This window comes from Desulfomicrobium escambiense DSM 10707, from assembly GCF_000428825.1.
GTDB lineage: Bacteria > Desulfobacterota > Desulfovibrionia > Desulfovibrionales > Desulfomicrobiaceae > Desulfomicrobium > Desulfomicrobium escambiense.
This window is the reverse complement of record NZ_AUAR01000006.1, coordinates 1-57,366: the sequence shown is the minus strand read 5'-3', so window position 1 is coordinate 57,366 and position 57,366 is coordinate 1. Positions and strand designations below refer to the sequence as shown.

Here is a 57,366-nt window from a genome sequence, read left to right as displayed (position 1 = left end):
TGCATGACTGGGGGGATGGCCGTCAAGTGTTTTTTTCCCGCGTCGTTTCCCCGCGGCATCCGGGCTTTGGCTCACTGGCCTGGTATGTGCAAGAAGCCTCGTGCCGAGGAGGATTCCCATGCAAGAAAGCAGCTACAGCGCCGTGTTCGGGGCCCTGACCCAGCAGCACAGGCTTGATACCATCGCCAATAATTTGGCGAACGTGAACACCACGGGCTTCAAGGCGGACAAACTCTCGTTCCGGGACACGTTCCGCCGTTACGCCCACGACCTGTTGGACCCCAACACCAGCCTGCGCGACCGGGTGCCGTGGCCTCAGGGCAACGTCCTGGCCCAGCCCAGGATCGCCGAGCAGGTCATAGACTTGTCCCAGGGAACCATGCGCAGCACGGGCAACCCTCTGGATCTGGCCATCGCCGGTGACGGCTTTTTCCGAGTCCAGACGCCGGAAGGGGAATTTTTAACCCGCCAGGGCGTCTACCACCGCTCAAGCGAAGGCTACATCGTGGACGGCCACGGCAATCAGCTCCTGGGCGAGGGCGGTCCGCTGCAGATTCCCGAGGACGGCACGGTGCTCGTCGATTCGAGCGGCCAGCTGTCCGTGAACGGTGAAGCGGTGGACGTCATCTCCCTGGTCCGGGTCGAGGATCCCCGCGCGCTGGAAAAGGTCGGCAACTCCATGCTGCGCGTCAGGCCCGACGCGGGCGTCCAGCCCGTCCCGGCCGAGGACGCCACGGTGGAGCAAGGGTTCCTGGAGAGCGCCAACGTCGAGGTGGTCTCGGAGATGGTCAACATGATCGAGGCCCTGCGGGCCTTCGAGGCCTATCAGAAGATGATCAGCGGAACCTTCGAGCAGGACAAGAAGGCCATCGCCGAAGTGGGCGCGCCGAGATAATAATTACGGATGCAGGCCGCGGCGCCCCGTTCGGGAGTCCGGCCGCGGCGCACCGCGCCGCAAGGAGAAGAGTATGATTCGAGCCTTATGGACCAGCGCTTCGGGCATGATCGCCCAGCAGCTCAGCCTGGACGTCACCTCCAACAACTTGGCCAACGTCAATACCACGGGCTTCAAGAAGAACAGGGCCGAGTTCGAGGATCTCATGTACCAGAACATGAAGATCGCCGGGGCGACCACCCAGGACGGCAACCAGCTGCCTGTGGGCATGCAGGTGGGCATGGGCGTGCGTCCGGTGTCCGTGCACAAGATCTTCACCCAGGGCGATTTCCAGAACACGGGCAACCAGCTCGATCTGGTCATCGAGGGCGAAGGGTTCTTCCGTGTCGATCGCAACGGTGAAGAGCACTACACCAGAAACGGCGCCTTCAAGCTCGACAGCGACGGCCGCATCGTGACCGACAACGGGCACCCCCTGCAGCCCGAGTTCGTCGTGCCGCCCGAAACCCAGAACATCGTCATCACCGAGGACGGACATCTGACCTGCGTGGACAAGGCGGGCGCGGAGATCGCGGCCACGGACATCCCCGTCTACACCTTCATCAACCCCGCTGGCCTCAAGGCCGTGGGCCGCAATCTCTACGTCCAGACCGACGGTTCGGGCGAGGCGGTGGAGAGCGTGCCCGGCGAGAACAACGCCGGCACCCTGGCCCAGGGGTTTCTGGAGATGTCCAACGTGGAGATCGTCGAGGAGATGGTCAACATGATCGTCGGGCAGCGCGCCTACGAGGCCAACTCCAAGTCCATTTCCACGGCCGACTCCCTGCTGCAGATCGCCAATCAGCTGAAGAGGTAGGGAATGCGTCTTTTCGTCATCCTGCTCACGCTCCTGTTCATTCCCGGCCTGGCCTTGTCCCAGGACAGGCTGGTCGTGGCGGAAGCCGTGTGCGTGGACGGGGAGGCCATCGCCCTGCGCGACCTGGCCAAGGCCGAGGGCCTGCGGGCCGAGGCCGTGCTGGCCGGGGTCGGGGATGCCCCGCTGCTGGCCGCGCCGCGGTTTCCCGGTGCACGGGCCAACCTGAACGGGCCCAGGCTGCGCGAGCTCATCGAGCAGCGCCTGGGGCCGGGGCTGCCGCCCATCGAGGTTCCGGACCAGGTGCAGGTCCAGCGCGGGGGGCAGGTCGTCAGCGGCCGCAGCCTCATTTCCGGTATCGACAAAATTTTGACGACGGCGCTGGCCGGCTATGAGGGTGACGTCGAAATCCGCGAGCACCGCATCGCCGACTACCTCTTCCTCAAGGACACGACGCCCGTGCAGATCCGCGTCGTGCCCGTTGCGACGCCGGCGCCGGGACGCATCAGCCTGCGGCTCGAAGCCGTGGACGAGGGCGGGCGCGTGGTTGAGAGCTTTACGGGCACGGTCTTCGCCGATGTCTGGAAGACCGTCCCCTGCGCGTCCCGGGTCCTGAACCGGGGCGACGTGCTGGAGGCCGGGCTGGTCGGGTTCGCGCGCAAGAATCTGGCCTACATGGCCCGTCCGCCCTGGGACGGGCGAGGGCTGCCCCTGCGCATGACCGCGCCCGTAGGCGAGGGGCAGGTCATTTCGGCCGAGGCCGTGGAACCCATCCCGGTCGTGGCCAAGGGCCAGGTTCTGACCCTGGTCTACGAGGGGGAATCCCTGAAGCTGACCGTGCCGGTGGAGAGCCTCGAGGACGGGGGCATCGGCAGCACCATAAAGGTCCGGAACATGCAGAGCCGCCGGGTGGTGGCCGCACGGATCGTCGACGCGGAAACGGCCCTGGTGCCGTAGTCCGGGAGGAAACATGCACAGACTGACGTACCTTTTCATAGCCGTTCTGGCCCTGGCCGGATGCCGGGCCACGAGCCGGCCGCCCATGCCCGCGGCCATCGTCACGCCTCCGCCACAGGAACGGGCGGACCCGGCGACCAACCCGGGCTCCCTCTACGACCCCGACGGCGCGACGTCGCTCTTCGCCGACGCCCGCGCCCGCAGGGTCGGCGACGTGGTACTCATCAAGGTCGTGGAGACGACCCTGGCCAAAAACAAGGCCACGACCACGGCCGACAGGGCCAACAACGTGGACCTGGGCGTCAGCGCATATCTCGGGAAGGACAAGCTGCCGCTCATCCCCGGTGCGACGGTCGGCGCGGATTCCCTGGTCAAGGCCGACTCCTCCAGCAAATTCGAAGGCGACGGCGAGACCAAGCGCGAAAGCACCATCAGCACCACCGTGGCGGCGCGGGTTTCCCGCGTTCTGGGCGGCGGTCTCATGGAGGTCGTCGGCGCGAGGGAGACGAGAGTCAACGGCGAGACGCAGATCGTCGTGGTCCAGGGCGTGGTCCGGGACCGCGACATCGACGCCGACAACACCATCAAATCCACCAGCATGGCCGAAGCCCGCATCGAACTCTACGGCGAGGGCATCCTGGCCGAAAAGCAACGCCCAGGGTGGCTCGCGAGGATACTCGACAATGTGTGGCCCTTCTAGCCTTCGCGCCGGCCTGGTCCGGTTCGTCATCATCGTGGTTCTGGCGGCCTTCTGCGGTCCCGCCTACGGCGCCCGTCTCAAGGACATCGCCACCTTTGGGGGCGTGCGCTCCAACGATCTGGTCGGCTACGGCCTGGTGGTCGGCCTGCCCGGCACCGGCGACAAGAGCGGGTCCCGGTTCACGGTGCAGTCCATGGCCAACATGCTGGAGGGCATGGGCGTGAAGGTCGACCGTTCAGCCCTCAAGCCCAAGAACGTGGCCGCGGTCATGGTCACGGTCAAGATGCCCGCCTCGTCCCGGCCCGGGTCGCGTCTCGACGCCACGGTCTCTTCCGTGGGCGACGCGGCGTCGTTGTTGGGCGGCGTGCTCCTGCTGACCCCCCTCAAGGGCGTCGACGGCAACGTCTACGCCCTGTGCCAGGGTCCCCTGGCCGTGGGCGGGTTTTCCGCCAGCGGCGAGGCGGCCTCGGCCACCAAGAACATCACCACCGTGGGACGCATCCCCGGTGGAGCGGTGGTGGAGCGCAGCGTGCCCTTTTCGTTCAACGAGCAGGCCGAGGTGGCCATCCAGCTCGGCGTGGAGGATTTCTCCACGGCCAAGCAGGTCACGGACACCCTGAACCGCGCCATGGGCGGGCAGTACGCCGCGGCGCAGGACGCGTCCACGGTCCGCCTGCAGGTTCCGCCGAAGTACCAGGGCAACATCGTGGCCCTCATGGCTTCCCTGGAAAACCTGGAGGTCCGTCCCGACAGTCGGGCCAAGGTCGTGGTCGACGAGAAGACCGGCACCGTGGTCCTCGGGGCCAACGTCACCTTGTCGAAGGTGGCCGTATCCCACGGCAACCTGAACGTCATCGTGTCCGAACAGCCGCAGGTTTCCCAGCCCGGAGCCTTCGCCCAGGGCCGCACCGTGGTCACGCCGTCCACGCAGGTCGGGGTGCGGGAGGAGCAGCGCCGCCTCATCCTCATGGACGGGGCGTCCATCCAGGAACTTGTCGACGGCCTCAACGCCATCGGGGCCACGCCGCGCGACCTCATTTCCATCCTGAGAACCATGAAGTCGGCCGGATCGCTGCACGCCGATCTCGAGGTCCTCTAACACGGGAGACGACATGAGCGAATTCCTCACACCCACGGCCCTGCCTGCCCAGGAAGGCGGCCAAAGCCTGCAGAACCGCCTGCGCGAGCTGCGCTCCCATCTCGAACCCGGCGACAAGGGCCAGGACGAGGCCAAGCTCCGCAAGGCCTGCCAGGATTTCGAGGCCGTGTTCATCGGGCAGATCTGGAAGCAGATGCGCTCCTCGGTGCCCAAGGACGGCATGCTCCACTCCAAGGAGGAGGAGAGCTACCTGTCCATGTTCGACCAGGAACTCTCGGTCAAGATGTCCCGCAGCGGCGGCATCGGCCTCTCGGATCTCCTGTACGAGAACCTCTCGCAGCGTCTCGTCAACGCCAGCCGCGACACGGACTCCGCCAAGCCCTTGAAGCCCCTGGACCACAAGGCCCTTTCGAAGCTCCAGGCCGAGGCCCGCGTTCAGGACGTCCCGGCCGGAACCCTGGCCGCCATGACCGCCCAGCGCCAGGCCGAGCAGCTGGCCCGGAGCATCGAGAAGGCGAACGGCCCGGCCCCGGCGGAGCCTCCCGTGGCCAGGGCGTCCTCGGATCTCGAGGAAGCCCTGCGGGTGGTGCGCATGGATTTGGAGAACGGCGACTGACAGAGCCGGAAAATCTTGCCGGGAAGGGCGCGGCGCAGTGTCGTGCCCTGTGGCCGCAAATCCGCTTAGCCGCGTCCCTGAAGGCTCGCACACCCCGGTGGTCGGAAATTTGCACAGTCGTGGAAGAGGCCCAAGCGGCGGGCAGGTCTTTCCTGCCCTACCCGAAGCAAAGTCCGTATTTTCGAAGGAAGTTCACCATGCGACAGATCACACTCGGCAGTCTCATTCGTCAGGCCAGAGGCACGGAGCTTCTCTGTCAGCTCCTGCGGGAAGAGCACGCGCTCCTGCGCGCGGGGCAGCCCGACGCGGTGGCGGGGCTGGAGATGTCCATTCAGGAGCTTATCCGGCAGCTTGTCCGCGAGCGCGAGTCACTTGCCGATGCCCTGCAGCGGGCGGGTTTCGCCAAGCTCGGGCCCTTTCTGGATGGACTCGGCGAAGTCGAGCGGCGGGTTTTCGAGACGTGGCGCGCCAAAATCATCGCCGACGAGCAGGAGAGCGCCCGCCAGGCCACGGTCAACGCCGATCTGGCCATGGCCCTGTGGAAGCAGAGCGGTTCGCTGCTGAGCCACTTCCAGAGTCAAGTCGCCCCGAAGGAGCGCAACACCTACACCGCCAAGGGAACATGGCGCGACCGCACGGCCACGGCCACCTTGCTGCGCGGGAGGTTCTAAATGGCCGGCATCGGCTCCATGCTCGAAATAGGGAAGAAATCCCTGTTCGCCAACCAGGCGGCCATCGAGGTCGTCGGCAACAACATTTCAAACGCCAACACCCCCGGCTACAGCCGTCAGGCCGTGCGTCTGGAAGACGGCATGTACATCAGCTCGTCGCCTGGACAGCTCGGCACGGGGGTCAACGCCGTGGAGGTCGTCCGCTATTTCGACGAGTTCATCGAGGCGCAGTACCTGGACAAGAGTTCGGATGAAGCGCGTTGGCAGACCCTCTATGAGAACCTGAAGAACGTGGAGATGGTCCTGAACGAGTCGAGCACCGACGGCGTCAATTCCGCGCTGGCGGCGTTCTGGGCAGATTGGCAGACCCTGGCGTCCAATCCCGAGGACACGAGCGCCAGGTCGGCCCTGCTGGGCCACGCCGCAAACCTGGTCAGCGCCGTGCAGTCCGTGCAGGGCGACCTGCAACGCCTGCAGGACGGGGCCGATGACGTCATCTCCGCCGAAGTCACCGCCATCAACAAGCTTCTGACCGGCATCGCCGAGCTCAACCGGCAGATCACTGTTACCGAGGAGACGGGCAAGAACAACGCCAACGGCCTGCGTGACGAGCGCACGCAGCTCGTCCGGCAGCTCGCCGAGAAGATGGACATAAACGTCATCGACAACGGCCTGGGCAACCTGACCATCACCACCACGGCCGGGCACACCCTGGTGGACGGGTCCAACTCCTTCCGTCTGGCCTTCGAGGCGCCCCAGACCATTGCGAACCTGAAGTCGGGTTCATCTTTCAAGGGTTCGATTGCCTATGATGGCGAGAGTGCCACGGAATACACGGTGAAGATCGTTTCCCAGGTTGGCTCCGTGGTGAAGTATGAGGTCTACATCGATGGCGGGAAGACCCTCCTCAAGGACGAGAGCGGCAACTCCGAGTTTACCGCGAGCAAGGACGGCATTCTCATGCCCGACGGCCGCGGGGTCCTGAAGTTCGACATTGGCACGGGGACAAGCCTCCAGGCTGGCGACACGTTTCAGGTGCTCCCCAATAAGTCCCTGTTCTGGTACGAAACCTCCTCGTCCAAGGTGAACATCACGCCACAGGTCCAGAGCAACGGGCTGGACAACGATCGCCGGCTCACGGGGGGCAGCCTGGCCGGGTATTTCCAGTTCCGCGACGCGGGCATCGGCGGGTACCTGGAAAAGCTCGACGCCTTCGCCGAAAGTCTGTCCTGGGAGGTGAACCGCCTTCATTCCCAGGGCACGGGGATGGAGCGGTTCGAGAATGTGATCGGCAGCTTCGGTGTCGGATCAACGAGCGCAGCGCTGGGGAGCGCGGCCGGGCTGGTGTTCGGCGACAAGCTTGCGGCCGGAAACCTCGTCATCAGTGTCTACAATGAACAGACCGGACAGATCGTCCAGTCTTCCCCGTTGGATTTCGATTTTGATGCGACGAATTTGGAGGTTAAGAATTTCAGCACGACCAATTCGCTGCAGGATGTCGTGAATGCAGTGAATGCCGCTTTCCCTTCCGGAACCGTTACGGCCGACATCATCGATGGGCACCTGCAAATCAAAGCCAAGGACGGCTACGATTTCGCCTTCGGCTCAGACTCCACGGGCCTTCTGGCCGCCCTGGGCATCAACACCTTTTTCGAGGGCGCAAACGCGGGCGATTTGGCAATCAACTCGACCATCCTCGGCAACATCGCCTACATCAACACCGGACATGTCAACGGCGCCGGCGAGATGAACGAGGGCGACAACACCACGGCCAAGGCCATCGCCGCGCTGCAGTCCGCCTCCGTGTCGACGCGTACCCAGTCCGAAGGCACCACGCAGCAGACACTGGGGGAATATTATTCCACCATCGTGGCCAAGGCCGGCTCCGACACCCAGAGCGCCAAATTCAACTACGAGTACAACGAGGCCCTGGCCACGGACCTTCTGTCCCGCCAGGAATCCGTTTCAGGCGTGAACCTGGACGAGGAAATGACCAACCTGATCAAGTTCCAGCACGCCTACACGGCGGCCGCGAAGCTGATCACCACGGCGGAATCCATGCTGCAGGTTCTGCTCGGGCTCAAGCAGTAGGAGGCCGGCAATGCGCGTATCCCTTCGCAACCAGTACAGCAGTTTTCTCTTCAACCTGCAGAACACCCAGTCCCGCCTGATGGAACTGAACATGCAGGCCTCCAGCCAGAAGCGCATCAACAAGCCTTCCGACGATCCCGTCGGCACGGCCAGGGTCCTCGACTACCGCAGCTCCCTGTCGGCCATCAACCAGTACCGCGCCAACATCGACACGGCCACGGGCTGGCTGAACCTGGCCGACGAGTCCATGCTCCAGTCCAGCGCCATCCTGACTAAGCTCAAGGGCCTGGCCGAGCAGGGGTCCACGGGCACCATGACGGCCTCGGACCGCGAAGCCACGGCCTACGAGGTCCGCCAGCTCTTCAGCCAACTCGTCAACCTGGGCAACACCCGCTACGAGGGCAAGTCCATCTTCGGTGGCCAGAAGTTCGAGCAGAACGCCTTCGAGGAAGGGCTCATGGTCTACGACGAGGACGGCAAGAGCCTGGGGCTGGCCTCGGGCGCCGCAAGCCGCAGCATCGTCGTGCAGTTCATCGGCAACGAAGGCGACACGGCTACGGTGGGCGACGCTGCCATTCCCTGCCGCTACTCCAGCGACGGCGGAAAGACCTGGACTACGGGCTCGGTGGGGACAGGCGGCGTCCTGGACATGGGCGGCGTCAGCCTCCAACTGCCCAAGGGCAGGGTCCTCGACCTTTCGCCCGAGACCAACACCAACCGGACAACCGGTTCCTGGCTGACCGTCGCGCCCACGGCCGTGTACAAGGGGGATCACGAGTCCCAGTCTGCGGTGAAGTATACAGCAGGCGGCCTCGACGTTGTGGCCGAGCCTCTTGGTGGGTTCGAGCGGGATGTTGATGTCGTCGTCGCGGCGTCGGGGACGGACTTGGCGATTACCGTTTCGGCCCAGGTCAACGGCTCTCCAGAGACTTGGACAACGACGATGCCGGATTCCAGGCCTTTGCTGCTGGAAACGCCTTACGGCGCGGTACGCCTGTCAGGAACGAATCTTGTCGGAGCTGAATTCACGGTGAAGTCCGGTTCCACGGGCGTGGTGAAGATGGGCTCTGCGCTCAACGCCGAAGGGCGTGGTCTTTTCGATGGCGACGTAATGGTGCGCATGGAAAATACCATTACTATCGGCACAGGCGGGACGATAAACTACTCCTACAGCACCGACGGGGGGGGGACTTGGTTATCGGGGCATTCCGTATCCAATAGTACGCCCCCAAATCCCGGCGATCCGGTCAAGCCGGTCGAACTTCTCGTGCCGGGCGGCAAGCTCGTGCTTTCGGGGCGAGGCAGCGAGTTCGGCCTGGAGGCGGGGGACCAGTTCGTCATCCACCCCCAGACCGCGGCCCACGAGGTCGAGATTTCGGCGGGCCAGTACGTGCAGCTCAACAACATCGGCTCCGAGGTCTTCGGCGGCTACTACGAGCACGGCTCCCAGCCCGCCTTCGGCGATTCGGCCGGGGAGAAGAACATCTTCGTCGCCGTGGGCAAGCTCGTGGCGGCCCTGGAGAACAACGACCAGCAAGGCTGCGCCGAAGCGCTCAACAGCCTCAAGACCTCCCAGGAACATTTCACCACCCAGCTGGCTTCCGTGGGCGCCCGGGAAAACAGGCTCGAGGTCGCCGACACGGTGCTCTCGGGTCTGGGGCTCAACGAGACCGAGCGCATGAGCAACATCGAGGATGTCGACCTGGCCTCGCTCCTGACGGAATTGGCCAACCAGCAGCTGTCCTATGAGACAGTCCTCAAATCCTCGTCCATGATCATGAAGATGAGCCTGGTCAACTACCTCTAGGAAGGGTTTATGCTCATACTCTCGCGTCGGCCAGGTGAAAGCGTGCATCTGGGCGACGACATCAAGATCACGATCCTGAGCATCAAGGGGCAGCAGATCAAGATCGGCCTCGACGTGCCCGAACACATGCCCGTGTATCGTGAGGAGTTGTACCAGAAGGTGCAAAACCAGAACGCCTCGGCCCTTGAACTCGACAACCACGACCTGATGATGGCGGCAGCACTATGGACAAGCACAGACAGACGATAAACACCCGCATCGGGTCCATCACGGTGTCCCTGGACAAGACCATCCGTTTTCCGCGGGGCCTCATCGGCTTTGAGTCCCTGCGGGAGTTCGCACTGGTCGAGTTCAAGCCCGGCTCGCCGTTCCACTTCCTGCAGAGCATGGAGATGCCCGGCATGGGCATGATGCTGGCCGACCCGTTCTCCTTCCTGCCCGGCTACGAGATACGCCTGGCCTCGGTGGAGGAGCGCATCCTCCGCATCCGGAGCGTGAGCGACCTGTTCATCCTGGTCAGCGTCACGGTGCCCAAGGGAGACCCAGAAGGCTGCACCCTCAACCTGACGGGGCCCATCTGCGTCAACGTCCAGGAACGTCTGGGCCTGCAGTCCCCGCAGACGGATCTTCCCTATCCCTCGCGCGTGCTGCTGCGGGACTTGGACGGAGGGGACAGGCGCCTGGCCAACTCATAAGAAACTAGAAAAGCCCGACCGGCGGACCGGTCGGGCTTCTTCATTCCCTCTGCCGACGCGGGTCTATCCCCAGACGTCGAGTTCCTGCCGCACAAGGCTGGCCGCGATGTCCTTGCCTTCGGGCTTGTATTCGCCGGCCTCGATCCTGGCCTTGATGTCCGAGACCTTGTCGGCGCGCACCCCGTCGCTTTCCTGCGCCGTCTTGAAGGCCGCGGCCTTGAGGCGCCCCTCCTCGGAGATGGAGATGCGGTCGTTGGCGCCTTCCTGGTTTGCGGCCGCCTTCTGGGCTTCCTGGTGCTTCTGCTCCAGCTGCTCCAGGCGGTGCGATTCGTATCCGCTGACCTTGGTGGTGATGGTGTTGATGGTCATGTTCCACTCCCTCCGGGTGTCCCGGCTGCGCCGGCAGCGCCGGCCGCATCGGCGGTTTCCCGCCCGTGCATGAAAAATATCAGAGCATCGTCTCGTTGACCCTGCTCAGGGCGATCTCCCACAGCCGGCGCATGAAAACATCCTTCTGGCCGTTGGTCAATTCGCTGACGCCTTGTTCCGTCTTCTTCAGTACCTGAAGCCCGCTCCCGTCCGCAGGGTACCTGAAGACCATGTCCCCACCGAACTCGCTCATGAGCTGCTGCTTGATGTCCCGGACCACCGGGTTGGTGCTGTCCGAGCCGATGAGGTTGTCCACGATCTCCCGGGCGACCTTCTCCACGAGCTGGCGGCGCTTGGCTTCCTTGGAAATGGAAACGGAATCCCCCTGTCCGGCGCGGTCCATGTACTTCTTGAACCTGGCGATGCGTCGGCCGGTGTCTTGGTGCTGGTCATAGGTCCGCACCACGTTTTTGACGAGGAAGGGATTCACTGTCACGGGCTATACCTCTTACTTCTCCCTATCGGTTGTCGTCGCGAGAACTTTAGGAAAATTCACAAAAATCAGGAACAAAAAATTCTCTTTGATTTCAGGCGGGACGACGCCGTTCAGCTTGGACAGGCTTTCCTTGAACACCCGTCGCCTTTTGCATACAGTCCCGCAAATGGGCAAAATCATCACCAAAATCGTCATCGTCCACAGCAGCGGAAACGAACTGGCCCACGGCATGGCCGGGCAGATCCGGGACTGGCTCTTCCACGAGGGCCGCTCGGCGCGCATCGTCGAGACGTCGCGCGAAGCGGCGCCCCCGGCCGAAACCTGGGCCGGCGCGGAAATGATCCTGACCCTGGGCGGCGACGGCACCCTCCTGGCCGTGGCCCGGGCCGTCCAGGACCTGAGCATTCCCATCCTGGGGCTGAACCTGGGCACGGTCGGCTTCCTGTCGGAGATGTCGCCGACGGACTGGCGCGATTCCCTGACGGCCATCCTGCGTGGGGAGTACGACATGTCCCTGCGCCTGGTGATAAGCTTCCACGTCGTGCGGCGGGGCCAGGAGTTTTACAAGGGGTACGCCATCAACGACCTGGTCATCAGCTGCGGGAGCCTGGCGCGCATGATCCGCCTGGACATGTGGTACGGCAACGACCACCTCGGCACCGTCCGGGCCGACGGCATGATCGTGTCCACGCCCACCGGCTCGTCGGGCTACTCCATATCCGCCGGCGGCCCCCTCATCTATCCGGAGCTCAACGTCTTCGCTCTGACACCCATCTGCCCCTTCCTGCACGCGTTCCGCCCCATGGTCATGCCTTTCGAGAAGGACCTGCGCGTCCTGGTCCGCGACGCCGACGTCGACGTCTACCTGACCCAGGACGGCCAGACTGGCGTGGTGCTTGCGCCCGGCGACAACGTCATCGCCTCCAGGGCAGAGAAGCCGCTCAACCTGATCCGCCCCTTGCATTCCCACTACGCCCACAAACTCAAATCCAAAGGATTCGTGAGGGAGAGCTAGATGTCCAAGCTGCCCGACTTCTTTTCGGTCCGCGAGCTGCGCTACGGCCGCGACCCCTATCTCGACGCCTGGCTCCTTCATTTCATGACCGAGAACAACATCGAGCCCAGCGTCAACCCGGCCGAGAACGCCCAGCCCGAGCAGCTGCGCTTCATGGTCGACCTCGACGACGACCAGGTCTTCGTGCCCTGTTCGGACGAGATGTTCGAGAACCTGCTGCACACGCGCCTCTCGGATACCCTGCGGGCCGAGTACCGCGAAAAGTGGAGGATGCTGGTCCACCTGGTGCGCATCAACATCACGGACCGCTACACGCGGCGCAAGATCTTTTCCCTGTCCCGGAACAAGATCCGTCAGGTGCTGCACGCGCCGTTTCTCATCCCGTCGCGGTTCCTGAAGCAGCTCCTGACCATCTTCATGGCCATGAGCGGCGTGCACGACCCCCAGCGCGCCGAAAAGAGGCTGGCCAACAAGCGCGCCGAGGATTTCATGGCCCGGCCGGCCATGAACCGCTGCCTGTACGCCTGCCCGGAAACCACCCTGGGCTGCACGTCCATCCAGAATCTGCGCTGGGAGCTCGACCTGCTGGAACTGGCCCGGCTGTGCCGGCTTTCGCTGCGCCCGGCGATCTGGGAAAGCCCCGGCGAGTTCACGGACAGCCCGGCCTTTTTCGACGACATCTGCGCCTCGTGGCCCGAATTCACCGAGGTCATGACCAGGGTCATGGGCCCCGGTGACGGCCGCAAGCCTCTCAAGATCCTCTTCCTGCCGGCCAGCAGCGGCGAAGTCGTCTTCGACCTGCGTTTCATCCGCGTCCTGCTGCGCCTCGGCCACAAGGTCATTCTGGCCCTGAAAGAGGGGTTCTGTCTCGACAGCCCCGTGTTCTGGGACGTGGAGCACGACAGCGCCCTGGCCCGCGCCCTGGGTGAGGCGCGTCTGGTGGAGAACAGCCGCATGAGCAAGAACGACCTCCTGCGCGCCCAGCGCGAGGACTCCCTCATCGTCATCTCCGACGGGACCCGCGAGCGCCTCAATCTGTGGCGCACCAGCGTGACCTTCGCCCGCGCCTGGAAGGAGGCCGACCTCGTCGTGGCCAAGGGTTTTGCCAACCACCGTCGCCTGGTGAAGAACTCGCACCTCTTCACGCGCGACGTCCTGTGCCTGTTCCGGGACGAGGACGGGCGCGACCGCGTCGTATTCAAGGAGAAGTCGCCCCGGGTGACGAAGATCACCGAGTCGCAGGTCGTGGCCCAGGCCGATTCCATCATCGCGCGCATGCGCAGCGCCCGCGGCATGGGCAAGCAGGTCATGTTCTACAGCGCCATCATCGGCAGCATTCCGGGCCAGACCAAGGTGGCCCTGCGCGTGGTCAACACCTTCGTCTCCCACCTGCGGGCCAAGCACGCCAACCTGATGATCATCAACCCGGCCGAGCACTTCATGGAAGGCATGGACGGCGACGACCTGATGTACATGTGGGAGCGGGTCCAGCGCAGCGGCTTCATCGACGTCTGGCGCTTCCAGACCGTGGCCGACATCGAGAACAGCTTCGAGCTCATGGGCGAGCCGGTCCCGGCCGAGTGGCACGGCAAGGACGCCACCTTTTCCACGGGCTGCACCAAGGAGATGAACATCGCTCTCGACATGCAGGACAAGCACCCCGAGATGCAGATCATCGGGCCCGACCCCAAGCGCTTCTTCCGGCGCATGGAATACGGCGTGGGCAAGTATTTCGACGCGCGCATCCCGGACAAGGGCCGCGGCCTGTGAGGCTTCTGGCGGCAGCCGTCGCGCTTACGTTGCTGTGCGCCTGCGCGGCGCCGGGCAAGGCCCCGTCCCTGGTTGAGGCGCGGCCCGGATCCGGGCTGGCCGCGCGTGTGGCCAATGCCGCCGCGGCCGACCCCGTGCCCATGGCTCAGGCGTTGCTGCGCTCCCTGGACTATGTCCGGACCAAGCCCCTGGGCGCGCAGGCCTTCGGACCCGGCGGCCCCGAATGCACGTGGGCGGAGCTGGCGGCCTCCCTGGAGCACATGTTGGAAGTGCTGCCGCGCCTGGGCGGCGACCCCGGCCTGCTGGAGCGCGAGTTCATCTGGCGCGAGGTGCGTCCCGAACCCCTCATGACGGGCTACTACGAGCCCGAGTTCGAGGGCAGCCTGGTCCCAGACCCGCGCTTCCCGGTCCCCATTTACGGCCTGCCGGCGGACCTGCAGACCGTGGACCTCGGGGCGTTCCACCCGCGTTGGAAGGGTCAGACCCTGACCTGCCGCGTGGAGGGGGGCAAGGTCCTGCCCCCGTTCACCCGCGAGGAGATCGACTCGCGCGGGGCGCTGGCCGGCGCGCAACCGCCCGTGGCCTGGACCCGCGACATCGTCGACGTCTACTTCCTGCAGGTGCAGGGCTCCGGGCGGCTGCGGCTGCCCGACGGGTCCGTGCGGCACGTTCTCTATGCCGGGAAGAACGGGCATGAATATGTTTCGCTGGGCAAGGTCATGATCGACCGCGGGCTCGTCCCGAAGGAAGAGATGTCCATGCAGCGCATCCGGCAGTACCTGCGCGAGCATCCGGCTGACGTCACGGACCTGCTGAACACCAACCCGAGCTACGTTTTTTTCCGCATCGCCGATGACGGGCCCCTGGGGGCCATGGGCCGGGCGTTGACGCCGATGGTCAGCGTGGCTACAGATTCTGCCTTTCTGCCTCTGGGCAGCATCCTGGCCGTGGAGGCCGGGTTGCCGCAGCCGGGCGGCTCGGCGGAGTCTGCGGCCTTTCTCGGCCTGGCTCAGGACCGCGGCGGGGCCATCAAGGGCTCGCGCCTGGACCTTTTCTGCGGGGCGGGCGAGAGGGCCGAATTTCTGGCCGGCCACCTGCAGGCCCCAAGCCGCGTTTTTCTTCTGCTCAAAAAACAGGACGCACCATGACCATGACCCCTACGGCCCTCAAGGCCCTTCTGCGCGCCGCCATTTCGGCCCAGCTCGACCATGTGGCCCTGTGGCACCTCGAGGAGCCTGCGGCGGACATCCCGGCGCTGGACGGCGACGGCCTGGTGGAGCTGGTCCTGCGCCAGCACCTCAAGAATTTCCTGCTCTGGCACGTCGAAGACCGCGCCCGGCGCAAGGACGTGGACGACAGCGTTATCACCGCCTGCAAGCGCGAGATCGACGGGCTCAACCAGCAGCGCAACGACCTCATGGAACAGGTCGACGCCTGGCTGGTGCGGGCCGTGTCCGCCTTCGAGGCCCAGCGGGACATCCCCGAAGACCGCCGCCGCTACAACACCGAGACCCTCGGCGCGGCCCTGGACCGCCTGTCCATCCTGAGCCTCAAGATCTTTCACATGCGTGAGCAGACCGAGCGGGATGACGTGGACCCGTCGCACCTCGAACGCTGCCGGGAGAAGCTCGGCGTGCTCCGTGCCCAGCATGACGACCTGTCCCGCTCCGTCCTTGAATTGGTGGACGAGTACGCAGGCGGCCTGAAGAGTCCCAAAGTCTATTTCCAGTGCAAAATGTATAACGATCCGGCCCTCAACCCGGAACTGTACGCCGCCAAGCCCGTCGCCGGCTGAAGCGAAGGAGTGCCCATGCGCGACTATGAAGTGGTCATCGGTCTGGAGGTTCATGCCCAGCTCAAGACCAACAGCAAGATATTCTGCTCCTGCTCGACCCAGTTCGGGGCTGGACCCAACGAGAACACCTGCCCCGTGTGCACGGGCATGCCCGGCATGCTGCCGGTGCTCAACGGCCGCGCCGTGGAATACGCCGTGAAGATGGCCCTGGCCGTGGACTGTGAGGTCAACCGCCGTTCCCTGTTCGCGCGCAAGAACTATTTCTACCCCGACCTGCCCATGGGCTACCAGATCTCCCAGTTCGAGCTGCCCGTGGCCGAGCACGGGCACATCGACATCCACACGGAGAGCGGCGTGAAGCGCATCGGCATCACGCGCATCCACATGGAGAACGACGCGGGCAAGAACATCCACTCCCCTGCGGACAACGCTTCCTACGTGGACCTGAACCGCGCCGGCGTGCCGCTGATCGAGATCGTCAGCGAGCCGGACATGCGCTCGGCCGAGGAGGCCGTGGCCTACCTGAAGAGCCTGCGCGCCATCCTCGTCTACCTGGGCATCTGTGACGGCAACCTGGAAGAGGGGAGCTTTCGCTGCGACGCCAACGTGTCCATCCGGCCGCGCGGGCAGAAGGAGTTCGGGACGCGCGCGGAGCTCAAGAACATGAACTCCTTCCGCAACATCCAGCGCGCCATCGAATACGAGGTGGGCCGCCAGATCGACCTGGTCGAGGACGGTGAGACCATCGTCCAGGAGACGCGCCTCTTCGACGCGGCCAAGGGCGTGACCCGCTCCATGCGCGGCAAGGAGGAGGCCCACGACTACCGCTATTTCCCGGACCCGGACCTGCTGCCGCTGGTCATCGACCCGGACCGGATGGAGGCCTGGCGCGCCGAATTGCCCGAACTGCCCGCGGCCCGCTGCCGTCGCTACCAGGAGACCCTGGGCCTGCCCGAGTACGACGCCCTGGTGCTGACCGCTGAAAAGGAAGTGGCCGATTATTTCGAGGCCACCCTGGAGACGTACTCAGAGCCCAAGAAACTTTCCAACTGGGTCATGGGTGAGGTCATGCGCGAGCTGAACGACCGCGGCGCGACCCTGACGGACTGCAAGGTGCGGCCGTCCGAGCTGGCCGCGCTGGTCAGGCTGGTGGACGACGGCGTCATCAGCGGCACCATCGCCAAGAACGTGTTCAAGGAACTCTTCGAGACGGGCGGCGACCCCGAAGCCCACGTCAAGGCCAAGGGCCTGGTGCAGATCTCCGACACGTCGGCCATCGAGGGGCTGGTGGACGAGGTCCTGGCCGAGAACCCGGCCGAGGTGGAGCGCTACCGGGGCGGCGACAGGAAGCTGACGGGCTTCTTCGTCGGCCAGGTCATGAAGAAGTCCAGGGGCAAGGCCAACCCGGGGCTGGTCAACCAGCTGCTGGCGAAAAAACTCGGTTAGGCTAAAGCGTCAGATCTCGCAAAAACAAAACGGGCGGCCCAAGGGTCGCCCGTTTGCGTTATGAACGGAAGAATACTGCAAACAGCCTGAGATATCATGAGAAGTCATCCCCGCGAAGGAGGGGATCCATGCCTTTTTCCGGCATGCTGAAAACACTGGATCCCCGCCTTCGCAAGGATGACACGTGGTGGAGCGGAGCGCCTTCGCATCGGCAATCGTCTTCGATCAAAAACGCAGTCTCCTAACGCTGCATCAGCGCCGCCGTCAGCCGCGCGGCCTTGAGCATGTCTTCGACGAGGACGAACTCGTCGGTGGTATGCACGCGGCTCATGCCGATGCCGAGGTTGATGCAGGACAGACCCTGCCCCGCAAAGACGTTGGCGTCGCTGCCGCCGCCCGTGCCCTTGACCGCGCAGGTCAGGTTCTGGTCGTTGCAGGCGTGCAGGGCGCGGTGCAGGAGCATGCTGTGGGCCGGGACGTCCATGGCCGGGTAGGAGATTTCGTGGCTGAAGTCGAAGCTGCCGCCGAGCTCCTCCACGGCTTTGACGCAGCACAGGCGCATGTGCTCGATCTGGGCCATGAGCTTGGCGTTCGTCTGGGACCTGGCTTCGCCCGTGAGGGTCACGCAGTCCGGGACGATGTTGGTCTGCCCGCCGCCTTCGATGCGTCCGAGGTTGGCCACAGTCTCCTCGTCGATGCGCAGCAGGCGCATGTGGCTCACGGCGTGGGCGGCCAGCTGGATGGCGCTGATGCCTTTTTCCGGCTCGATGCCCGCGTGAGCGCTGCGGCCGTGGAAGGTCACGCTGATGCCGGCCTTGCTCGGCGCGCGGACGATGATGGTGCCGACGTCCCCGCCGGCGTCCAGGACCACGACCTCGTGGGCCTTGATGCGCGAGAAGTCCAGGTTCTTGGCCCCGAACATGCCCGCTTCCTCGCAGACGGTGAAGAGCAGGTACAGCTCGGGGTGCGGGATTTTCTCCTCCTCCAGGTGGAACAGGGCCTCCAGGATGGCGGCGATGCCCGCCTTGTCGTCGCCGCCCAGGACCGTGTTGCCGGCCGCGCGGATGACGCCGTCATTCAGCACCGGCTCCACGCCGATGCAAGGCGGCACGCAGTCCATGTGCGCCGAGAAGGCGATGGCCTCGCCCGGCCCCGTGGCCGGTACGCGGACGATGACGTTGCCCGTGTCCCCGCCGATGATCTCGCCGGCGTTGTCCACGCGGATATCGTAACCCCGCCCCGCGAGCAGGGCGCAGAGATGGTCGGCCACGGCCTTTTCGTGCAGGGAGGGGCTGTCGATGCGGGCCAGGTCGAGAAAGGTGTCGGTCAGTCGCTGTGAGTTGATCATTGTCGCGGTGTGTCCTTGTGAATGGGAAGTACCGGGATCATTGCCTTTTGTTCAAAAAAGGTCAACAAGGTCATGGCGGGCGGGGCATCCCCGCGTTTCGCCTGCATATTCGGACACGCACGCGCCTTGCAAACCGCACATCAACAGGAGGCAACCATGCCCAAGGGAACCATGGTCGACACGCACAGCACCTTCATGGGGTATCTGCTCTGGATCTTCGGGTTCACGGGATCGCACCGTTTCTACTATGGCAAGCCCATTTCCGGGACCGTCTACTTTTTCACCCTGGGTCTATTCTTCATCGGCTGGATCGTGGACCTCTTCCTCATCCCGTCCATGGTCAGAAACGCCAGCTTGCGTTTCCGGCCCGGGCGCATCGACTACTCCCTGGCCTGGATTCTGCTGACCTTTCTGGGGCTTTTCGGGGTGCATCGCATGTACATGGGCAAATGGATCACGGGGATCCTGTACATGCTGACGGGCGGGTTCTTTCTGATCGGGTATGTCTACGATTTCTGGACGCTCAACGACCAGATCACGGTCATCAACGCGCGGGAAAGCTGATCCGTTTCGGCGGCTTGGACTCAGGGCCTCGCCGGTTTGCCGGGGTCGGGCGGCGAGAACCATTTCCTGGCCAGGGAGTCCAGTTCCCCTGAGGTCTGCATGGCCGCGAGGGCCGCGTCCATGTCCACCTGCAGGCGGTTCCGGTCCTTGCGCAGGGCGATGGCTACGTCGGAGCCCGGGTCCGGTGTGGTCAGGACCTTCACGCCCGTGCCCGATTCCCGGGCCAGATACCGTCCCACCTCAAGGGGCATGATGGCCGCCGCGGTCTTTCCTTCGGCCAGGAGGCGCAAGGCATCCTCCTTGGTCTTGGTCTGGGTGACGCGGATGCGCGAGAGGATGCCTTCCTTCCTCCAGAGCAGTTCCACATATGAGTGCCGGTCCCCGGTGATGATGCGGCCGAACAGGTCCTCCACCCCGGACGCCGTGCTGTTCGCCGGGACGAAGACCGCATCGTGGCGCCTGGAGTAGGGAGCGGTGAAGTCGAAATAGGCCAGACGGAACTCGTTGACTTCCATGCCCGCGATGATGTCGATGCGGCCGATGCGCAGCATGCTGACCACGCTGTCCCAATCGCCTTGGACAAAGCGCGCCTCCATCCCGAGACGGGCCGCCACGGCCCTGGCCACGTCCACGTCGAAGCCGGCAGGCTGTCCATCGACCGCGAACTGGTAGGGCGGGAAGCCCGACGCCACGCCGACGGCCAGCGTCTTCCCCTGGGCTGCCGCCATGCCGGGGCAAAGGAGGATGAGGGTCAGAATCTGCAGCAGGCGGCTCATGAGCGACTCCGGATTCGGGCTGAATCATGCCCTTTCTAGCCTATGCAGACCCTGCGGACAAGTGTGGAGAGAAATTATTTGCTCCCGTCCGACTCGAGACGGTCGCACAGGAGCGACAGCCGGCCGTGGAGTTTCGCGATGGAGGCGATGGACACGCATTCGCCGAGGCCATGCTGGGTGCCGAAGCCCTCGGCCCCCCAGATGGCGCCGGGGATTCCGCGGTCCATGAGGTGGCGCGCGTCGCTGGCGCCGTGCTCGCGGGTCAGGACTGCGCCGGGGGCGGTGTCGAGCAGGATGTCGGTCATGGGCGAAGGCGGCGAAGCGAAGACCGGGATGACCGAGAGGACGTCGACCCTGCTGCGCACCCGTTCGGTTATGGCCTCGACCAGGCGGCGCGGTTCGTCGTCCTCGGTGAAGCGTATGTTGAACCAGCCCTGGGCCGTGTCTGGAACCTGATTGATGGATTCCCCGGCCCGAATCTTCCCGAAGTTGACGGTGCGGTGCCAGTGGTCGGGGCCGTCGTCGCCACCGAAAAGCTCGTGGATGCGCCCGTAGTCTTCGAGCAGCGTGTCGATGGCGTTGAGCCCGAGCCACGGCCGGGCGCCGTGGGCGGCCTTGCCCGTGGCCGTCAGCAGGATGTCGATGACGCCCTTCTCGCGGGTCACGATCCGTTCCGGGCCGCCGCCGTCGAGGGCGATGGCGAAGTCCGCGTCGATCCCTTCCAGAGCCCGCGCCGCCCCGTTTTCCCCGCCCGTCTCCTCGTCCCCGGTGATGAGCAGGCCCAGAGCCATGTCGGCCTGGGACAGGCCGCTTCGTTCCAGGGCCCGCAACCTGTCACGGAACAGAACCAGCGACAGGGCCACGGCGTACTTGTCGTCGATGGCCCCGCGCCCGAGGAGCCTGTCTCCCTCGATGCGCGGCGAAAAAAGCTCCTCGGGCGCGTCCACCACGTCGATATGGGTCATGAGCAGCAGGCGGGCGTGTGCTCCGGGCATGACGAGGACCGACGGGGTCCCCCCGTGCACGATCTTTCGCGCGGCGATGTCCTGCCGCCCGCACCAACCCACGACGAAGTCCGCGCAGCGCATGATTTCCTCCGGCCGCGAGTGCATGGAGGGGATGCGGATCAGGTCCTGGGTCAGGCGGATGATTTCGTCGCAGGTGGTCATGGCGTGTGTCCGAGGTTTGCGTGTTGCCGGGCCGGAAAAGGAAAACCCGGCCGGGCCGGGTTGTTTCCTTACTTTTCTTCCGGGTTCAGGACCTTCTTGTCCAGAATGAAGACCGCTCCGATGAGCAGCAGGACGAAGATGACGAAGGAGAAGAAACCGAAGCCGCCGCCGGATGACCCGTCCTCGGCGTGGGCCGCTGCCTTTTCGTCATGGGCGGCATCCTTTGCGGCGGGGGCGGCATGCTCCTCGGCCTTCTTTTCCGCCTTGGCGGGCTCGGCGTGCTTTTCGGCCGGAGCCTTGTCGTCATGAGCAGCGGTTTCCTTCCCGGTTGCGGCCGCTTCCGCGTGGGCCTCGGGGGCCGCGTGGGCGGCAGCCGGAGCCGCTTCGGTGCGTTCGATGATGCGTACCTTGCCCGTCAGGATGTCGTAGATGGCCCCGACCACAACGACCTTGCCCGCGGCGGCGCGTTCGGCGATGGCGTGGCTCTTGGTCATGATGTCGTCCACAGCCTGCCAGACGTTGGCCTCGATGGCGGCGTTTATGAGTTCGGCCTGTTCGGCTCCGGGATGCTCGTGTTTGGCCTTCTCCACGGCGGGCACGATGTTGTCCACCAGCTTGGGGATGCTGCCGTGGACTTCGGCGCCGGTGGTCACGGCCGTGACTGCGCCGCAGTAGGTGTGCCCGAGGACCATGAGCACGGGCGTGCCGAGATGGTCCACACCGTACTCGGCGGACCCGATCTCGTCCGTGTCGGCCACGTTGCCGGCCACCTTGATGACGAAGAGATCGCCCACGCCCTGGTCAAAGAGAATCTCGACGGGCACGCGGGAGTCGGAACAGGCGATGACCGTGGCGAAAGGCGCCTGGCCGTCGGTGGTGGTCACCAGACGGCGGGAGAAACTGGTGTTGGGGTGGGTGGACTGGCCCAGGGCGAAACGCAGGTTGCCTTCGCTCAGCATCTGCAGCGCCTGCTCCGGGCTGACCGGGTGGGCTGCGTCGGAGGAGGCCAGGGCTGCGATCGGGGCCAAAAGGAACAGCAGGATCAGGACAAGACGCTTGATGAACATGGCAAACCCCTGTTTTTCATGTTGATGTATGCAAGGGGGCTAGAACCCCCCGGATGGCCGGAGAAAGCTCGGGAAAATATGCACAAGCCTAGCCTAGCCTGGGGCGTATTTCAAGGATTCTTGTCGGAAAAAGGTGGGGTAAATAGGTAACGTTTTGGAAATCTGAAAGAAATAATCGGATTGCGAGGATAAAAAGGCTCGTGAGGGTTGCACCTCCATGGGATTATGAATCACGAAAGGCCATTTCTGGACTCGCTCAAGCTGGATGGATCTTTGTGGAGCCCGTCATTGCGTGGAGTCTTCGACGCGGCAATCCAGTTTTTCGGGCGCTTGTGCCGACGCGTTCGGATCAACGCTCAACGACATCAGTGGGTATCCACTGATAGGCTGGGCGCTCTAACTGGAAGAGCAATATAAAAGCGGCGCGCGACAAAAGCCGCGCGCCGCTTTGATGCAGGTTTGCCGGACTAGTCCTTGAGGACGACCTTGTCCAGGAAGACCACGGCGCCGACCAGGGCGACGACGAAAAGGATGATGAGCATGAAGCCGGACCCGCCTTCGGAGGAAGCCTCGGCAGCGGGGGCGTCGTGACCGGCCGCTACGGGTTCGGCATGGTCTGCGGCCGGTGCTGCGGCGTCGGCATGGGCCTCGGCAGGCTCGGCCTTGTCCGCGGCCGGTGTTTCCTCGGCGGCCTGGGCATTTTCAGCGGCCGGGGCTTCGGCGGGCATGCCGAGCAGGTAGCGGCCGACCATGGTCTGCTGCTCCGGGTGCGCACCGAGGATCTTGACCGCGCCGGTTTCGGCGTCAAGGAGTGCGCCCTGGACGGTGACCTGGCCCTTGAGCACGGCATGGATCAGGTCGGGGGACGCGGTCAGGGTGTTGGCGTACACGGCCCAGACGGAAGCTTCGTCAAGACCCAGGACGAGTATCAGCGGCGCGGTGATGTCCTTGGCCTTGACGGTCAGGCCCGTGTCGACGCCGAAGGGGGCGCGGACCGCACCGACCTGTTCTGCCGCGAGATTGAACAGCGCCGCGGGTTCCTGGGCGATGCTCTCGTCCATGACCACGATGGCCAGGGGCTTGGTCTTGAGGCTCTTTTCGAGGGTGTACATTTCGTTGCCCAGGCTCAGGGCCTTGAGCGCCGCCTCGGGGGCCGCAGCCATGGCCGAGCCGGCAATGAAGCACAGCAACACCGCCAGAGAGATGACTTTTTTCATGTTCCGATTCCTTAGGGTATGAAGTTTGCGGTTGTCAGGTTCCCGGCGCGGAGTGCTCGTCGTCTCCGCGGCAGAGCCCCTGTTTGAATGCTTCAATTTCGTCCTTGAATCGCGAGGCCAGGACATCGCTCCCGCAGAACCTGCAGGAGATGCGCGCCGCGGCTCATCTGCCCACGATACGCGCCGGCTTGCCACACAGTGGGCAGGGAATGGCGTCGTCCTCGAAGGCCTCGTCCATCATTTCTCCAGTTGCTGAATGCCTTCCACGACCCAGTGGCTGCCGCCTCCGGTCTCGTAGCGGCTGAAGTGCCACGCCTCGCGGACCTGTTCGGCCGGGGCCGCCGGGGAATCCTCGCGCAGCATGGTGTCGAAGAGGACTGTGGCGATGGTCTGGTTGCCGATGGTCTTGACTTCCAGAAGGCGGGCCTCAAGCAGCAGGATCTCGGTCTTGCCCGGGCCCGGATCGGCCGCGGCCTGCGACTGGATCTCGGCGAACACCTCGGGCGACGTGAACTGCTTCAGGTCGTTCAGGTCGCGCGCGTCCCACGAGGCCTGCATGCGCGTGTAGGCCGCCTTGGCGCCGTCCAGGAATTCCTTGGCGTCGAAGCCGGGTGGATAATTCTCCGTAGCGGAAGCCGTCTGGTGCGGGGTGGAGCGGAGGTTGTCCCAGGCTCCGCGCTGCATGTCGTGAACCCGCCCCGGACCGCCGGCAGTCTGGGGCATCGGTTGGCGGCTGCGCAGGAACCTGAACAGCAGGAAAAGACCCCCTCCGATGAGGAGGATATCGATGAAGGAAATTCCCGAGAAGCCCCCGCCGAAAAGCAGGGAGCCGAGAAGGCCGCCCATGAGCATGCCGCCGAGCATGCCACCGAACATCCCGCGTCCTCCCATGGGGGAGGCTCCGGGAGCCGCCTGTTGTGTCGGTGTGGATGAAGGCGCGGTCGGCTTCTGGTAGCTTCTCGAATAGGACGGCCTGCTCCCGAAAGAGCCGCCGCCTCCCAAACGCTTGGCGTCCGCAAGGTCGGGCATGGTCAGCAACAGCAGACCCAGTCCGAGAATGACGGCTGTCAGGCTTGAGAATTTTGTCACAATTCCTCCTTGAGAAGGTTTGTCCCGTACCCGATATGGGCAAGGGATGGAAAACGGAAAATCAAATCCGAACAATTAGGGATTATAATGGCAAATTGGCGATTGAAAAGGCCTGACCCGTCATGCGGCCTCAGGCGGGTAAAAAAAAAGGCAGGAGCGAAAAATTTCGCACCTGCCAGGGAAGCCGGGTACCCGGAAGCAACTGTTACCGCTGCTTCCTTTCGGACCTGACGGGGTTGGCAGCGCATCCGCCACCCGGCTTCGCTTGATTTGTCAAAAATGGCGGAGAGGAGAGGATTCGAACCTCCGGTACCCGTTAAGGTACACACACTTTCCAGGCGTGCGCCTTAAGCCAGACTCGGCCACCTCTCCGCGTTCGGGAAAAACGTCTCTATGTCAGCGTCTTCTCTTTGGCAAGAAGAAATTTGCGCGACAGGGAAATAAGCTTTGAGGGTTGATTGGTCTCGGCCGGCCGACCTGTTGGCATTATCAGGAACAGCGCGAGACCTGAGGATTCACTTTTCGAAGGATACGATTACCCACCCGGCGTGTTCAGCCTGCGTACCATTAAGCCCTTCTGCTGCGAGGGTCGAGACGATAAGCTCCGTGTCCTTCTTTTTGGCCACAACCCGATATTTTCCCGACGCCGATTCAAGGAAATCGTCCAGAGCTTGCTTTCTGTCGCCACTGCCAGCACCAATCCAGCTCAGTTTGCCTCCTGCGTAGAATTGCAGCCCGTAAGCCTTGTCTTTGACCAGCGCAACGGTCTCGCCTTCTCCTGCCGCCAGAATAGCTTCGTGAAGGGCGCGCATGTTCTGATGCAATGGAAGGACGCCCAGAAGAATTCGTGCGGCCATGGCAAGAAAAATCGCCCCTGCAAAGATTGCTGCAGTGCGGCGAAGCGGAATGCGGTCGCGGCGATGAGCAATGCCGAATGCGATGAACATCGTCATGGGGATGGACAGCGGCAGTACGTAGAGGGGCAACCTGCTCTTGGCCAGGCAGAATACGGCCAGAGGGAGGACAATCCAGAGTCCTAGAAAGGTGCGCTGCTCCGGGGGCATGCTTTGCCATGTTCTGAAAGGGTTGCCCATCATCCAGAACCAGTGGAGCTGCCCGGCGAAGAGAACAGGCACGTAGATGACAAATGGCTTCCACCATTCGGGGTTTCTGTGAAAGGCGTCCGAGGTCAGCCGGCCGACAACTTCCTCCTTGAGGAAAAAGGAGAGCAGTTCCGGCCTCTTTATGATGATGGCCGCAAACCAACTCAAGCCGATGATTACGAAAATCATCAGACCGGCCGGCAGAAATACTTTTCCATCGCGAAACCGCCATACATGCCACGGGATGATGGCGAGCAGAGGCAGGAGGCCTGGCGGGCCTTTTGTCAGAAAGGCCAGGCCGAAAGCCGTCCACATCGCGAACAGCAGTTTTTTGGACTGGCCGGGAGCAAGGGCCCAAAGGACGTAGCACGCCACGGCCAGACTCTCCCAGAGGGTCAGCACCATGTCAGTGCTCAGAAATGTGGCGCCAAGAATGGGGAGAACGGAGGTGGCGTAGACACCCAATGTCGTCAGTGCGGCGAATTCCCCCCAGAGCGACCATGCCAGCCAGGCCAACACCAGGCCCGTTCCGAGGAAGGACAGAGCGGTGCCGAGACGGGCACCGGCCTCGTTCTCCCCCGCGACGAGCATTCCAGCGGCCATGGACCAGTAGGCCAAGGGCGGTTTGGCCCAATGGGGAGCGGAGTCCAGCGTCGGTTCCAAAAAATTGCCGCTTGAAAGCATTTCAAGGGCGCACTCCGCGTAACGCCCTTCTGTGGTCTCAAGCAGTCCTCGTTCCAAGTTGCCAACGAAGGAAACGAGGAAAAAGCCTGTTAGAACCACAGCCCACATGAAGACGCGGTGTCTGCGCCATGCATGTTCAAGGGATATTCCAACGTGATATCCTGGCGTGCTGCTCATGTGCGATGTTGATGTTCCAAGAATTTGTAAAATAGTTTGTACATGAAAGAACGTTGCCATTTGCGATTGAAAAAGCGTTTTGTATGATTTTTATTCAATAAAAACGCCATAATGTCAACCGTGCTGCTTTCTTGAAGTTGTTTGGATTACAAATGCTGGCGCACCCACGTTTGGATCTGGCCCGCGGGCATGGCCCCGGACATGCGGGCTACTTCCCGGCCCTGCCGGAAGAGGACGAGGCTTGGTACGGACTGGATGGCGAAGCGCGACGGGACAGCGCTCTGGGCCTCTGTGTCCATCTTGGCCAGGACGGCCTGACCCTGGAGAGCGGCAGCAGCCTGGGCAAAGGCCGGGCCCATCATCTTGCACGGCCCGCACCAGGGCGCCCAGAAGTCCACGAGGACGGGCAGGGTCGAGCGGGAGACGAAACGGTCGAAGGTCTGGTCCGTGAGGTCGATTGGGTTGGCCGGCAGGAGGGGCGTTGCGCATTTGGCGCAGACAGGGTGCTGGCGGATGCGGTCGGTGAGGACCGCGTTCACGGTCTGGCAATTCGGGCAGACGGCATGTATTTTTTCCATAAGGGTGGCCTCCGGTTTGAAATGCGGTTGAACTCTTTGGGAATAAACATCTTTGGGGAGTGGGCAAGGTGTGTCGGCGGTGAAGATGGTTCGGGCCATGCGGTTTGCGGCGTATGGAAGGCGGTTCGAAGCGGGCGCTGGCGGATGGGGGAAAAGGATGTGTCGCCGTGCGGGAGGCGGCCTGTTGCCGGTGTGGCCCGTGGGTCCGTCGGAATTTCTTCGCCGGCCTCGTAGAGTTGAACCGTTGCGTGCGGCGCGGCAAGGCTGGACAATACGCTTGGCAACGGTTCAACAAACGATGCCTGGCTCAGTCGGACAGCCGACGGACCCACGGGCCACACCGGCAACAGACCTTGAGGCGGGTATGGGTCGGATTTGGTTTGCGGTGGGCTGCAGGAAGATGGATTCCCGTCTTCGCGGGAATGATCTGAGATTTCGCGGACGACCTGTTTTTCCGTTGAAAGTCAAAGAGAAGCAGAAAGTACAGCAAGCATAACGTCATTTCTGCGAAGGCGGGAATCCAATATTTTTTTCGGACAGTTGAATAAGTCGTCCTCTCTCCTTCTTCAAGGGGTGGACGACTTATTGCTGTGACGTCTTCATGCAGGCAGGATGCGTATCAGTTGTAGAGTAAACGCTTCAGCATTTTTTCCGTCACCGAGTTCGGGATTCTCCACCGAGAAAAGAAAGCGCGTCGATGCAGAATGCGCGCTGTTGTGTCCAGATCTGGGTCGGAAATTTCAAGGGACGATGCGTAGGACATTTCAAGAATCTCAAAAAAAATATCTGGGCGATTAGGACCAAGCAAAAATTTTGGAGAATGGAACTCGACAACAGGGAACACGTCCGTGTTCAAACCCTGCACGCCGCTAGTCATCGTTTTCAAAGAATTGCTATCGAGATAATAGAAGCTCAGCAGAGAGCCTGGCGTGTCGATGTTCATATCTTGAAATTTGTCGCGGATATCAGATTTGTCAAACAAGTGTCTTAATCGTTCTGCATTGATTTCGAGGGGCTGCATTGAGCTGAGCAAGAACGTGTCTGTTCCTGACATCCAGAGATGGACATAGGGAAAAACGCTTTGCAATGATTTGATGATCAGTTTGAAGTGCGAGCTATCCATGTTGTAGTACGGAATCCACTGGCACAGAATGCCGCCTTCGTTGAGTCTGCTTCCGGCAATACGGAAAAAATCCGCCGTGAAGAGATTGGCGTTGCCTGTTTGCCAGGGGTTCGACGGCTCGGAAATGATCATGTCGTATTTTTTGGGGATGGAAGCGAGCCATGTGCGTCCGTCGAGAACCCGGATCGTCGAACGGGCATCGGTGAAGACGCGCTCGTTCAGCGCGGAAAAGAAACGAGCCGCAGTCACGACTTCGGGAGAGATTTCAATGCTTTCCACTGACTTAACGGGCAGGTCGAGCACGCAGGCCGATGTGATTCCGGTCCCGAGCCCGATAACGAGGGCATTATCGGTGTTTTTTGCGTACAGGTACGGCAGGTATCCCAGAAGCATCTGTGTGGTATTGTCGCCTTCGCTGGACCCGTCCGTCTTGCCGTTGACTCGCAGAAACCGGTGCCCGTGGGAGGATTCAAGCACTGCTACGCTCGCGGAGCCTTCCTTATAGAAAATCAGTTCGTAGTTCTTCATTTCCCTTTCCAGGGCGCCTTCGGAATCAAAGAACTTTGAATAGACGTAAACGCCTGAATTCATGCGCGTCGCATCCCAGGTCGTGAAAAAGATCGGAGCCGCCACTGCGATCAGGCTGAGGCACGCGGCCCAGGCCATACGGAATGACGAACGGGGTCTGGCGCCGAGAATGACCGCGGCAGAGCCGAGCAGGGTCAGGCTGGCCGCGATGATGAGGCAGCGTTCGGATCCAACCAGCGGGATGATGACGAAACCTGCCACCAAGGCGCCGCAAATGCTACCTGCCGTGTTCCAGATATAGGCGATGGATGTGGCCACGCCGGTTCCCGTGTGCCGATTTTGCCTGGAGCGTGCGATGGTGTGCAGACAGAGGGGGAAAATGGCCCCGCCGATGCTGGTCGGAATCAGCATCAGGGCGGCGCAGGCCAGGAATTCCTTGGCGATGACCGTGTGCCACTGTGCCTGCATGTCCCCGAAGACTCCGACAAACCATGACGGGAGAAAGCCGATGACGGGCGTGACGGCCAGTATGGCCAGGCCGTCGATCAACAGCAGGGCGGCGAGCAGTTTGCCGGAAGAGTAAGGCAAAAGGTATTTCGCCGCGAAATAGCATCCGACCGAAAGACCGATGAGATAGGCCGTGAGCATGGTCGAAAAGGCGTACACAGATGTGCCGAAGACCAAGACGAGGGCGTGGCTCCAGGCATTCTCGAGTAGCATCCCGACGGTTCCGATAAGAAAAAGAACGAGAATCGGAAGGGCAAAGGGGATGTGCGGGCCGTCATCAGGGGATTCCGTTCCCGTGACGGATCTTTTCGTGGTTTTTGACGGTGACGCCGGGGTATCGTCATGTTGGACGAACCAGTCGCGCAGAACGAACACGCATGTCAGGCCCACGATCACATTCAGGATCGCCGCAAAGTACATGGTCTTGTCGAGGCCGAAGTAGGGAATGGACAGGAATGCGCTGGCAAATGATCCAAGCGCAGCGCCGAACGTGTTGATGGCATACAGGACGCCTATGCGTTTGCCGGCCTTTCCCGTGTCCTTTTCGACGTACTGTGCCAACACGGGCAAAGTCGCGCCCATGAGCGATGTCGGAATGATCAGCAATATCAGGGCAATGATGAAACGGTATAGGGCAAGGGACAGTGCGCTTCCGTGGGATGCGGCAAAAATGGAGGCATGGATCGTTTCCGCGGTCGAGATGATCAGAGGAAATGCGAGAGCATAGACTCCGAGCGCAATTTCCAGAACGCCGTAGATTCTGCCGAGATTCTTCCCGCGCCTGCTGATTCGTGCGCCAAGATGGCTTCCCAAGGCCAAGCCCAGCATGAAGACTGCCAAAACCGTGGATATGGCTTGGTTGGTGCTGCCGAAAACGAGGGACAGCATTCTGGCCCAGACCACCTGGTAGGCCAGGGCGCACATGCCTGACAGGAGAAAGGCCAGGAAGAGAACAGCAAACCCGCGCGTGGGCATGGCTGCGATGGATGTTTGCGACGAAGTCATGCAGAGCTCCGGAAAAGGCGTATTTTACTGCGACGGTTGTCTTTGGATATGGCGGCAAGTGCCTGCAACAAAAAACCCCTTCAGCGGGAAGGGGTTGCCTGTGCGTCCGGCGATCCTCAGATGCCCATGATGTTGTAGCCCGAGTCCACGTAGATGACCTCGCCCGTGATGGCGCGGGACAGGTCCGAGGCCAGGAAGAGGCCGGTCTTGCCTACATCCTCCTGGATGATGTTGCGGCGCAGGGGGGCGCGTTCCTCGATGGTGGCCAGGATGGTCTTGAAGCCCGAGATGCCCGAGGAGGCGAGGGTCTTCAGGGGACCGGCGCTGATGGCGTTGACGCGGATGCCGCGTTCGCCCAGGTCCATGGCCAAGTAGCGCACGCTGCATTCCAGGGCGGCCTTGGCCACGCCCATGACGTTGTAGTTGGTGATGACCTTTTCCGCCCCGTAGTAGGTCATGGCCATGACCGATCCGTTGTCGTTCAGCAGGGGGTCGAAGGCCTTGCACAGTGCCACCAGGGAGTAGGCCGAGATGTCCATGGCCAGATGGAAGCCGTCGCGCGAGGTGTCCACGTAGCGGCCCTTGAGGTCGTCGCGGTTGGCAAAGGCCACGGAGTGCACGAGGATGTCGAAATTCCCCCACTGCTCCTTCACGATCTCCGCGGACTCAGCGATGGCCGCGTCGCTGGAGACATCGCACTGGAACAGGAAGTCACTGCCCAGTTCCTCATGGATGGGCTCGACCCGCTTCTTCAGGGCTTCGCCGGCATAGCTGAGGGCGATGGACGCGCCGTTGTCTTTCAGTTCCTTGGCAATGGCGTAGGCGATGCTCTTGTCGTTGGCCACGCCGAAAATGAGGGCCTTTTTCCCTTGAACGAGCATGTGTCTTCTCCGGTTGGTTGCGCCTTACGGCAATTGCAAGGGGGTGCCTGTGAGCAGTTCGTACGCTTCCAGGTATTTTTTCTGCGTTTCCGCGATGACCTCGGCGGGCAGCGTCGGCGGCGGCGGGGTTTTGTCCCAGCCGGTTCCGCTCAGCCAGTCACGCAGGTACTGCTTGTCGAAGCTGGGCTGGGACTGTCCGGGTACGTACTTGTCAGCAGGCCAGAAGCGGGAGGAGTCCGGCGTCATGACTTCGTCGATGAGCAGGATGTCCTTGCCGTCCAGGCCGAACTCGAATTTGGTGTCGGCGATGATGATGCCGCGCTCGGCGGCCAGGTCGCGGCCGCGGGAGTAGATGGCCAGGGACAGTTCCTGGATCTTTTTGAGCAGCCCCTCGCCGATGCGCGACTTGGCGTCGGCCAGGGTGATGTTCTCGTCGTGGGCGCCCAGGTCCGCCTTGGTGGACGGCGTGAACAGGGGCGTTTCCAGCTTGTCGGAATCGACCAGCCCGGCCGGGATCTTGTAGCCGCAGACGGTGCCCGTGGCCTTGTAATCCTTGAAGCCCGAGCCCGTCAGGTAGCCGCGCACGATGCACTCGATGGGCAGGGGCTTGGCCTTGCGCACGATGACTGCCCGGCCTTCGAGGTCCCCGGCGTGGGGGGCCAGGGCGGCGGGGAAGTCGCGCACGTCCGTGGCCAGAAGGTGGTTGCGGACCAGATCCTTGCAGGCAGCCATCCAGTACAGGGTGATCTGGTTGAGGACCACGCCCTTGTAGGGGATGGGCTCGTTCATGATCACGTCGAAGGCCGACATGCGGTCCGTGGTGACGATCAAAAGCGTCTGCGGGTCGATCTCGTATATGTCGCGGACTTTGCCGCGCGAAAGAAGCGGGTACTCGCGGATGCTGGTCTTGGTGATGATGTTCATGGTTTCTCCAGTCGTTGTTCCACGCTGCGGGCGTGGGCTTCGAGGCCTTCGAGGCGGGCCAGGCGGGCCACCTTGGCGCCGTTGGCGCCGATGTAGGCCTGGTCAGTGCTGATGAGGCTCGTCTTCTTGCAGAACGTTTCCACCGAAAGGGCCGATGAGAAGCGCGCCGTGGACAGGGTCGGCAGCACGTGGTTGGGCCCGGCGAAATAGTCGCCCACGGGTTCGGGCGTGCTGTGGCCCATGAACACGGCCCCGGCGTTGCGCACGCTACCGACCCAGGCCCACGGGTCGGCCACGCTCAGTTCGAAATGCTCGGGCGCCAGGCGGTTGATGAAATCCAGGCCGGTCTGCAGGTCCGGGACATGGATGAGGGCGCTCCACTCGGACAGGGACTTGGCGGCGATGGTGTTCCTCGGCAGGGCCGGAAGCTGGATTTCGAGCTCCTTGCGCACCGCGGCAAGCAGTTCGGCGTCGGGCGAGACCAGGAGGCTCGATGCCAGAGGGTCGTGTTCGGCCTGGGAGAGCATGTCGGCGGCCAGCCATGCGGGGTCGGCCGAGGAATCGGCCAGGATGGCGATTTCGCTGGGACCAGCGATCATGTCGATGCCGACATGGCCCACCAGCAGGCGCTTGGCCGTGGTCACGAAGATGTTGCCAGGCCCCGCGATGACGTCCACGCGTGGGATGCTCCGGGTCCCGTAGGCCAGGGCGGCGATGGCCCAGGCCGATCCGCAGGCGAAGACATTTTCGATGCCGAGAATGGCCGCCGTGGCCAGGATGTAGGGGTTGAGGCTTCCGTCCTTGCGCGGCGGGCTGACCGCGCAGACCGTCCGTACGCCCGCGACCTGGGCCGGGATGGCGTTCATGAGCAGGCTTGAAATGAGGGGCGTCTCGCCGCCCTGGCCACCGGGCACGTACAGCCCGGCCCGGTCCACTGGCAGGACGAGTTGGCCCAGGGTGGTGCCGGGGGCCGGCGTGGTGATCCAGGAGTTCTGCTTCTGGCGCTGGTGAAAGTCGCGGATGTTGGCCGCAGCCTCGCGGATGATGTCCGCGTCGGAGGCGGGAATTTGCCCTAGAGCTGCGGTAATGTCGGAATGGGGGACACGCAGGTCGTCCGCAGACATGGTTGGGCAGTCGAAGCGCCGGGTGTATTCGGCTACGGCGTCGTCGCCGGTTTTCCGGACCTTAGCCAGGATATCGCGCACCAGCGGCTCGACATTGTCCTCGGCCGCATCGCGCCGAGACAGCCAGGAGGAGATGTCCGGCCAGTCGGCAGGGATGGAGTAGGATATGGATTTCAGAGGCATGGACGCTCTCGCAACGTGTTTCGGAGTGGATGGTCCGTAAGGTGAACAAAAGCATGGATTCCCGTATTCACGGGAATGACAGAAGCTTGGCGCACCGCCAGGTGTCATTCCCGCAAAGGCGGGAACCCATCGTTCTCCCAGGGAGCCGAATCATTCAACGCCAGATACCTATGCCGCGAACCTTTAAAAAGTCAAACCCTTCATCAGGCATGAATGACGAGCTTTCGCGTTCACCATTGATGAATGCCAGGCAGAAATGAAAAAGGCCGGAGCTTGCGACTCCGGCCTTTTCGGCGTCAGGCGTGAAAACCTAAATTAGAACTTGTACTGGAATCCGATGGTGGCGAAGTAAGAAGCATCCAGGTCGTCACCGGTGGCGTCTTCATACAGTTCGCTAGAAGCCTTGAAGTAGCTCAGTTCGTTGATGGCGGCAAGGTTCTCGTAGATCATGTATTTGTTGACCACGTACACTTCCCACAGGCTGTCTTCTTCAGTGAAGGCCAGACGGTCCTTTACGCTGCCATCAGCATTAAGGGTAGCAAAGGCGGCGTCTTCATCAGCCGTACCCTTAGCGTAGGCGATTACCAGCTTGTGGGACAGTTTCTCAACAAAGGAGATCTTGTCCAACACAACGCCGACGGTCCACAGGCCAGTACCGTCGGAGCCAACGCCCAAGGCGTCGGTACCGAAGGAGTCATAAGAGGTGCTGAAAGCGCGCACGCCGCCGACATAGGGAGTCAGGCCCCAGCCTTCGGCCAGGGTCGGCAGGTAGTCGTCTTGGTCAGCTTCTTCGTCGGCACCGGTTGCGTAGGTAGTGAACAGGGTGGCGGTCATGAAGTCCATCTTGTAGGAGGCGGCCAGGGCGGCGTACCAGCCCTTGGTGTCATAGTCGTCGGCATTGCCAGCGCCGTAGATCAGGTCGGCGGCGAAGGTCAGCGGATCGAACATGGTCAGTTCGGCGTTTGCGCCGGCGACCCAAATGGTGGCATCGCCGTCGGCATTGGTGAGGAGGTCGCCGGCAGCGTAGGAAGAAGCCTGCTGCTGGTCGGTAGTGTATGCGTTGTCGCCAACCCAGGCGTAGGCAAAGTAGGGGGCGATGCTGAATCCATCGAGGGTCACAGGAGCCGCGATGAAAGCCATGTCAATGTTGTCGTTATCAGCGCCGTCGCCGAGAAGTTTGTTATCGACGTTCGTGGTCTTGTCCGCACCGCGGGAGTAGCCAACAGTCATGCCGAACATGTCGTTGATCTGGGCACCGACAGTGATCGCAGCTGCGTCGTCTTCAAAAACGGGGTTGCCGAACACGCTGGGCAGAGCCACGTACTGCAGACCGCCTTTGACGTTGACGGTGGTGTCCGGGATGGTGAAGTCCAAGTAGGCGTGCTTGACTTCGATGTTGCCCTTGCCGTCGGTGCCCCAATCAGCGCTAGTGCCCTGGCCCCAGTTGTTATCGATTTCCAGGCCCAGGACGGCCTTCAGGTTCTCGTTGGCAACGTAGTCAAAGTAGGTGCGCATGCGCTGGTTGGTGAAATAGTTGTCACCGTCTTTGACGTCGGAATCGTGGTCGACCAGGTTGGCGGACCACATGCCGTACATGTCAATGTTGCCGCGAACTTTCAGTTCGGTGGCGGAGGCGCTGGAGACCACGCTGAACAGCAGGGCGGCTACCAGGGCTACGAGAGCAAAACGTTTCATGTTCTTTCTCCTTTTGCGTTGGAAAAACTTTCTTCTGACGCCTGAGAGTCAGCTACGCCAACTTGGGTCCAAAAAGCAAGCCTTTTCTGGTCGCGTTTGGCCGAAAAGTAAAAATTTTTTTACTGTTCAGTTTTTTGAATTTCGCCGCCGGACTGGGACAGATCCAGCGGATAGGCCACGACGGTGGTCTTCTTTCGCGCCGTGCCGGTCATGCCCGTGTGGGAGTTGACGCTGACAACCAGATCCAGGACCCCGTCGTTGTCCAGGTCGGCCAGGGCGTAATCCGCAATGGTTCCCTTGATGCGTGAGGTCTTCCATTGCAGACTCATGCCCACACCGTCCCAGTAGAGGCTGTGCATTTCGCCTTGCGGATAGTCGCGGTAGTTGGAAAACATCTGGGCCGAGACGGAGATGTTGCGGCTGATGATCAACTCGAAACGGTTGTCCTTGTCCAGGTTGCACGGGATGGCGCGCAGGGGGATGTAGACGGTGTATTGCGGCGAATGCTTGGCGTCCGGCGCTTTCAGGCCCAGCGCTGCCGGGTGGTATTCAACGCCGAGGTTCGAGCCGGCATAGGTCTCCTCGGTCACCGTTAGCAGCGAGCCGGTTGCGCTGAACACGCGCATGCGGTCATAATCGTCGATCATGAGAATCTGGTGACTGTCCTCGAAGGGCAGGAACGTCACGTTGAAAACGTTGCCGCCCATGGGCAGGCTGATGGCGGGGCCCAGTTCGAATTTTCCGCCCGTTTTGACCATCTGGTGGATGCTGCTCTGCATGTACTTGGTTTTACCCACGCCCTGACCGACAAGTGTCGGTGTGAAGGCCGGGGGCATGTTTAGCACTCCCAGAAAGTAGGGGATATTGTCCTCGGTGATGGATAAATTGCCGTTGAATTCCGCAATCAAGGACGAAGGTTTCTGATCGATTGCGCTGGACACGACCAGTTCGTGCCGTCCGTCACGGTTGAGGTCGATGCTGTTCAGGCGCACGTAGTTTCGGTTTTTGGGCAATTCCAGCTCGGCCACCTGCCGCATCTCGCCGTTGGTCACGCGGTAGGCGAAAAGCGAGCTGTCCGTCATGAGGAACACTTCATTCTTCCCGTCCCCGTCGCCGTCGCAAACGACCATGCCGCGCGAGGCGAAGGACAGGGTCTGGCTGCGCCAGCGGCCCATGGAGGTGTCTGCGTCTTCGTATTTGAGGGACGGGTTGGCGTAGGCCGTGCCGGACTGGGTTTCGTTGACGATGAGGGCCTGGTTCATGGGCTTGGCCACGGGCTGGGCCGCGGCCGTTGCCGTCTCGGGGCGCTTGAAGACCTGGGCGTTGATGTCCGCGGCCACGGTCTCCAGGGTCGGGATGACCTGGTTCAGCTGCGTCTGCACCGGGCGGGGCTGGTTGGCGCCGGCCGGGTCGAGGGTGTTGACGTCCAGGCTGCATTCCTGACCCATGATCGTCAGGGAGCCCCACACGAGATAGTCCACGCCCAGGGTCTGGCGGATCTTCTCCGCCGCGGTGGCGTCGGCGGGTGGAGTGGCCACGCTCTTTTTGACGGCGCCCGCGTCGAGCGGCGTGAAGTTGTCGGGCCAGGTCAGGCGGGTGGTCAGCATGCTCTGGATGCCCTGGCTCAGGTATTGGTACTCCTGCGGCCCATGCACCCCGAAGGGGAGAACCGCGAAGGTCTTGGCCTGCTGGGCCAGGGCCGGGGCGGCGCACAGAAGCAGGACGGCGAGGCAGGCGAGAAGTCTCTTGAACATTGTCTCCTCCGGGAATACAAATTTCGGGCTGTGCCGGTTTTCTCACAATGAAGTGGCTCTTCATGGTAAGGAATCCTTGGAATGTCAACAGCGCGGCGCGATCACCGCGGTTCTCGGGGCGCCGGGTCGGGAACGGACGGAACCGAGGAGACGCGGGATTGTGGTTCGGAAGGCTCGCAGATACGTCGTGTTTGCGTGTCTGGTGAATGGAGCGGGGATTGTGTGTCTCGGGGGCGGCTTAGAAAGGCATGGATTCCCGCCTTCGCGGGAATGACATCGAAATGGGCACAGGTCCATGCAGAGACCATCCCGGCCGACCGCAACGCCTCCGGGTCATTCCCGCGAAGGCGGGAATCCATGCCCTCCGCCGTCGGGAATGCCGATGGCATATCTCGGCTCGTCGAGGCCTGCACGTCCATTGCAGCATCATCATTATAAATAGAGGTACCCATGATTTCCAGACGCGATCTTCTCTTCGGCATGGTCCGCCGCCTGCGCGAGGCCGACGGCGACAAGCCCGTGTCCGGCATCGGCGCGGACATCGGGGAGGCCGATGCGGCCTACGTGCGCAAGGACTATGCCGCTGCCCGCGACCTGTACAAGGAGGTGCTCAAGGCCAACCGGGCGCACAAGGAGGCCCGGATCCGGCAGGGGCTGTGCCACTATCATCTCGGCGAATACATGCAGGCCAAGGACACCCTGCTCATGGTCCACAAGCAGCAACCGAACGAGTACCTGGCCTGCCTCTATCTCGGGCTGGCCTATGCCCGCCGTGACCAGCTCGACAAGTGCATGGAGGTCTGGAAGAAGTTCGTGGACCGCGACCATATCGGCGTCATGCGCGAAATCAATGTCCACCGCGCCCTGTTCGAGACCGGCGAGCCCCTGACCGGGGCGGAGGTGGCCGAAGCCGTCGAGAAGGCCCTGGCCCAGGCTTAGTCCGAAGTTCCGAGCTTTCCGCACGGTTTTCTTCGTTTTTCTTTCCCGGGCCGCCTTTCTGCGGCCCCCCCCCGCTTTTTTTCGTCTGCGGCGGTGGGGCGAAATGCCCCGCAGGATGCCGTATTTGTGAATATCCTCTTTGTTTTCAGGGCATTGCCTGTTCTGTAGACCGGTGTGGGGCGAAATGCACCTGTGGGGCGAAATACCCCGGTTGTCCCTCGCCGTATCCTCCGTTTCCGTCCTGTCTGGGTTCGGCATATCCGTCGCGACCACGAATGCCGCAATTCGCCTTTCAGAAAATCAGATAGTTAGGTCTTCTGGCCGTTTGTGCCGCATGAGGATCGTTCGTCCTTTCGCCGTTTTTTTGGCACAGGCGTTGCTTTTCCGGAAACAGGGCGCTGAGGACCGCGTTCCCGTGCGGTGGTGAAATCGTTCAAGGAGGGGTATGTGACGGACGCCAATATTTTGCTGGTTGATGACGACGCGCAGTTCGTCGACATCATGAGGAAGCGCCTGACCATGCGCAGCATGGAGGTGTTTCACGCAGGCAGCGGCGAGGAAGCCATGCAGAAGCTTGCGTCACACGGCGAAATAGAGGTCGTCATCCTTGACGTGAAGCTGCCCGGGTGCAGCGGGATCGAGGTGCTGCGGCTCATCAAGCAGCAGTACCCGCTGGTCGAGGTCATCATGCTGACCGGGAACGCCACCGTGGAATCGGCCATCGACGGCCTCCGTCTCGGGGCCTGGGACTACCTCATGAAGCCTTGCGGCATCGATGTGCTGGTCGAAAAGGTCAAGGAAGCGGTGGAGAAGAAGCGGCGGCACGAAGAGAAGATCGTCGACGCGCGGGTCCGGGAGATCGCCAGCCGCAGAGGCTGAAGGAGTTGGAATGGCCGAGGACAGAATCCTGCTTATAGACGACGAAGCGCACTTCGTGGCCGCCACGGCCAAGCGGCTTCGCCGGCGGGGGTTCTCGGTCCTGGAGGCGACCAGTGGCCCCGAGGGGCTGAGGCTCCTCGATCAGGAGCCCGTCGACGCGGTGGTTCTCGATGTCGGCATGCCGGACATGGACGGCATCCAGGTCCTGCGGGAGCTCAAGATGCGTTTTCCCCAGGTGCAGGTGCTCATGCTGACCGGGCACGGCAACATGGAGGTCGCCATTTCGGGCATGGCCATGGGAGCGTTCGACTATCTGATGAAGCCGGTGGAACTCGAAGTGCTCGTCGGCAAGATCCGGGAGGCCTGCGCCCGGAGGAAGAAAGCGGGAGAGGGGAACGGGATGGTGTGACCATCCGTATACATTTCGGGAAATTGCGATAAAGAGGAGGCGGAAACACGTATGGGATTCTTTAAAGATTGGGGATCATTCATGGTGGAGGGCTCACGGTCCTTTGCCCGGTGGGAAGTGGAAAACGCCCGAATTATCCTGGGTGACAAGAAACGGATCTGGCTGCTGGCGCTGCTGCTCATTCCCTGCATTCTGGGCGGGTGGGCTTTCGCCGATGAGATCGGGCAGGCCCTGCCGAGCGCCATCGGCGGCAAGGAGGCCTACAGCCCGTCTTACTACAGCCTGTTCATCTTTTGCGTGTCGATCTTCGTCGGCGTGGGCGCTGGCCTGATCTCCGGCTGCATCGGCGCGGGCGGCGGCTTCATCATCGCCCCGGCCCTCATGAGCGCGGGCGTCAAAGGCATTCTGGCCGTCGGCACCGACCTCTTTCACATCTTCGCCAAGGCCATCATGGGCTCCGTCCTGCACCGCAAGATGGGCAACGTGTCCGTTCCCCTGGCCTTCGTGTTCCTGATCGGCGCCATCGTCGGCACGACCGTGGGCGCGGGCATCAACCGCGCGCTCTACAACATCAACCCGGTACTGAGCGACGCCTTCATCACCGTGGTCTACACGGTCATGCTCGGTTTCCTGGGCTTCTACGGCATGTACGACTACTGGAGCGCCAAGAAGGCCGGTCATGCCGGCGGCGCCCATGACACCAAGGAAGGCGCGGGTATGACCGGTATCGCACAGAAGCTGCAGGCCGTGAACCTGCCGCCCATGGTCTCCTTCGACCAGGGCCTCATTCCTGGCGGCCGCAAGATCTCCTGGCTCTTCCTGGTCCTGTCCGGCGTGCTGGTCGGCATGGCCGCGGGCATCATGGGTGTCGGAGGCGGCTTCCTGACCTTCCCCATCTTCGTCTACATCCTGGGCGTTTCGTCGCTGACCACCGTCGGCACGGACATCTTCCAGATCGTCTTCACCGCCGGCTACGGCGCCATCACCCAGTACGCCATCTACGGCTTCATCTTCTACACCCTGGCCATGGGCATGCTGCTCGGTTCACTGGCCGGCATCCAGGTCGGCGCGCTGGTCACCAAGGTCGTGCCCGGAATCACCATCCGCGGCTTCTTCGCCCTTTCGGTCATGGCCGGTTTCGTGAACCGGTTTTTCGCCCTGCCCAAGAAACTGGTCAGCATGGAAGTCCTGCCCGCGTCCATGAGTGGCGCGGCCAAGGTCATGGACACGGTGGGCATGTACTTGTTCTTCATCGTCATCGCCTTGTTCGGCATCTGGGTATTCGGGGCGTTCTTCAAGAATATCAAGACTCTGAAGTATAAGGATTGATCATATGATTCATAATAAAAAGGAATTCAACGGAGGCCTCGCCCTCTTGGTGGTCTTCTTCATCGTCCTGTTCGCCATGTTTCAGCCCTTGTTCGACGGGCACAACGCCATGGCCTACCTCGACAACCTTTACAACTCCATTTCCAAGGGTTCGGCCTACTACGTGGACAACCTGAGGGAAGAGGTCAAGAGTGTTGGCGATTTTCAAGTCGATGTGACCATGGAACTGAAGACCGAGGCGCAGGCCGCTCAGAGTGTCGTTCTGATCACGGGCGCGGGCGCCATGGCCGAGGCCCAGGGCAAGAGCCTGACCGTAAAGGGCAGCTATCTGGCCATCCTGAATGCTTGTCTGGATGATTCGGACAAGATGTACCACAACGACGCCGCAGCACTGAAGGCCAAGTATCCGTCGTACGAAGGCATGGACGACAGGCTCGCTCTGTACAATTGGAACGCGATCCTGGGCGGATTTGATCGTCAGCTGAAGAAGCAGAAGGCCTTTTCCGAGGCCAAGGTCGCCGTCAATATAGCTGCAAAAGTAGTTGAGACAGCGTACAATTACTACAAGGTGGTGCCGGAGAAGATCAAGGACAAGATGGGCATCGTGTTCTTCTCCCTGGCCTTCTACGTCATCTACACCATGTGGTACGGCTTCGGCATCCTCTTCGTCTTCGAGGGCTGGGGCCTGAAGATCAGCGGCCACTAACCCTTTGTCCGGCTACAGTCGGAATCTTCGGCGCGGCCTCTCCCGAGGTCGCGCCGTTTTTTGCTTGGCCGGGCGTGGCCGCCTCTGCTAGGTGGGTTGGGGATTCCCGGAGGAAGCATGAACCTGTCCGAATACTACAACACCGTCATGGAGCTCAGCCACGGCATCGTCATCACCCTGGACGAGAAGGGGCGGATCATCCATGGCAATTCCCGCTTCGAGGCGGTGTCCGGTTTCGAGATCAGCCAGCTCGCCGGCCGGGACTGGTTCGAGTCCTGCGTCGACGCCAAGCGTCGCGAGCAGGCGCGCGTCCTGTTTGAGGACATCGTCCGGGCCGGCAGCATGGGCTTCATGAAGGGCTCCCTGCGGGCGCGGGACGGGAGCAAGGTCTACATCGACTGGAACATGAAGTCCCTTTACGACTCCCACGGCAGCCTGGTCAGCGTGCTGTGCGTGGGGCAGGACGTCACGGCCCACGTCGAGCGCCAACACCAGCTGCAGCACGAGCACGACCGGCTGGTGGCCCTGAACAAGGAGCTGTCCTGCCTGCACGCCATGAACCGCATCGTTTCCTCGGACATGGACAGTCCCCTGCCCGACATCCTGCGGGAGATCCTGGGCATCATCCCGCCGTCTTTCCAGTACCCGGAGTCCACGGGGGTGCGCCTCGTGCTCGACGGCGAGATCATGCTCAGCGGGAATTTCCAGGCCGACGCCGCCTGCCGTCTCGGGGAGGACGTCTTCGTGCAGCGCGTCAAACGCGGCCGGCTGAGCGTCAGCCTCGACGGGTGCGGCCAGGACGGCAAGTCCTTCCTGCCCATGGAGGCCGAGCTGCTCCGCGCCCTGGCCAAGCACGTGGGCTGGATCATCTCCAAGCGCGAGGCCCTGTCCACCAGGCGCAATCTGGAGCGCCAGCTGCAACACGCCGACAGGCTGGCCAAGATCGGGCAGTTCGCGGCCGGCGTGGCCCACGAGCTGAACGAGCCCCTGGCCAACATCCTGGGCTTCGCCCAGCTGGCGGCGCAGACGCCGGGGCTCCCCGCGCAGGTCGCCAGGGATCTGGACAGCATCGTCAAGTCCGCGCTGCACAGCCGCGAGGTCATCAAGAAGCTCATGATCTTCGGCCGCAAGGTGCCCCTGCAGAAAAACCTGGTGGACCTGAACCAGGTCGTGCGCGACACCCTCTATTTCATCGAGATGAGCGCCTCCCGCGGCCGGGTCGAGGTGCGCACGGACCTGACCGAGGGCCTGCCGCCGATCATGGCCGACCCGCAGCACATCAAGCAGGTCATGGTCAATCTGGTGGTCAACGCCATTCACGCCATGCCGACAGGCGGCGTCTTGACCATCCAGACCCAGTCCTTCAAGGATGACGTCTACCTTGCCGTGGGCGACACGGGCGTGGGCATGACCCCGGAGGTGCGGCGGCAGATCTTCAACCCCTTCTTCACGACCAAGGACGTGGACCAGGGGACGGGGCTGGGGCTTGCGGTGGTGCATGGCATCGTGTCCGCCCACGGCGGGGTCATCGAGGTCGAGAGCGAGCCGGGCCGGGGAACGCGTTTCGAGATCACCTTCCCGTGCAGAGCGACGGCCCCCGACGGTCCCGGAGGCGGCGGGGCGGCCGGCGGCGCCGGGACCGACGCGCCGGAAGCCGGGCAATGAGGAGACAGGACATGCAGGACAAGGGTGCGACCATCCTGGCCGTGGACGACAGCGCGGCCACCCTCGAGGTCATCTCGCGCAATCTGGCCGCGGCCGGCTACGAGGTCCATACCCGCGGCAGCGTCGAGGAGGCCGGGGCCTTCCTGGACGAGACGCCCGTGGACCTCATCATCACGGACTACAAGATGCCCAGGGCCAACGGCCTCGAACTCATCAAACACGTGCGCGACAATTTCCGGGACACGGAGATCATGATGATCACCGGCTACCCGTCCGTGAGCGGGGCCGTGGAGGCCATGCGCGACGGGGCCGGGGAGTACCTGGCCAAGCCATTCACGGGCGAGGAGCTGCTGGCCGCGGTGCGGCGCATCCTCGACAAGCAGGCCCGCAGGCGTGCCGCCCACGACGAGAAGCAGGAAGCCGGGAATTTCGGGATCATCGGGGACTGCGCCGAGATGCAGGGCGTCTTCGCCCTCATCCGCAAGGCCTCGGGAACCAGCGCCAACGTCTTCATTTCCGGCGAATCGGGCACGGGCAAGGAACTGGTGGCCCGGGCCGTGCACTACAACAGCGACCGTCGCGCATTCGCCTTCGTGCCCGTCAACTGCTCGGCCATCCCGGACACGCTGCTGGAGAGCGAGCTCTTCGGCCACGTCAAGGGCGCCTTCACCGGCGCCAAGGAGAGCAGGGCGGGCTTCTTCGAGATCGCCAACGGCGGGACCATCTTCCTCGACGAAATCGGGGACGCGAGCCCCAGCCTGCAGGCCAAGCTCCTGCGTGTCATGCAGAGCAAGGAATTTTCCATGGTCGGCTCCTCGCGCATCCGCACCGTGGACACCCGCATCATCGCCGCCTCGCACAAGAACCTGCGCCGCCTGGTCGACCAGGGCCTGTTCCGCGAAGACCTCTTCTACCGCATCCACGTCATCGAGATCCGGCTGCCGTCGCTGGCCGAGCGCGGCGACGACATCCTCATGCTGGCCAGCCACTTCCTGCACAAGTTCGCCACGGACATGAACCGCGAGGTGCCGCGCCTGACGGACGAGGCCCTCGAAGCCTTCCGTCAGTACGCCTGGCCGGGCAACGTGCGGGAACTCGAGAACCTGCTGCAGCGGCTGGTCATCATCGGCGACGGCCCGGTCATCGACGTGACGGACCTGCCCGAGTCCATGCGCTTCACCATCACCCGCTCCCGCCACGGCGACAAGACCCTGGCCGAGGTCGAGGCGGACCACATTCGCTCCGTCCTGGCCCGCACGGGCGACAACAAGACCCGCGCCGCCGAGATCCTGGGCATCGACCGCAAGACGTTGCGCGAGAAGTTGAAGCGCCTGGGGTTGGGGTGATTTTTTTCGACACGACCCGTCTCGCTCGGGCGGCGGATGGTCAGTCAAGGGGGAATACCCCCTCCCCCTTCGGGTACTCCCCCTTGGCAGGGGGAGATTCAAGATCCTTGTCTCTCGTGTTGTTTTGTGATCCGAAGAACGAAGGTGGATTGCCATGTCGAAGACTCCTCGCCATGCAGTTGTTCCACATCCGTCATTGCTAGCTTAGCGTGACAAGATTCGCCGGCAGCAGCTCCGACTCCCCTCCTGCCAAGGAGGGGTGCCCGCAGGGCGGGGTGGTTGCCTCTTGCTCCATGTCTTGCATCCTTCGAGGCGCCGCAGAGCGGTCACGATCCGGAATGCCTACAGGAATTTATTGATCACCGCCTTCAGGCTTTCGGCCGTGAAGGGCTTGTGGGTGATGTCGTTGATTCCGGCCTCCAGGGCGGCGCGGTTGTCGTTGGCCTCGTTTTGCGTGGTAACCATGATGATCGGCAGCTCTTCCTTGGGGAAATTCCTGCGGATGGCCCTGGCCAGGTCGATGCCGGTGATGTCGGGCATGTTCAGGTCCGTCAGTACCATGGCCGGCCTGTTTTTCTCCAGCCACTCCAGTGCGCCGGCCGGGAACTCGAACAGGACCGGCTCGAAGCCCAGTTCGTGCAGGGTCGACTTGTAGATGTTCAGGATCATGCGCGAGTCGTCCACGGCGCAGATGCGCTTGCGGGCGGCGGCCTTCTTCGTCTCGGGCGCCAGCAGCCTGAGGGCCAGCTCCGAGTACCCCTGCTCCTTCAGCACGGCGTAGAAGAAATCCCGGATGTCCTTGTGGGATTTCGTCAGTTGCGCCACGGCCATGTCCTGGAAGCGCTCCTCGGTCATGAGGCTCAGGAAGATGCTCCTGGCCTGGGCGCTGATGACCGTGCGGATGATGCGGTGGGCGTCCTCGTCGCGGGCGCCGGCCAGGTTCTTGATCCCGGCGGCCATGATCTCGTTGAAGTTGCGGTCGATGGCCTTGGCCGCGGCGATGCAGACGTGCTCGACGGGGTCGCCCAGCCCCTGGGTCAGGACGTAGGCCCCCCGGTCCAGGGGCAGGAGGCCCAGGGCCTCGTAGGCGGCGAAGCGCACGTTGGCGTCTTCGGGGTGGTTGTGCAGGAGCTTGCGGATGGGGGCGATGGCGGCCGGGTCCCCGATGTCGCCCAGGACGTTCAGGGTGTGCACGCGCAGGTCCGCGTCGTCGAAGAGCAGGTTCTCGGTCAGCAGGGGCACGGCCTTGGGCCCGATGGCCGCCAGGGTCTTCTTGGCGTAGCTGCGCAGGTGGGCATAGTGGGAGCGCATGGCCTCGTTCAGCTTGTCCAGGGAAATGGCGTCCTGAACCTTGGCGAAGATGTCGAGGATCAGGAGGTCGAGCTGGTTGTCCGTGCCCATGCGTTCGGCCAGCCGCAGCATGGCCGTGGGCGTGCCGAGCTTGCCCAGGGCCTTGGTGGCCGAGATGATCAGGGTGCGGTTCCCGGAGTAGAGGAAATCGCTCAAGGGGGTGGTGGCCGTCGGGTCGCCGATCTCGCCAAGGGTTTCAATGAGTTGGTTGATCTCCTCCACGTCCGAGGCCGCAAGCAACGCGTCGATCAGGTCGCCGACCACGGATTCCAGACGCAGCTCCGCGGCCATGGCGATGTACGTCTTGCGGAACGGGGTCTGCGGGTCGCGGATCGCCCGGGAAACGAGGTCCGGCTGGGACAGGATTTTCATGGCCAGGATTTCCCGGACCACGGGCAGTTCCGAGACCATGTCGCGGTGTTCGGACATGAACCTGGCCAGGATGGGTACGGCGAAATCAGGATCGGCCGAACGGAATGTCCCCAGGACCTGCTCTCGCAGGGATCGGTCCACGTTTTCGAGGTACGCCAGCACCAGCCGGGCCTTGATGGGGTCCTTGCGGGCGATGTTTTCCTTGATCTCGGCCAGCAGATGGGTGTGTTCGGCCATGTCATCCTCCCAGGTTGGGGATGAGGGCGCGCAGCAGCGCGCCCAGGGCGGCGGCTGAACGGCCTGCCTGGTCCAGGATCTCCTCGTGGGAGGTGGGGGCCATGCAGTCCGGCAGGTTCTTGTTGGTCAGGCACGAGATGCCAAGCACCCTCATGCCCATGTGGCGGGCGACGATGGCCTCGGGCACCGTGGACATGCCCACGGCGTCGGCGCCCAGGATGCGCAGCATGCGCGTCTCGGCCGGCGTCTCCAGGCTCGGTCCGGCCACGGCGACGTAGACGCCCTGCTCCAGGCGCTGTCCGCAGCGCAGGGCGGCCTGCATGGCCTTTTCGCGCAGGGCGGGGCAGTAGACCTGCGACATGTCCGGGAAGCGCGGCCCCCAGGCTTCGATGTTGGGGCCCGTCAGGGGGTTGTGGCCGGTCATGTTGATGTGGTCCGTCAGGACCATGAGCCCGCCCGTGGCGAAGAGGGGGTGCAGGGCACCGGCCGCGTTGGTCGCGATCAGGGTCGTGACGCCAAGTAAGCCCAGGACGCGGACCGGCATGGTCACGGTCCCGGCGTCGTATCCTTCATAGAGATGGAAGCGCCCCGAGAGGACGAAGACGGGCGTGCCCTGGACGTCGGCCAGGAGCAGGGCGCCGGCGTGGCCCTTGACGGTCGAAACCGGAAAGCCGGGGATGTCCGCGTAGGGAATGCGCAGGCGGATGGAGCCTTCCTCTACCCAGTCGCCCAGGCCGCTGCCGAGGATCAGGGCGGTCTTCGGCGCTTCGGGACATGCTGTTGCGATGCTGTCCGCGGCTTTCTTCACGTCTTCCATCCGTTGCTGCATGGTCGAAATCCTTTGCGTTTGAGAAGGGTTAGCGATGAGTTGAACCGGTCGCCCCATGAATCTGGACAGCGGAAAGACCGTTGGTGTAGGAGCGTAAGACCGGTCGGAGCAATCGCACGTGAGTCTGGCAACGGCGTTTTGACCATAGACGATATCGGAGCGCTCTTGCAACTCCTTGTCAAAACTGCCTGCCTGGCGCCTCGCGGCCCGTCCACCGGGGGAAACATGGCCCGCAAGGCTTGCTCCGATGCGATTATGCATATAAGCGGGTCCGGCCTTGTGGCGGATTTCCGCCCTTTAATCAACGCCCAACAGACCATCCGAGGAAAAAGGCTCTTGCAGACATGAAGAACTCAAGCGAACCCAGACAACATAAGATTCTCATCGCCAACCGCGGTGAGATCGCCATCCGCATCATGCAGGCCTGCCGCAAGCTGGGCCATGCCTTCGTGGCGCTCTTCACCGAGCCCGACAGGCACAGCGAGCACTGCGTCCTGGCCCGCAAGCTCGGTGGCGAGGAGTCCCTGTACCGGGTCAGTTCCTATCTCGACGCCAACGAAATCTTCGCCGTGGCCGACCAGGCCGGCGCCACCGCCATTCACCCCGGCTACGGCTTCTTCGCCGAGGACTATCGCTTCGCCCGCCGCGTGGTGCAGCGCGAGCGCAAGCTCATCTTCATCGGACCCTCCTGGCAGGTCATCCGCGAGCTCGGCGACAAGATCAACACCAAGCGCCTGGCCCGCAAGCTCGGCGTGCCGACGGTGCCCGGCTCGGACAAGCCCGTGACCGACGACCTCGAGGCCGAGCACATCGCCAAGTCCCTCTTCGATTTCCAGAAGGATCAGGGGATCAACAACCCCGTCATCCTGGTCAAGGCCTCGGCCGGCGGCGGCGGTATGGGCATCGAGGAGGTGGCTGACCTCGACAAGTTCCGCAGCACCCTGCGGCGCATCAAGAACTACGCCAAGCGCCAGTTCCGCGACGAGGGCGTGCTCATCGAACAGCGCATCTTCGACTTCAACCACCTGGAAGTGCAGGTCGTGTCCGACCGCACCGGCCAGAATCCGGTCCACTTCGGCACCCGCAACTGTTCGGTCCAGTCCCTGGGCCACCAGAAGCGCATCGAGGTCGCGCCCGGCTTCGACCCGTCCTCCCTGCGCTACGCCTTCGACGCCAAGAAGGTCCTCGAAGACATCACCGAATACTCCCTGCGCATGGCCCGCGAGGCCGGGTACGACAACGTCGGCACCTGGGAATGGATCGTCAGCCCCACGGGCCAGCCGTTCCTGATGGAGGTCAACACGCGCATCCAGGTCGAGAACGGCGTTTCCGCCCGCATCGCGACCATCAAGGGCAAGGGCGACGTGGACCTCATCGCCGAGCAGATCCGGGTGGGTCTGGGCGCACCCCTGGGCTATTCCCAGAAGGACATCGCCCTGAACGGCGTGGGCATCGAATACCGCATCATCGCCGAGGACCCGGACAACAAGTTCGCCCCGTGGGTCGGCCGCATCACCTCCTTCGGCTGGCCCGAGCAGGAATGGCTCAAGTTGCACAGCCAGGTGCCCACGGACCGCGAGTACGAGATCCCCACGGACTTCGACCCCAACCTGGCCCTGGCCATCATCTGGGGCAAGGATCTGGCCGAGGCCAAGGCCAGGGGCGTCGAGTTCCTGAACGCCCTGAAGCTCGAAGGCGTCAACGCCTCGGGCGAGGCCCTGAAGTCCAACATCGACTTCCTGAAGCGCAAGACCGAAACCATCCTGGCGTTCTAGGGCACCGCATCGCGCCCTGATTTCGACCGCGCCGGAAACTGATTAAGCGCTCAAGCGACGCCGGAAATTCCGGCATAACCCAAGCCTGCGAGGCATTCGCGCACTCATTATGGATATAGAAAAACGCATACAGGAGCTTCGGGACCGCCTGAAGTACATTCTGGACATATTCGGACCCGACGAGAACGCCAACGTGGCCATGCTGGAGGCCAAGCTCGGCGAATACGTGGCCCGCGAGCCCGGCCTGCCCAAGCAGGAGGCCATCCGCCAGCTGGAGACCCTGGAGGAGCTGTTCAAGTTCCTGGAGAAGAAGCTCGAACGCGAGCTGACGCCCATGAACAAGGTGCGCATCGTGCGCCACCCCCAACGCATCTGCCTCAAGGACATCCTCGAGAACGTCTACGACAACTACACCGAGATCGGAGGCCAGGACGACTACAGCATCGACCCGAGCATGCTCATCGCCCGCGCCTACATCACCCGCCGCCGCGGCAAGAAGGTCCACAACCAGGCCGTCATGGTCATTGGCCAGGAGAAGGGGCACGGGCAGGAGTTCCGCAACGGCGGCTCCGTCAAGCCCTGGGGCAACGCCAAGGCCCTGCACTACATGAAGGTCGCCGAGACCGAGAACATCCCGATCCATACCTATATCTTCACGCCGGGCTCCTACCCCATCGAGGACTACCCCGGGGCGGCGCAGCAGATCGCCAAGAACCTCTACGAGATGGCCGGGCTCAAGGTGCCCATCGTGGCCGTCATCTCCGAGGGCGGCTCCGGCGGCGCCGAGGCCATCGGCCTGGCCGACACGCGCATCATGATGTCCCACGGCTACTACTCGGTCATCTCGCCAGAGGGCGCGGCGGCCATTGAAGGGCGCCTGCGCGGCGGGCAGCGCGCGGAGGCGAAGCTCATCGAGCACTGCGCCAAGCAGCTCAAGATCACGGCCGACGACAACCGCGCCAACGGCTACATCGACTGGAAGATCAATGAGCCGGAGCTTGGCGCCCGGCCCGAGCACTACGACTTCTTCCGCAAGCTGCGCAAATCCGTCATCGCCTCCACGGACGAGATCGTGCTGAACGTCAGCGGCATGCGCCTCTTCCGTTCCATCGCCCTGAAGCGCCACAAGGGCGCCGACGTGTACGTGCGCTGGAGCCTCAATACCCGCGCCAAGGAGCGCCTGCTCTGGACGCGCTACATGAAGTTCCGTCGCATGGCCCAGCACGCCTACCTCGACAAGCGCCACTGGTTCAGCCGCGGCAGCGAGTGGACCAGCGAACTCTTCTCCTCCCTCTATTCCTACTTCCGCTACGACCTCTTCGGGAAGCAGCACAAGAAGGTCACGGAGCTGGCCGAGGACATGCACGCCGAGATGCAGGTCGTGGTCGGGCGCTCGACGAAGCTTTGGAACGCCATCACGTCCAAGCTGTCCTTCGGCAAGGACAAGAAGGACGTGGACAAGGCCGGTCTGACCTCCCTGTCGGTTTGGGACGATGGTGCCCAGAACAGCGGCAAGTGGCAGTACGTCAGCCCCCAGGCCAAGCTGGATCGCGCCTTGCCCTGTCCCAACGCCGCCGTGCACGGTTGCCTGGACCAGTGGGCCCCGGACCTCTTCGGCGAGTGGGCCGGCGTGTGCAGCTTCTGCGGCCACCACTTCCCCATGGAATACCAGTGGTACCTGCACAACATCTTCGATCCGGGCTCCATCTACGAGCTCTTCACGGAGATCGAGTCCACCAACCCTCTCAAGTTCGAGGGCTTCGATCTCAAGCTCGACGAGGCCAAGCGCAAGACGGGCCACAAGTGCGGCTGCATGACCTTCGAGGCCCGCATTGAGGGTACCACGGTCATGGTCGCCATGTTCATGGGCGCCTTCCGCGGCGGCAGCGTCGGTGCGGCCGAGGGCGAGAAGTTCATCCGGGCCATGGAGCGGGCGCGCAAGAAGCAGCTGCCCTTCCTGTCCTACGTGCATGGCACGGCGGGCATCCGCATCCAGGAAGGCGTCAACGGCGTCATCCAGATGCCGCGCTGCACCCTGGCCGTGCGCCGCTACACCGAGGCCGGCGGCCTGTACCTGGTCCTCTACGACACCAACTCCTACGCCGGACCCGTAGCCAGCTTCCTGGGCTGCTCGCCGTACCAGTTCGCCGTGCGCTCGGCCAACATCGGCTTCGCCGGCCCCGGCGTCATCAAGGAGACCACCGGCCTGGACATCCCGCCCAACTACCATAACGCCTTCCAGGCCCTGTCGCGCGGGCACATCCAGGGCATCTGGGACCGCCGCGAGATCCGCGGGAACCTCGTGCAGTCCCTGCAGACCATGGGCGGCCGCAACCTTTACTACCGATAGGAGTCGTACGTGATAGACGTCAAAGAATTGCTTCGTGAGCTGCGCGAGGAGCCCTACGAGAAGATCGTCATCCGGGCGCCCCACAGCGGCAAGGTGGAGTTCGTGGCCAGCGAGCCCGGGGTGCGCGTGGTCGGCCCCGGCGGCACCTGGAAGGAGGTGCCGGGCACGCTTCTGGCCAGGCTCGAACGCGAGCAGGTCAAGCGCCCCATCAACGCCCCGCAGAAGGGCGAGGTCATGTTCCTGGGCGACGTGCGGAACGGCCAGTTCGTGCAAGCCGGCCAGGAGCTCATGACCATACGCCACTTCCTGACCAAGGAGGAGGTCATCGCCCGCATCCTGCGCCGCTCCCTGTCCCTCTTCCTGGCGCCGGAGAAGGGCAAGTACTACTTCTTCCCGGAAGTGGACATCAAGATCAAGACCAAGGGCAGCCAGACCGTGCACGTCGAGGACGGCATGGAACTGTTCATCCTCTCGCGTATGAAGCGCGAAACCTCGGTGCGTTACGCCGGTCCCGGCGGCATCATCTACGCGGTCTACTTCGAGACCAACGACTCCGTGGACCGCGACGCCCCCCTCATCGGCGTCTGTCCCGAGAGCCAGCTGGGCCAGATCCAGGAGGTCGTCAGCCGCATCCAGAGCGAGTGGGAGGAGCGGGACTGATGGGCAGGGTGCTGCAGGTCCGCGTCCTGGCCTATACGTATGCAGAGGATGATGTCCGTAAGGCCTGGCCCTTACTGTGGAAACTGGCCTTCGAGGACAACACGCCCGGGTTCCCGCACGAGATGAAGGGTGTCCTCGAACTTGTCAGGGCTCTCGATGACCTGTATCAGTTCGGGGACGTTCCCGACGAGGTCCGCAGGCTCCTGGAAGAGGGGCTGCCCAGGGTCGTGAAGGACGTCAAGGACATGCAGGCCCGACTGGCCGACTGGGATCCGCAGGCCGCCAATCAGGCCACGGACCGGATCGAGGAAGGCCTCGGCGAACTGGAAAAGCGGGTCGCCAAACCGTAGGCGGCCGACAACATACGAGGAGACGACATGGCAGGGAGTCTGAACAAGGTGATTTTGATCGGCCGTCTGGGCCGCGACCCAGAAATGCGCTACACCCCCTCGGGACAGCCGGTGGCCAACTTCTCCGTCGCCACCGACGAGTCCTACACGAGCAAGGACGGCCAGAAGGTCGAGAAGACCGAGTGGCACCGCATCGTGGTCTGGGGCAAGCAGGCCGAGTTCTGCGGCAACTACCTGTCCAAGGGCCGCCTCGTGTACATCGAGGGCAAGCTCGAGACCCGCAAGTGGACCGACAAGGACGGCGCCGAGAAATACACGACCGAGATCAAGGCCGACCGCGTGCTCGGCCTAGACTCCCGCCAGTCCGAAGGCGGCTACGCCCCGGCTCCGCAGTATCAGCAGCGCGGCCAAGCCCCGGCCCAGGGCGGCAACATGGGCTACGAGGAAGATCTCGGCCCGGCCTTCCCGTCCGAGGCCAGCGGCATGGACGACGCCCCTTTTTGAGTTGGGACGGTTTGAAACCATGGCATGACAAAGCCAGACGGGTTCGGCCCGTCTGGCTTTTTTTCCTGGCAATGACCCCGGAGACCCGGGGCAGACATCGGCGGCTTGGGGCATGATCATCGGCGTGGGCATCGACATCGCGGAGCTGGACAGGATCGCGCGTTCCTATGAAAGGTTCGGCGGGAAGTTCTGTGCCCGCATCCTCACTGCGGCCGAATCCTCGGCCATGCCCGGCAACGCCGTCCCTTTCCTGGCTTCGCGCTTCGCGGCCAAGGAGGCCGCGTCCAAGGCCCTGGGCACGGGCTTCAGCCAGGGCGTCACCTTTCAGGACATCGAGGTGCGCTCCGACGACCTCGGCAAGCCGACCATCCATTTCCACAACGCCGCACAGGCCAGGTTCCGCGAACTGGGGGCGGCACGCGCCCACCTCTCCATCTCCCACGGCCGCGACAACGCCGTGGCCGTAGTCATCCTCGAAGCCTGAGCGCTTCGGCCCTAGCTTTTGATCTCCACCGTCACCTCGGTGCCGCCGGACAGGGCCTGCGGTCCGGAGCCGCCCATGAACACCCGTCCGGCCTCCACGCCGAGAACCTGTACGAGTTGGTTCTTGACGAATTCGGCGCGGCTCGCAGCCAGGCTGACGAGATCCTCGTCGGTGACGCTTATGAGTTCGCGCAGCTTGGCTTCCTGCACCTCGCGCGAAACCTCCCTGTGCATGCCGATGGCGTTCTTCTCCTTCTCGACGGGTTCGTCCTTGTAGGCCTCCCAGAGCAGGTCCGCATACTCCTCGTCCGTGATCTCCAGTTCCTCCGGCACGGTTTGCTCGCGCTCTTTGCGCGACAGGTCGTCGTACTTGATGACCTGCAGCTTGCGCCGGAATTGTCTGTCGGCCATGGCCTTCCGGTCCGCCACCGGGTCGGCGCGCCCGACGATGGAGATGCTCAGACCCGGGCGCTGCTTCAGGATGTCGGCCAGGGCCTGTATTCCCTTCGTGGTTTCCTCGGACGGGGTGGCCAGCCCGGCAGGGAAGGCCAGCTTGCTCACGTCTCCCGCGCCCTCGGGCACCAGGCTCGCCAGCAGGGTGAAGGGCGAGGCCACGGCCTTGACGATAAGCCCCAGGAAAGCCTGCATGACGATGCCGCCGATGCTGAACTGCGGGTCGTTCAGGTCGCCCTTGACCGGGAGGTTGATGGCGATGTTGCCGGACATGTCCCGCAGCAGGGCCAGGCCCAGCTTGACCGGCACGTCGGCCGCGTCGGGCGATTCGACCTTGTCGCCGAGTTCGAGCCGGCGGGCCTTGATGGCGTTGCGCATGGCCAGGTTACTGCCGTCGGTGCTGACATTCATGTCCCAGTCGAGCTGGCCCTGGGCCACGGGGTAGGCGATGAATTTCGCGGAGTAGGGCGAGAGGCCGACCAGGTCGAGGTTGCGCAGCGTCACGGTGCTGTTGGTTTGAACCGGGTCCTTCAGGGGGCTGATCCAGCCGGAGGCGTTGACGGCCGCCGAGCCGTCCACGACCGCGGAGAGTTCGAGCTCCGCCCGTTTCTGCGGGTCGAGGGAGATGCCGCGCACGTTAAGGTCCACCGGGGAGACGACGGAGGCAAACTGCGGCGAGAGAGTCTGGTCGGCGAAGGTGAAGCGGCCCTGTTTGAGCGCGAAGCTCGCGATGTCCAGGGACGTGAGGCCTTCGGACTTTTCCGCCTTCTGCGGCTGCGTCTTGGCGGGTTTCTTTGAAGGCGGCGCGATGCGGTCCAGGGTGGTGCGGCCCTGGGCGTCGATGACGAAACCTGCGCGCGGCTCCACGAGTTCCACTTCCCGGATGCTCAGGGCCAGCGGTGAGAGCTGCAGGGCGAGTTGCGAGACGTCCAGGGCCTTGAAGCCGAGGATTTCCGCTTTCGACCGGCCTTCCGTGACGCGAAGGTCATCGATTCTCAGGGAGCCGGAGAGCTGGTCCTTGCCCTTGCCGCCCATGCGCCAGTTCAGCTTGCCGCCGAGCCGTCCGGACGGGATATCCACCGAGGCTGCGTCGGCCACGTAGGCCGAGGCCACGGACAGGGGGATGCGGGAGAGATCGATGGTCCCTTTGGTGATCATGGTCGAGGGCACGATGTCGCCGCTCGCCTTGATGGTCCCGGTTTCCTCCACGCGGCAGGACAGGGTCAGGGGGATGGCCTTGGCCAAGTCCGTGGACAGGTTTTTCGTCAGGACGGATATCTGGTCCACCTCCAAGTGCGAGGGTTGGGCAAGGGTCTGGTCCGTGAGGGAGACGCCGGACCCGGACAGGGAGAACTGTTCCACGGCAACGCTCCAGGCCGGGGAGGAGCTCTTGGGCGCAGGCTTGCCGGAGGCGGATTCCTGCGGGGCGAAAAGCTTGGCCAGGTCGATGGCCCCGTCCTTCTCGCGGACGACGTCGAGGTTCAGCGACAGGTCCACTGGGCCGACGGTCACGGCCGTCTTTGCCGTGTCCACGTTCACGGGGCCGACCTTCAGGGCGCTAACGCGGATCGGGGCATCCTTCTTTCCGGACAGCAGCAGGCGGACATCGGACACGGCCGCTCCGCCGCTCGCGATTTTCCAGGCCGGCGCAACGCTCGTCGCGGCGTTGCCGGCCGGCTTGGTCGGGGCCGATGTCGAGGGCGCGGCCAGGGCGGCCACGAGGGTCGCGCGGCCTGCGGCGTCCACGCCCGTGGTTACGGATGCGTCGGCCAGGGTGAGGACGCCCGTACGGACCTCGCGCCCGGCCATGTCGACGAAGATGCCGTCCAAAGCCGTCTTGCCGAGTTGCACGTCGCCCGCGTCGCCCTTGGCCTTGAGGGCCAGCCCGCGCACCTCGACCCTGGAATTTTCCAGGCGCGGGGCGGCGCTGGCGGTGTCCAGGATCAGGTTTACGGAAGCGTCGGCCTTGGCCGCGGCCAGGGTCATGGGTAGGGCGTCCCGGAAGAAGGGCGAGTAGGAGGGGATGTCGAGATTGCGCGCCTCGACGCGGGCCTTGGCCTGAATGGGTGAGACGGAGAAGGACCCTTCCACGCCGATCTCCTCGCCGTCGGCCGTCAGGGCCCGCACCGCCGCCTGGGTGGTCGCGTTGGCGGCCGTGCTCAGGTCGGTGACGGTCACGTCAAGCTTCTGCACTTCCTTGGTGAAGGGGGTGGGCATGGTCTCGTCCCTGAACAGGACACGGCCGTCCGTGAGCCGCACTTCGGGAATCTGCAGGAGCAGAGTCCTGGCTGGCTGTTGCGCAGTTTCGGCGGCAGTGGCGTTGCCCGCCTGCGCGGTCGCGTTGGCCGTGGCTTGCGTGGCGTTCCCCATTCCGGCTGCCGCGATTTCGGTTCCCGCGGTGGCGTTTTCCGCTTTCGGCGACACGCTGCCGTTTGCCGCTGTCGCGTTTGACGGGGCCGGCTCGCGGGTGAAGTAGCCCATCCAGTTCAGGCTGCCGTCCTTTTTGCGCACGAGCTTGATGAACGGGCTTTCCAGGCTGACGGAGCGCAGTCCGAGCTCAAGGTTCAGGATGGAGATGTCGTCCAGGACGATTTCCGTGCTGGCCGCCGAGAGGACGGGTTCCCCGTTGTCCGTCAGTTCGATGTCGCGCCCGGTGACGGTGCCCTGCAGGGAAAAGGTCGGCAAACTGTCCTCGTGCCGCTCGAAGACGAGCTTGTTTTCGAGGCTCAAGGTTCCCTTGGCCAACTGGAGGTTTTCGTTGGCCAGTGCGTACGCCCAGTACTGGGGCAGGCCGAGGTCCATGACGTTCAGTTCGAACTCGGTCTTCAGGGAATCGTCGAAGGGGATGGTCTTGCCTTCGAGGTTGAACGGAGCTCCGTTGGCCCGGAAGGACAGGGTCGGGGTCATGAAGGTCGTCCAGTCCTTCTTGCGCGAGGAGAACTGGGGCACCAGGAAATTGATTTCATCGACGACATGCGTCACGCCCCGGGCCTGGTCCTCGAAGATGATGGTGCCGTTGCCGATGGAGATGGGCTCGATGATCAGGGGCACGATGAGGGGCGCGGATTTTTCGGAGCCTGTCTCCTGCGTGTCGCCCTGCAGATCTGCGAAGTTGGTGCGGCCTTCCCCGTCGAGGCGGATATTGATGCGCGGACCGTCCAGTTTCAGGTCGCGCACGACGATGGCCAGGCGAATCAGAGAGCTGAGCTCGAGGTCGGCGTGCAGGGCGTCGAAGGCCACGAACTGGCCATCGTCATCCTTTTCAGCGATGGTGAAACCCGTGATGTCGGCAGTCAGCGTGAAGGGATTGAAGCGGATTTCTCGAGCGTCAACAGAACGGTGCAGTGCCGGGGAAACCTTTTCCACAAGAACGTATCGGACAATCGGGGGGAGAAGAAAAAAACCGAACGCAGCGTACAATGCAAGGCAACTGAAGATTGAAATCAGGACTTTCTGCCACGACTTCAGAAATTTCCATGAAGCAAGAAACGGTATCATAAGCCACTCCCGGGTTTACTATCAACTCACGTAGCTGCAGTGTCCTTGTTTGGCAAGAAGGACGACGTGAGAGTGGTCTTGCGGTTTGTCTCGATTTTCCGGCAACAGAACTGTTTGCCCGCATGAGAAGGAGCTGTGTGACGTAATGTCGCATCCCCCCTGGCGAGGGAGACGGGGTAGTGTGCGGGATCTTCAGCAAAAAGAAAGACCATGGCATGTGTGGGTTGTACCACCAATCCACAACTCCGGGAGGAGTCTGCCATGGTCAGGAAGAATTCTATTCTATCGTCGTCTGAACTGAAAGGGCTTCTTGAAGGCGAACAGGATGTTTTGAAGGAACTCGTGCGTGCGGTTGTCCAGCAAACGTTGGAGGCCGAGATGGACGCAGCCCTTGGAGCATCCAAGGGTGAGCGCACAGAGGGCCGTCTGGGCTATCGCAGCGGCTATTATGGCCGCACCCT

At 63.1% G+C, this 57,366-nt stretch carries 50 protein-coding genes, 1 tRNA gene and 1 other RNA gene; 31 read left to right on the top strand and 21 right to left on the bottom strand.

Translation table 11 applies throughout. The features are described from left to right. The first annotated feature begins 118 nt into the window (after positions 1–118). From flgF to fliW, 11 genes are all read left to right on the top strand, one after another. On the top strand, positions 119–895 hold the full coding sequence (gene flgF, locus G394_RS0106920; protein ID WP_028577037.1) for a flagellar basal-body rod protein FlgF: 777 nt from the start codon (positions 119–121) through the stop codon (positions 893–895). 73 nt (positions 896–968) lie between these two features. Beyond that, complete coding sequence (gene flgG, locus G394_RS0106915; protein WP_028577036.1) at positions 969–1,751, top strand: flagellar basal-body rod protein FlgG; 783 nt, start codon at positions 969–971, stop codon at positions 1,749–1,751. Positions 1,752–1,754: 3 nt separating this feature from the next. After that, positions 1,755–2,705: a flagellar basal body P-ring formation chaperone FlgA gene (gene flgA, locus G394_RS0106910; RefSeq protein ID WP_028577035.1), complete on the top strand. Its 951-nt coding sequence runs from the start codon at positions 1,755–1,757 to the stop codon at positions 2,703–2,705. A 13-nt stretch (positions 2,706–2,718) separates the two neighbouring features. Then, entirely contained in the window at positions 2,719–3,405 is a 687-nt protein-coding gene (locus tag G394_RS0106905; RefSeq protein ID WP_028577034.1) for a flagellar basal body L-ring protein FlgH, read from the top strand. Continuing rightward, positions 3,389–4,504 (top strand): flagellar basal body P-ring protein FlgI, encoded by a 1,116-nt coding sequence (locus G394_RS0106900; protein ID WP_028577033.1) that lies wholly within the window; start codon positions 3,389–3,391, stop codon positions 4,502–4,504. The genes G394_RS0106905 and G394_RS0106900 overlap by 17 nt, the downstream gene beginning before the upstream one ends. Positions 4,505–4,517: 13 nt before the next feature. Further along, positions 4,518–5,120, top strand: coding sequence for a rod-binding protein (locus G394_RS20095; protein ID WP_051307014.1), 603 nt, complete (start codon positions 4,518–4,520; stop codon positions 5,118–5,120). 197 nt (positions 5,121–5,317) lie between these two features. Beyond that, positions 5,318–5,791 (top strand): flagellar export chaperone FlgN, encoded by a 474-nt coding sequence (gene flgN, locus G394_RS0106890; RefSeq protein ID WP_028577032.1) that lies wholly within the window; start codon positions 5,318–5,320, stop codon positions 5,789–5,791. Then, positions 5,792–7,882: a flagellar hook-associated protein FlgK gene (gene flgK / locus G394_RS0106885; RefSeq protein WP_028577031.1), complete on the top strand. Its 2,091-nt coding sequence runs from the start codon at positions 5,792–5,794 to the stop codon at positions 7,880–7,882. A 10-nt stretch (positions 7,883–7,892) separates the two neighbouring features. Further along, positions 7,893–9,689 carry a flagellar hook-associated protein FlgL gene (gene flgL / locus G394_RS0106880; RefSeq protein WP_028577030.1) on the top strand — a complete coding sequence of 599 codons (1,797 nt, stop codon included), beginning with the start codon at positions 7,893–7,895 and terminating at the stop codon, positions 9,687–9,689. A gap of 9 nt (positions 9,690–9,698) precedes the next feature. After that, complete coding sequence (gene csrA, locus G394_RS0106875) at positions 9,699–9,938, top strand: carbon storage regulator CsrA (RefSeq protein WP_028577029.1); 240 nt, start codon at positions 9,699–9,701, stop codon at positions 9,936–9,938. Continuing rightward, positions 9,914–10,384, top strand: coding sequence for a flagellar assembly protein FliW (gene fliW, locus G394_RS0106870; protein ID WP_028577028.1), 471 nt, complete (start codon positions 9,914–9,916; stop codon positions 10,382–10,384). The genes csrA and fliW overlap by 25 nt, the downstream gene beginning before the upstream one ends. A gap of 63 nt (positions 10,385–10,447) precedes the next feature. Here fliW and flgM read toward each other — a convergent pair whose 3' ends face one another. Together flgM and G394_RS0106860 are read right to left on the bottom strand one after the other, a co-directional pair. Then, entirely contained in the window at positions 10,448–10,753 is a 306-nt protein-coding gene (gene flgM / locus G394_RS0106865; protein WP_051307013.1) for a flagellar biosynthesis anti-sigma factor FlgM, read from the bottom strand. A gap of 79 nt (positions 10,754–10,832) precedes the next feature. Next, positions 10,833–11,249: a DVU0524 family FlgM-associated protein gene (locus tag G394_RS0106860; RefSeq protein ID WP_028577026.1), complete on the bottom strand. Its 417-nt coding sequence runs from the start codon at positions 11,247–11,249 to the stop codon at positions 10,833–10,835. Between the two features lie 166 nt (positions 11,250–11,415). Between G394_RS0106860 and G394_RS0106850 the strand changes: the two genes are divergently transcribed. The 5 genes from G394_RS0106850 to gatB are packed head-to-tail and all read left to right on the top strand — an operon-like array spanning position 11,416 to position 17,275. Beyond that, complete coding sequence (locus G394_RS0106850) at positions 11,416–12,264, top strand: NAD(+)/NADH kinase (protein ID WP_028577025.1); 849 nt, start codon at positions 11,416–11,418, stop codon at positions 12,262–12,264. Then, a complete protein-coding gene (locus G394_RS0106845) occupies positions 12,265–14,034 on the top strand; it encodes an ARMT1-like domain-containing protein (protein WP_028577024.1) in 1,770 nt (589 codons plus the stop codon). Beyond that, positions 14,031–15,182, top strand: a complete 1,152-nt coding sequence (gene mltA / locus G394_RS18295) for a murein transglycosylase A (protein WP_043774990.1) — start codon at positions 14,031–14,033, stop codon at positions 15,180–15,182. Before G394_RS0106845 ends, mltA begins: the two co-directional genes overlap by 4 nt. Before the next feature lie 2 nt (positions 15,183–15,184). After that, complete coding sequence (locus G394_RS0106835; protein WP_028577023.1) at positions 15,185–15,829, top strand: DUF4254 domain-containing protein; 645 nt, start codon at positions 15,185–15,187, stop codon at positions 15,827–15,829. A 15-nt stretch (positions 15,830–15,844) separates the two neighbouring features. After that, positions 15,845–17,275, top strand: coding sequence for an Asp-tRNA(Asn)/Glu-tRNA(Gln) amidotransferase subunit GatB (gatB, locus tag G394_RS0106830; protein ID WP_028577022.1), 1,431 nt, complete (start codon positions 15,845–15,847; stop codon positions 17,273–17,275). Between the two features lie 241 nt (positions 17,276–17,516). Here the strand turns inward: gatB and G394_RS0106825 are convergent, their stop codons facing one another. After that, entirely contained in the window at positions 17,517–18,623 is a 1,107-nt protein-coding gene (locus tag G394_RS0106825) for a M20/M25/M40 family metallo-hydrolase (protein ID WP_028577021.1), read from the bottom strand. A 156-nt stretch (positions 18,624–18,779) separates the two neighbouring features. Here G394_RS0106825 and G394_RS0106820 point away from each other — a divergent pair, with 156 nt between their 5' ends. Beyond that, on the top strand, positions 18,780–19,187 hold the full coding sequence (locus tag G394_RS0106820) for an NINE protein (protein WP_028577020.1): 408 nt from the start codon (positions 18,780–18,782) through the stop codon (positions 19,185–19,187). A gap of 20 nt (positions 19,188–19,207) precedes the next feature. On the opposite strand, the gene G394_RS0106815 is transcribed toward G394_RS0106820, so the two are convergent. From G394_RS0106815 to G394_RS0106750, 15 genes are all read right to left on the bottom strand, one after another. Beyond that, on the bottom strand, positions 19,208–19,963 hold the full coding sequence (locus tag G394_RS0106815; protein ID WP_028577019.1) for a transporter substrate-binding domain-containing protein: 756 nt from the start codon (positions 19,961–19,963) through the stop codon (positions 19,208–19,210). A 74-nt stretch (positions 19,964–20,037) separates the two neighbouring features. Beyond that, positions 20,038–21,132, bottom strand: a complete 1,095-nt coding sequence (locus tag G394_RS18290) for a M20 family metallopeptidase (RefSeq protein ID WP_051307011.1) — start codon at positions 21,130–21,132, stop codon at positions 20,038–20,040. A gap of 68 nt (positions 21,133–21,200) precedes the next feature. Beyond that, positions 21,201–22,199: a carbonic anhydrase gene (locus G394_RS18285; protein WP_156902499.1), complete on the bottom strand. Its 999-nt coding sequence runs from the start codon at positions 22,197–22,199 to the stop codon at positions 21,201–21,203. A 467-nt stretch (positions 22,200–22,666) separates the two neighbouring features. Continuing rightward, positions 22,667–23,416, bottom strand: a complete 750-nt coding sequence (locus tag G394_RS21145) for a hypothetical protein (RefSeq protein WP_043774984.1) — start codon at positions 23,414–23,416, stop codon at positions 22,667–22,669. A gap of 237 nt (positions 23,417–23,653) precedes the next feature. Beyond that, entirely contained in the window at positions 23,654–24,505 is an 852-nt protein-coding gene (locus G394_RS0106795; RefSeq protein WP_028577018.1) for a Tim44 domain-containing protein, read from the bottom strand. Between the two features lie 172 nt (positions 24,506–24,677). After that, positions 24,678–24,773: signal recognition particle sRNA small type (gene ffs / locus G394_RS20705), an RNA gene on the bottom strand. Positions 24,774–24,785: 12 nt separating this feature from the next. Next, positions 24,786–24,877: transfer RNA gene (locus G394_RS0106790), tRNA-Ser, on the bottom strand. A 143-nt stretch (positions 24,878–25,020) separates the two neighbouring features. Next, complete coding sequence (locus G394_RS0106785; RefSeq protein ID WP_169725540.1) at positions 25,021–26,469, bottom strand: ArnT family glycosyltransferase; 1,449 nt, start codon at positions 26,467–26,469, stop codon at positions 25,021–25,023. A gap of 146 nt (positions 26,470–26,615) precedes the next feature. After that, the gene (gene trxC / locus G394_RS0106780; protein WP_028577016.1) at positions 26,616–27,047 is read right to left on the bottom strand and encodes a thioredoxin TrxC; all 432 of its coding nucleotides are present in this window, start codon (positions 27,045–27,047) and stop codon (positions 26,616–26,618) included. 619 nt (positions 27,048–27,666) lie between these two features. Continuing rightward, positions 27,667–30,210, bottom strand: a complete 2,544-nt coding sequence (locus G394_RS0106775; protein ID WP_028577015.1) for a fused MFS/spermidine synthase — start codon at positions 30,208–30,210, stop codon at positions 27,667–27,669. Between the two features lie 116 nt (positions 30,211–30,326). After that, entirely contained in the window at positions 30,327–31,091 is a 765-nt protein-coding gene (locus G394_RS0106770) for an enoyl-ACP reductase FabI (protein ID WP_028577014.1), read from the bottom strand. A gap of 24 nt (positions 31,092–31,115) precedes the next feature. Next, positions 31,116–32,015: a phosphoribosylaminoimidazolesuccinocarboxamide synthase gene (locus tag G394_RS0106765; protein WP_028577013.1), complete on the bottom strand. Its 900-nt coding sequence runs from the start codon at positions 32,013–32,015 to the stop codon at positions 31,116–31,118. Then, on the bottom strand, positions 32,012–33,322 hold the full coding sequence (gene hisD, locus G394_RS0106760) for a histidinol dehydrogenase (RefSeq protein WP_028577012.1): 1,311 nt from the start codon (positions 33,320–33,322) through the stop codon (positions 32,012–32,014). The genes G394_RS0106765 and hisD overlap by 4 nt, the downstream gene beginning before the upstream one ends. A 315-nt stretch (positions 33,323–33,637) precedes the next feature. Then, positions 33,638–35,017 carry an outer membrane homotrimeric porin gene (locus tag G394_RS0106755; protein ID WP_028577011.1) on the bottom strand — a complete coding sequence of 460 codons (1,380 nt, stop codon included), beginning with the start codon at positions 35,015–35,017 and terminating at the stop codon, positions 33,638–33,640. 119 nt (positions 35,018–35,136) lie between these two features. After that, positions 35,137–36,771 (bottom strand): FG-GAP-like repeat-containing protein, encoded by a 1,635-nt coding sequence (locus G394_RS0106750; RefSeq protein ID WP_028577010.1) that lies wholly within the window; start codon positions 36,769–36,771, stop codon positions 35,137–35,139. Between the two features lie 450 nt (positions 36,772–37,221). On the opposite strand from G394_RS0106750, the gene G394_RS0106745 reads away from it, so the two are divergent. The 7 genes from G394_RS0106745 (at position 37,222) to G394_RS0106715 (ending at position 44,044) form a co-directional block, all read left to right on the top strand. Beyond that, a complete protein-coding gene (locus G394_RS0106745) occupies positions 37,222–37,710 on the top strand; it encodes a tetratricopeptide repeat protein (RefSeq protein ID WP_028577009.1) in 489 nt (162 codons plus the stop codon). A 447-nt stretch (positions 37,711–38,157) separates the two neighbouring features. After that, entirely contained in the window at positions 38,158–38,589 is a 432-nt protein-coding gene (locus G394_RS0106740; protein ID WP_028577008.1) for a response regulator, read from the top strand. A gap of 10 nt (positions 38,590–38,599) precedes the next feature. After that, the gene (locus tag G394_RS0106735) at positions 38,600–38,998 is read left to right on the top strand and encodes a response regulator (protein WP_028577007.1); all 399 of its coding nucleotides are present in this window, start codon (positions 38,600–38,602) and stop codon (positions 38,996–38,998) included. Between the two features lie 51 nt (positions 38,999–39,049). Then, a complete protein-coding gene (locus G394_RS0106730) occupies positions 39,050–40,327 on the top strand; it encodes a sulfite exporter TauE/SafE family protein (RefSeq protein WP_028577006.1) in 1,278 nt (425 codons plus the stop codon). 4 nt (positions 40,328–40,331) lie between these two features. After that, positions 40,332–41,033, top strand: a complete 702-nt coding sequence (locus G394_RS0106725) for a hypothetical protein (RefSeq protein ID WP_028577005.1) — start codon at positions 40,332–40,334, stop codon at positions 41,031–41,033. A 117-nt stretch (positions 41,034–41,150) separates the two neighbouring features. Next, positions 41,151–42,698: a PAS domain-containing sensor histidine kinase gene (locus G394_RS18275; protein ID WP_084435412.1), complete on the top strand. Its 1,548-nt coding sequence runs from the start codon at positions 41,151–41,153 to the stop codon at positions 42,696–42,698. Between the two features lie 11 nt (positions 42,699–42,709). Further along, complete coding sequence (locus G394_RS0106715; protein WP_028577004.1) at positions 42,710–44,044, top strand: sigma-54-dependent transcriptional regulator; 1,335 nt, start codon at positions 42,710–42,712, stop codon at positions 44,042–44,044. A 342-nt stretch (positions 44,045–44,386) separates the two neighbouring features. Here the strand turns inward: G394_RS0106715 and G394_RS0106710 are convergent, their stop codons facing one another. Then, positions 44,387–46,003 (bottom strand): response regulator, encoded by a 1,617-nt coding sequence (locus G394_RS0106710; protein ID WP_028577003.1) that lies wholly within the window; start codon positions 46,001–46,003, stop codon positions 44,387–44,389. Position 46,004: 1 nt separating this feature from the next. Then, positions 46,005–46,832 carry a purine-nucleoside phosphorylase gene (locus G394_RS0106705; RefSeq protein WP_156902497.1) on the bottom strand — a complete coding sequence of 276 codons (828 nt, stop codon included), beginning with the start codon at positions 46,830–46,832 and terminating at the stop codon, positions 46,005–46,007. 344 nt (positions 46,833–47,176) lie between these two features. On the opposite strand from G394_RS0106705, the gene G394_RS0106700 reads away from it, so the two are divergent. From G394_RS0106700 to G394_RS0106675, 6 genes are all read left to right on the top strand, one after another. Beyond that, on the top strand, positions 47,177–48,607 hold the full coding sequence (locus G394_RS0106700) for an ATP-binding protein (RefSeq protein ID WP_028577001.1): 1,431 nt from the start codon (positions 47,177–47,179) through the stop codon (positions 48,605–48,607). A 109-nt stretch (positions 48,608–48,716) separates the two neighbouring features. Continuing rightward, positions 48,717–50,957 (top strand): carboxyl transferase domain-containing protein, encoded by a 2,241-nt coding sequence (locus G394_RS0106695; protein WP_028577000.1) that lies wholly within the window; start codon positions 48,717–48,719, stop codon positions 50,955–50,957. A 9-nt stretch (positions 50,958–50,966) separates the two neighbouring features. Further along, complete coding sequence (locus tag G394_RS0106690; protein WP_028576999.1) at positions 50,967–51,617, top strand: biotin attachment protein; 651 nt, start codon at positions 50,967–50,969, stop codon at positions 51,615–51,617. Further along, a complete protein-coding gene (locus tag G394_RS0106685; RefSeq protein WP_028576998.1) occupies positions 51,617–51,967 on the top strand; it encodes a hypothetical protein in 351 nt (116 codons plus the stop codon). The genes G394_RS0106690 and G394_RS0106685 overlap by 1 nt, the downstream gene beginning before the upstream one ends. A 27-nt stretch (positions 51,968–51,994) precedes the next feature. Further along, positions 51,995–52,471, top strand: coding sequence for a single-stranded DNA-binding protein (locus G394_RS0106680; RefSeq protein ID WP_028576997.1), 477 nt, complete (start codon positions 51,995–51,997; stop codon positions 52,469–52,471). A gap of 112 nt (positions 52,472–52,583) precedes the next feature. Then, on the top strand, positions 52,584–52,955 hold the full coding sequence (locus G394_RS0106675; protein WP_028576996.1) for a holo-[acyl-carrier-protein] synthase: 372 nt from the start codon (positions 52,584–52,586) through the stop codon (positions 52,953–52,955). Between the two features lie 11 nt (positions 52,956–52,966). Here the strand turns inward: G394_RS0106675 and G394_RS0106670 are convergent, their stop codons facing one another. Continuing rightward, positions 52,967–56,905 (bottom strand): DUF748 domain-containing protein, encoded by a 3,939-nt coding sequence (locus tag G394_RS0106670; RefSeq protein ID WP_084435410.1) that lies wholly within the window; start codon positions 56,903–56,905, stop codon positions 52,967–52,969. Positions 56,906–57,166: 261 nt separating this feature from the next. Between G394_RS0106670 and G394_RS0106665 the strand changes: the two genes are divergently transcribed. Further along, a partial coding sequence (locus tag G394_RS0106665; RefSeq protein ID WP_028577166.1) for a transposase occupies positions 57,167–57,366 on the top strand: 200 nt, incomplete at its 3' end.

Bases quoted from the DNA above. Each gene is read 5' to 3' on its own strand.
- trxC (WP_028577016.1), bottom strand. From the start codon at position 27,047: ATGGAAAAAATACATGCCGTCTGCCCGAATTGCCAGACCGTGAACGCG.
- G394_RS18275 (WP_084435412.1), top strand. From the start codon at position 41,151: ATGAACCTGTCCGAATACTACAACACCGTCATGGAGCTCAGCCACGGC.
- G394_RS0106735 (WP_028577007.1), top strand. From the start codon at position 38,600: ATGGCCGAGGACAGAATCCTGCTTATAGACGACGAAGCGCACTTCGTG.
- flgK (WP_028577031.1), top strand. From the start codon at position 5,792: ATGGCCGGCATCGGCTCCATGCTCGAAATAGGGAAGAAATCCCTGTTC.
- gatB (WP_028577022.1), top strand. From the start codon at position 15,845: ATGCGCGACTATGAAGTGGTCATCGGTCTGGAGGTTCATGCCCAGCTC.
- G394_RS0106835 (WP_028577023.1), top strand. From the start codon at position 15,185: ATGACCCCTACGGCCCTCAAGGCCCTTCTGCGCGCCGCCATTTCGGCC.
- flgA (WP_028577035.1), top strand. From the start codon at position 1,755: ATGCGTCTTTTCGTCATCCTGCTCACGCTCCTGTTCATTCCCGGCCTG.
- G394_RS0106825 (WP_028577021.1), bottom strand. From the start codon at position 18,623: ATGATCAACTCACAGCGACTGACCGACACCTTTCTCGACCTGGCCCGC.
- G394_RS21145 (WP_043774984.1), bottom strand. From the start codon at position 23,416: ATGAAAAAAGTCATCTCTCTGGCGGTGTTGCTGTGCTTCATTGCCGGC.
- G394_RS0106750 (WP_028577010.1), bottom strand. From the start codon at position 36,771: ATGTTCAAGAGACTTCTCGCCTGCCTCGCCGTCCTGCTTCTGTGCGCC.
- G394_RS0106675 (WP_028576996.1), top strand. From the start codon at position 52,584: ATGATCATCGGCGTGGGCATCGACATCGCGGAGCTGGACAGGATCGCG.
- G394_RS0106770 (WP_028577014.1), bottom strand. From the start codon at position 31,091: ATGCTCGTTCAAGGGAAAAAGGCCCTCATTTTCGGCGTGGCCAACGAC.
- G394_RS0106775 (WP_028577015.1), bottom strand. From the start codon at position 30,210: ATGACTTCGTCGCAAACATCCATCGCAGCCATGCCCACGCGCGGGTTT.
- G394_RS18285 (WP_156902499.1), bottom strand. From the start codon at position 22,199: ATGTTCATCAAGCGTCTTGTCCTGATCCTGCTGTTCCTTTTGGCCCCG.
- G394_RS0106765 (WP_028577013.1), bottom strand. From the start codon at position 32,015: ATGAACATCATCACCAAGACCAGCATCCGCGAGTACCCGCTTCTTTCG.
- csrA (WP_028577029.1), top strand. From the start codon at position 9,699: ATGCTCATACTCTCGCGTCGGCCAGGTGAAAGCGTGCATCTGGGCGAC.
- G394_RS0106680 (WP_028576997.1), top strand. From the start codon at position 51,995: ATGGCAGGGAGTCTGAACAAGGTGATTTTGATCGGCCGTCTGGGCCGC.
- G394_RS0106905 (WP_028577034.1), top strand. From the start codon at position 2,719: ATGCACAGACTGACGTACCTTTTCATAGCCGTTCTGGCCCTGGCCGGA.
- hisD (WP_028577012.1), bottom strand. From the start codon at position 33,322: ATGCCTCTGAAATCCATATCCTACTCCATCCCTGCCGACTGGCCGGAC.
- flgF (WP_028577037.1), top strand. From the start codon at position 119: ATGCAAGAAAGCAGCTACAGCGCCGTGTTCGGGGCCCTGACCCAGCAG.
- G394_RS0106745 (WP_028577009.1), top strand. From the start codon at position 37,222: ATGATTTCCAGACGCGATCTTCTCTTCGGCATGGTCCGCCGCCTGCGC.
- G394_RS0106815 (WP_028577019.1), bottom strand. From the start codon at position 19,963: ATGAGCCGCCTGCTGCAGATTCTGACCCTCATCCTCCTTTGCCCCGGC.
- G394_RS0106670 (WP_084435410.1), bottom strand. From the start codon at position 56,905: ATGATACCGTTTCTTGCTTCATGGAAATTTCTGAAGTCGTGGCAGAAA.
- flgN (WP_028577032.1), top strand. From the start codon at position 5,318: ATGCGACAGATCACACTCGGCAGTCTCATTCGTCAGGCCAGAGGCACG.
- G394_RS0106785 (WP_169725540.1), bottom strand. From the start codon at position 26,469: ATGAGCAGCACGCCAGGATATCACGTTGGAATATCCCTTGAACATGCA.
- flgM (WP_051307013.1), bottom strand. From the start codon at position 10,753: ATGACCATCAACACCATCACCACCAAGGTCAGCGGATACGAATCGCAC.
- G394_RS0106695 (WP_028577000.1), top strand. From the start codon at position 48,717: ATGGATATAGAAAAACGCATACAGGAGCTTCGGGACCGCCTGAAGTAC.
- G394_RS0106850 (WP_028577025.1), top strand. From the start codon at position 11,416: ATGGGCAAAATCATCACCAAAATCGTCATCGTCCACAGCAGCGGAAAC.
- G394_RS0106685 (WP_028576998.1), top strand. From the start codon at position 51,617: ATGGGCAGGGTGCTGCAGGTCCGCGTCCTGGCCTATACGTATGCAGAG.
- G394_RS0106820 (WP_028577020.1), top strand. From the start codon at position 18,780: ATGCCCAAGGGAACCATGGTCGACACGCACAGCACCTTCATGGGGTAT.
- G394_RS0106705 (WP_156902497.1), bottom strand. From the start codon at position 46,832: ATGCAGCAACGGATGGAAGACGTGAAGAAAGCCGCGGACAGCATCGCA.
- G394_RS20095 (WP_051307014.1), top strand. From the start codon at position 4,518: ATGAGCGAATTCCTCACACCCACGGCCCTGCCTGCCCAGGAAGGCGGC.
- fliW (WP_028577028.1), top strand. From the start codon at position 9,914: ATGGACAAGCACAGACAGACGATAAACACCCGCATCGGGTCCATCACG.
- G394_RS0106730 (WP_028577006.1), top strand. From the start codon at position 39,050: ATGGGATTCTTTAAAGATTGGGGATCATTCATGGTGGAGGGCTCACGG.
- G394_RS0106725 (WP_028577005.1), top strand. From the start codon at position 40,332: ATGATTCATAATAAAAAGGAATTCAACGGAGGCCTCGCCCTCTTGGTG.
- flgG (WP_028577036.1), top strand. From the start codon at position 969: ATGATTCGAGCCTTATGGACCAGCGCTTCGGGCATGATCGCCCAGCAG.
- flgL (WP_028577030.1), top strand. From the start codon at position 7,893: ATGCGCGTATCCCTTCGCAACCAGTACAGCAGTTTTCTCTTCAACCTG.
- G394_RS0106900 (WP_028577033.1), top strand. From the start codon at position 3,389: ATGTGTGGCCCTTCTAGCCTTCGCGCCGGCCTGGTCCGGTTCGTCATC.
- G394_RS0106700 (WP_028577001.1), top strand. From the start codon at position 47,177: ATGAAGAACTCAAGCGAACCCAGACAACATAAGATTCTCATCGCCAAC.
- G394_RS18290 (WP_051307011.1), bottom strand. From the start codon at position 21,132: ATGACCACCTGCGACGAAATCATCCGCCTGACCCAGGACCTGATCCGC.
- G394_RS0106755 (WP_028577011.1), bottom strand. From the start codon at position 35,017: ATGAAACGTTTTGCTCTCGTAGCCCTGGTAGCCGCCCTGCTGTTCAGC.
- G394_RS0106845 (WP_028577024.1), top strand. From the start codon at position 12,265: ATGTCCAAGCTGCCCGACTTCTTTTCGGTCCGCGAGCTGCGCTACGGC.
- G394_RS0106715 (WP_028577004.1), top strand. From the start codon at position 42,710: ATGCAGGACAAGGGTGCGACCATCCTGGCCGTGGACGACAGCGCGGCC.
- G394_RS0106710 (WP_028577003.1), bottom strand. From the start codon at position 46,003: ATGGCCGAACACACCCATCTGCTGGCCGAGATCAAGGAAAACATCGCC.